Origin of the sequence: Streptomyces cynarae, assembly GCF_025642135.1 — a bacterium.
GTDB lineage: Bacteria > Actinomycetota > Actinomycetes > Streptomycetales > Streptomycetaceae > Streptomyces > Streptomyces cynarae.
In genome coordinates this window covers 7,392,792-7,450,462 of sequence record NZ_CP106793.1, presented here as the reverse complement: position 1 = coordinate 7,450,462, position 57,671 = coordinate 7,392,792, and the positions used below count along the sequence as shown (strand labels likewise).

Genomic DNA, 57,671 nt, shown 5'->3' with positions numbered 1-57,671 from the left:
ACATCGCCGCCTCCGAGGAGTTGGGGACGATCGGCTCGCCGGCCCTGGAGGTGACCGGCCGCATCCTCGCGGCGGGCCGGAAGTCCGGGCTGTTCACGGCCGACGTCGACGCCGTCGACCTGCACGCCCTGATCAGCTCGTTCTGCTTCTTCCGGGTCGCCAACCGGCACACCTTCGGCGCCCTGTTCGGCCGGGACCTGGTCGCCGCCGACCAGCGCGAACACTACCGCCGGATGCTCGGGGACATGGTGATCGCGTATCTGACGGCGGACCGCACGGAGGACTGACCGCCGCACCGGCTGTCCGGGCGCGACCTCTTGACACCGGGGAAACGCGGGCGCAACATCCCACCCACCGCTACTAACTATCCAGTGGGTTAATTAGCCGAATCCGGCGCCTCTCCTCACCCGCTCACCCATCCGCTCACTCCACCCGTTCGTCTACGGTCGGAGTCCCTCGAAGGAGCCCGTCGTGTCCGTCCCCGCCCCGCCCGACGACGCCGCCGCCCCGCCCGGCCAGCCGAGGAAGGCCGCGACGGCCGCCTGGATCGGCAGCGCCCTGGAGTACTACGACTTCTTCATCTACGGCAGCGCGGCCGCGCTGATCTTCCCGAAGGTCTTCTTCGACGCCTCCGACCCGGCCACCGCGACCCTGCTGTCGCTGGCCACCTTCGGTGTCGCGTACGCGGCCCGTCCCCTCGGCGCGCTGTTCCTCGGCCACTACGGCGACCGGGTCGGCCGTAAGAAGATCATGGTGTTCACGCTGGTCCTGATGGGCCTGTCGACGTTCCTCATCGGCTGTCTGCCCACCCGCGCCGAGGTCGGCACCCTGGCCCCCGTCCTGCTGGTGCTGTGCCGCGTCCTCCAGGGGATCTCGGCGGCCGGCGAACAGGCGAGCGCCAGTTCCATGAGCCTGGAGCACGCGCCCCCGCACCGGCGCGGGTTCTTCACCAGCTTCACGCTCAGCGGCACCCAGGGCGGCCAGCTCATCGCCACGCTCGTCTTCCTGCCGGTCGCCGCGCTCCCGGAGAGGCAGTTGCTGTCCTGGGGCTGGCGCCTCCCGTTCTGGCTGAGCGTCGCCGTGGCCGTCGTCGGCTATGTCATCCGCCGCAGGCTCGCGGAGACACCGGCCTTCGCCCGGCAGGCCGGCGCCGAGGGGCCTGCCCGGCTGCCGCTGGCGGTGCTGCTGCGCGAGCACTGGGCGGACGTACTGCGGGTGATCGCGGGCGCCCTCATCGCCTCGGTGAGCACCATCTTCACGGTCTGGGCGCTGGCGTACGCGACGAGCGACGCGGTGGGCGTGTCCCGCTCCTCCATGCTGTGGGTGGGCGCGCTCGCCAATCTCGTCGCCCTTGCCGCGATCCCGCTGTGGGCGGCACTGTCCGACCGCATCGGCCGCCGCCCGGTGTACCTCATCGGTGCCGTGGGCAGCGCGGTGACGATGTTCCTCTACCTGTGGGCGATCTCCAGCGGCTCCTACCCGCTGATCCTGCTGACCGGGATCGTCGCCTTCGGTGTCGTCTACAGCGCCGCGAACGGCGTGTGGCCCTCCTTCTACGGTGAGATGTTCTCCACCCGGGTCCGGATGTCGGGCATGGCGATCGGCACACAGATCGGCTTCGCGGTCGCCGGGTTCGCGGTGACGTTCGCCGCCGAGATCGCCGGGCCGGACGGCACCGACTGGTCCTCGGTGGCCCTGTTCACCGCGGCCCTGTGCGTCCCGCCGGTCGTGGCCGCGCTCACCGCCCGCGAGACGCACAAGGTGCCGACGGAACGGCTCGGCGAGCGCCCGGCGGGCGAGGCAGCGAGCCGGGAGACGGTCACGGCCTGAGCCCCGCGCGTCCGAGTCCCCGACCGCGCCGGCGGTTCGGGGACTCGGACGCGCCACGCTCGCCGCTGCTGCGGCGAGCGCCCGCGCACCCACCGTGCCCCCGCGCCCGGACCGCCCCGGCCCGCGCACCGTGCGCCCGCCGTCCGAGTGGCCCGCACCCCGTGCGACCCGGCTGTCACCCGCGCACCCTAGCCTGGCCGCATGCCCCGTCGTCCGTCCCGTCGTCCCGTACATGCCCTCACCCTGGCCGCCTCCGTCCTCGCCGCCCGGGCGCGCCCGTCCGGGCCGTCGGCCGAGCCGTCCTCCGCACCCGTACCGGCACCGGCCGGGCGCCCGATCCGGCCCGTGCCCGGACGCGTGCTGCACCTGGTCACCGACGGACTGCCGCACCAGCGCACGGGCTACACCCTGCGCACCCAGGCGCTCGCCCGGGCGCAGTCGGAGGCGGGGCTCGATCCGCACGTGGTGACGCGCATCGGATTCCCGGTCACCCACGGTGTGTTCGACGCGCGGTCGCTCGATCTGCTGGACGGAGTGCCCCAGCACCGACTCCTGCCCCGGTGGCTGCCCCACGGCGACGGCCCGCTCCTCGCGCGCAACACCGAACTGGCGGCGCGGCTCGTCGAGCGACTGCGGCCCTCGGTGCTGCACGCGGCGAGCGACCACGGCAACGGCCGGGTGGCGCTGGCCCTGCGCGAGACCTACGGGCTGCCCGTGGTCTACGAGGTGCGCAGCCTACCGGCGGAACCCTGGCCGGCACGGACCCCCGGACGTTCGGGCGCCGACGAACCGCGCCCCACCCTGCACCCGTCGGAGACGTACTGCCTGCGCGAGGCCGACACCGTACTGGCTCCGAGCGAGGCGCTGAAGGCCGACATCGTCGCGCGCGGGGTGCCCGTGGGGCGGGTACGTGTCGTCCCGGACGTCGTTGATCCCGTCTTCCTTCAGCCCCCGTCCGACGGCAGCGCTCCGCGCGCCCGCTTCGGCATCGTCGCCCGCGACCGCACCTGGTCGCAGATCGCCGCCACGACCCGCGCGGTGTATCAGTCACTCGGATGCCTGTGAGAGGTCCGACTCGGTATCCGGCGTGCTCGCCCGGCCCGGCATAGAGCGCAGCCCCGATCTGTTGACACCGCTGAGGGATGTGGTGTCGGCGGCACCCTGATCCCCCACCGCGGCTCCCCCAGTGCCGTGCCCCCCACCATGCCGCCACCGTCCGGAGCAGGAATGAGCGCTGCGACCATCACTACATCCGCGACCAGGATCCTCCAGGTCTGGCGCCGGGCAGCGCCGCACCCGCTCTTCCTGGTCATCCCCCTGGTCTTGATCGTCTCCATCCCGGCGGCCGACGCGTTCCTGCCGCCGGACATCCATCTCGCCCATCTCCTGGTCGTCGCCACCGCGGTGACCGCCATCGGTGCCGGTCCACGGCCCACGGCGCTGATCGGCGCCCTCGCCGTCCTCGCGCTGATCGCCGCGGGGGCGGAGCGGCGGACCCTGATCACCGAGAGCGTGCTGGTCGAACTCGCTTCACTCGCCGTGCTCTCCGTCCTCCTGGTCGCCTTCACCCACCTGCGGGACCGGCACCATCGGGAACTCGTCAGAGCGCGCGCGGTCTCCGACACCGCTCAGCGCGTCGTCCTGCGCCCGCTCCCGGAGCGGGCCGGGCCGGTGTCCCTCGCCGCGGAGTACCACAGTGCCGAGGCCGACACCTACATGGGCGGCGATCTCTACGCCGCGGCCCGCACCACCGACTCCACCCGCCTGATCATGGGAGACGTGCGCGGCAAGGGCCTCGCGTCCATCAGCGACACGGCGATCGTGCTGGGTGCCTTCCGCGCCGCGGCCCACCGGCAGATGCCGCTGACGGAACTGGTCGCCTACGTCGAGGACGCCGTCCGCTGGGGCCTCGCGGAATTCTCGCAATGCGAGCCCGACGCCGCGGAACGCTTCGTGACCGCCGTCGTGCTCGACATCCCGGACGACGAGCCGGTGGTCCACATGATCAGCTGCGGCCATCCGCCGCCGCTGCTGTTGCGCCGGGCGACCGGGACCGCCACCGCGCTCCATGTGACCGAACCCGCCCCGCCGCTCGGCCTCGGAGCCATGTCCGACAGCACGTACACGGCGGCGACCTTCCCCTTCCACGAGGGGGACAGGATCCTCCTCTACACCGACGGCGTCACCGAGACCCGCGACGGCGAGGGCACGTTCTACCCGCTTGCCGAACGCGTCGTGCGGTGGAACGACCAGGCCCCCGGGCCGCTCCTGAGGGAGATCACCACCGACCTCCGGGCTTACGCGGGCGGCCTGCTCAACGACGACATGGCCATGATGCTCGTGCAGCGGGGCCCCGGGACTGCCTAGGGCCGCCCAGGGGTGCCGTCGTCGACGCTCGCGTCGAGCAGCGGTCCGAGTTCCCGCACCACGGTCGTCAGGGCCCGCTCGTCCCGTTCGGCGCGGGCGATCAGCAGGGCGCCCTCCAGGGCGCTGATCATGAGCGTCGCGAGCGGTTCCGCCCGGGCCGCCGGGACTCCCATGCCCGTCAGCGCCTCGGCGACCGGGCGCGTCCAGTGGGCGAACGCCGCCGCGGCCGCCGCGCGCGTGGAGTCGGTGGACTGTGCGCAGTCCACGGCCGCCGCGGCCACCGGACAGCCGCCCTCGAAGCCGGTTCTGGCGTATTCGTCCGTCCACTGCCGGACCATCTCGGCGAACAGCCCGCTCGGTGTCGGCTCGGCCATCGAGGCGAGGAAACGGGCGATCCGGTTGGCGGCGTACCGGCCGGCCCACTCCACCGCCTCGTTGACGAGCTGTTCCTTGCCGCCGGGGAAGTAGTGCTGGAGCGAGCCGCGCGGCGCCCGCGCGTGCGCGGCGACGTCGCGCATACCTGTCGCGGTGACCCCGTCGCGCCGGATCAGCTGGGCCGCGCTGAAGACCATCCGCTCGCGTGGCCCGCGGTCGGGCACCGCCATCGTGACCTCCGTCTCGACACTTCGGCACCCACCCTATGACCGGTGTCATAAAGCCCGCTACTATGACCGCTGTCATAACTCATGACGACGCCTCGCAGGGAGGGCGGTCCCCATGGACGTCGGTTTCATCGGTCTCGGGGTCATGGGTCAGCCGATGGCGCTCCGTCTGGCCTGGGCCGGCACCCCGCTCCTGGTCTGGAACCGCACGGCCGCCCGCACCGATCCGCTGCGTGCGACCGGCGCCGAGGTGGCGGCGGATCCCGCCGAGGTGTTCGCGCGGACGGACGTCGTGATCCTCATGCTGGCCGACGACCTCGCGATCGACGCCACCCTGGGCCGCGGCACCCCGCACTTCGCGACCCGCGTCGCCGGACGCATCGTGGTCCACATGGGCACGACGTCGCCCGGATACTCGCGCGCCCTCGAGGCCGATGTGCGTGCGGCGGGCGGGCGCTATGTCGAGGCACCGGTCTCCGGGTCCAGGGTGCCCGCGGAGAACGGGCATCTGGTGGCGATGCTGGCCGGGGACGAGTCCGCCGTGGAGGTCGTACGGCCGCTGCTGGCACCCCTGTGCCGGGAGACCTTCGTCTGCGGTGCCGCACCGAACGCCCTGCTGATGAAGCTCTCGGTCAACCTGTTCCTGATCACGCTGGTGACCGGGCTGTCGGAGGCGTACCACTTCGCGGACCGGCACGGTCTGGACCGGCGGCTCTTCCTCGACGTCCTGGACGCGGGCCCGATGGCCAGCGGGGTGTCCCGTATGAAGGCGCCGAAGCTGTACGCCCGCGACTTCACGGTGCAGGCGGCGGCCCACGACGTCCTGAAGAACAACCGGCTGATCGCCGAGGCCGCCCGCAAGGCGGGGGTCGCCTCCCCGCTGCTCGACGTCTGCCACGCCCTGTTCGAGGAGACCGTGACGCTGGGCCACGGCCACGAGGACATGGTGGCCGTCCTGCGCGCGATCGAGTCACGCACCGAGGACGCCCTCCACGGTTAGCCCAGGTTCGCCCCCTTGGGGATGCCGTACGCGCGTTCGACGCGCAGGCGCAGCACCAGGCGGCGGTCGCGGACCATGGCGGCGCGGTACTCGTCCCAGTCGGGATGCTCGCCCAGGACGTCACGGTAGAGCCGGATGAGCTCCTCGACCGTCGCGTCGTACGGGTCCTCCGCGACGGGTGAGAGCTCGGCGGTGCCCTCGACGACCGTGTACGCCCACCGGTCGGCGCTCGTGACGTGGTAGGAGGCCCTGGGGTCCCGGCGCAGATTGCGGGTCTTGGCGCGGTCGTCGGTGATGGAGACCCGGATGATCCGCTCGCCGGGGTCATAGGCGTGGCTGACATTCGACAGCTGGGGCCGACCGTCCCGCTTGAGGGTGACCAGCACCCCGCCGTGCCCTTCGGAGAGCAGCGCGAGCAGCGCGTTCTGTGTCCCGTCCTGAGTCATACCCGGGTCAACTGCCCGGGCCGAGCCGCGCATTCCCGAGTGGGCACTGTCCGCGCACGTCTGGTGGACACCCGCTGCGCCGGGGCAGCGCGGCGATCGGGGTGGCACCCGGCGTCAGCTGGGTATTGAGCAGTTACCTGCTGCAGGAGGGTGCTCGGCCCCGCCCCGGGGCGGACCGCTCCGCCAAGGTTGGATGGGCCCCGGTTCCGTGGCGGCGCATGAAAGGTTGGCCCCGGAAGCCCGGGACCGCACCGGGAAAGACCGGAGGAGAACGATGGGACACCTGCGACAGGAGGTCGAGCCGGAGGAGGTCGGACTCGACCCGAAGGCACTGGCCCGCCTCGACCAGCACTTCGCACACCAGGTGGACGACGGCCGGCTGCCCGGCTACCTGGTGGCCCTCTCCCGGCACGGCCGCATAGCCCACCTGACCACGTACGGACACCGGGACGTCGCCGAGCGGCTCGCGGTGGAGACCGACACCTTGTGGCGGATGTACTCGATGACCAAGCCGGTCACGTCCGTCGCCGCGCTGATCCTGATGGAGGAGGGCCGCTTCGGGCTGGACACGCCCGTCGCCGACTTCCTGCCGGCGTTCGCCGAGCCGCGGGTGTACGTCGACGGCACCGGCCCGGCCGTCCGGACCCGCCCCGCCCAGCGGCCCATCCTGGTCCGCCATCTGCTCACGCACACCGCCGGCCTGACGTTCGGCTTCTACCACTCGCATCCCGTGGACGCGCTGTACCGGGAGGCGGGCATCGACTCGTCCGTGGTGCCCGGCACGGACCTCGCCGAGACCTGCGAGGTGTACGCGCGGCTGCCGCTGCAGTTCGAGCCGGGCACGCAGTGGAACTACTCGGTGGCGACCAACGTCCTGGGCCGGCTGGTCGAGGTCGCCTCGGGCCAGGACCTGGACGCCTTCCTCGCCGAACGGGTCTTCGGGCCGCTGGGCATGGACGACGCGTGCCTGCACGTCACCGAGGACCGGGCACCGCGCCTCGCGGAGCTGTACGGCGAGACGGAGAGCGGCGGCATCACCCCGATCCCGGGTCTGCCGCTGCACGGACGGCCCCGTTTCCTCTCGGGCAGCGGCGGCATGGTGGCGTCGGCGTACGACTACCACCGCTTCATGGAGTTCCTGCGGCGCCGCGGCGAACTGGACGGCGTCCGGCTGCTGACCCCCGACACGGTCACCGCGATGACCTCCAACCACCTCCCGGGCGACGCCGATCTGCGGTCGTACGGCAGCCGGGTGCACCGCGAGCCCGGCAGGGCGGGCCTCGGTTTCGGCCTGGGCGTCTCCGTCGTCACCGACCCGGAACTCACCCGGTCCCCGGCGGTGCGGGGCGCGTTCGGCTGGAGCGGGGTGGCCACGACCACGTTCTGGGTGGATCCGCAGCACGACCTGACGGTCCAGTTCCTCACCCAGCTGCGGCCCACCGGCTCGCACACGGTGTACCCGGAGCTGAAGCAGCTCGTGCACGAGGCCCTGCCGGGAAGCGTCAGGTCCACGGCGAGGGCCGGCAGGTAGTCCGGCAGGCAGCGGCCCCGCCAGGCCTGCGCCGGGCCGGCCCGTACGTCGAGGACTCAGACCTCGCCCCGCCCCCCTCCCCCGGCACCGAATGCCCGGACCGCCGCGTCGAAGTGCTCCCGGCAGCGACCCCAGGCGCCGCCCACCTCGAATTCCAGCAGCAGCGGGGTGAGCGCGGCCGAGAAGTCGGTGCTGGACTCCAGGGGCAGCAGGGACGGGAGGTTGTCGATGGCGATCAGGTCGAGCACGGGGTGCTCGCGCAGCCGGCGTACCGGGTGGTCCCAGTCGGTCAGGGTGTCGTAGACCGGCAGGAGGTTCAGGGGCGAGCCGACGTCGGCCGTCACGTCGCACAGTGTGCGCAGCCGGCGTCCGGGGTCGTCGAGGTCCTTGTCCGTCAGGAAGGGCGGGACGGGCCGGGTCGTCAGCACGGTGTTGACCATCAGTTCGTGCGCGAGCAGGGTCTGACGGTCCAGGTTCCGGGTCTCGGCCAGATCCCAGCACGTGGGGTCGGCGCCCGCGACACCGAGCGCGACCCGGGCGCCGCGCCCGCTGCGGCCGAGGGCGCCGATCACGAGCGCCCGCACCTCGCCCGAGGCGGCGCGCAGTTGTTCGTCCAGCTCCTCCTTGGACGTCGGCCGCAACGGCGCGGTCAACCGGCCCTGGTGCTGGAGCAGGGCGAGGGCGGCGCCCAGGTATCCGGCCCAGTAGCCGAACGCGACGAGCCGCCGCCCGTCCTCGTCCACCAGGTACTCCAGGTCCAGCAGGGCGCCACCGCCGGCGACGAACCGGCGCAACAGGGCCTCGGCACCCGGCTGCCCCTTGAAGGCGTGCCCGAAGAACAGGTGACGGTGGACCAACGCGGCAGGCTCATCGGGCAGTTCCTTCAGGCCGGCGATCAGCGCCTCGGGCGGCGCCGACACCCAGGAGCCCGGGTCGGCGACATGGCAGCCCACCTGCTCGTACGCCTCGGCCGGGAACACCCGCTGCGGGGAGTCCTCGACCGTCACGGTCACGCCGCTCTCGACCAGGCGCCGGGCGTCGGACGGCACGATCGGTGTGCGCCGCTCGGTGGTACGGGACTCGTGGCGGAGCCACAGGTGGAGTGCGGTCATACGCGGTTGACCTCCGGGCGCGGGGCGTCGGCGGCGAAGCGTCCGACGCTCACGGGGCTGACGTCGACGAAGGGTACGCGCCCCGGGAGGAGATCCCTCAGGATCTCGCCGACGGCGGGTCCCGGCGGGAGGCCGTGGCCGCCGCGGTCGGTGGACCGACGGGAGCGGGCTGCGCGGCGGCGGCGCCGGACGGCCGCCGCGCGGGCCGCTCACGAGGACTGCACCGCCGCGTCCAGGTGCGGCAGGTAGTGGTCGAGCCGCTCCCGCTTGGTGCGCAGGTAGGTGATGTTGTTCTCGCACGGCGGTATCAGCAGCGACACCTGCTCGTCGACCTTGATGCCGTGCCGCAGCAGCGCCTCGCGCTTGCGCGGGTTGTTGGAGAGCAGGCGCACGGACCGTACGCCGAGGTCGTGCAGAATCTCCGCGGCGACCCGGTAGTCCCGGGCGTCCACCGGCAGACCGAGGGCGAGGTTGGCCTCGACGGTGTCCAGGCCCTCCGACTGGAGCTTCATCGCGCGCAGTTTGGCCAGCAGACCGATGCCGCGGCCCTCGTGGCCGCGCAGGTAGACGACGATGCCGCGGCCCTCTGCCACGACCTGCCTGAGGGCGGTGGAGAGCTGGGGCCCGCACTCGCAGTGCGTGGACCCGAAGGCGTCCCCGGTCAGGCACTCGGAATGCAGGCGGACGAGCATGCCCTCTTCCTCGATGTCGCCGTACACCAGCGCCACTTGTTCGTCGCCGCGGTCGTGGTCGAGGTAGCCGACGGCCTGGAAATCACCGTACTTGGTGGGCAGGGGCGCATTCACGACTCGGGTGACCCCGGTGGGCACGTTCGCGATCCGGGTGACTCCCGAGGGGGCATTCCCGCCGGGCACGCCGTCAATGTCTGTCATGATCTGATTCCTATCTGGTAAGCGCAGGCGGTACGAGACGAAAGGCCGTGAAGTGATGAGCGGTTCGGGAACTGCGGACACTGCCGGGGGCCACACCGCGGGTGTGCTGCCGTCGGACACCTCGCGGGACGTGCGGGAGCGGGCGGAGGGCCCGCACCGTCAGGTGGCCGTCCTTCCCGTGGGCAGTTTCGAACAGCACGGTCCGTACCTTCCGTTGGCGACCGACACGCTGGTCGCCTGCGCGATCGCCCGCGAGCTGGCCGCCGCGTATCCGGTTCACCTCCTTCCTCCGGTGACGATCTCCTGCTCGCACGAGCACGCGGCGTGGCCGGGAACGGTGAGCATCTCCTCCGTCACTCTCCATGCGGTGGTACGGGACATCGCCGCGTCGCTCGAACGCTCGGGCGTTCAGGCCCTGGTCCTGGTCAACGGTCACGGCGGCAATTACGTCCTCGGCAATGTCGTCCAGGAGGGCAATGCCGTCCGGGATTCCTCGGGCAGCGGTGTGCGGATGGCGCTTTTCCCGGCCCCGGAGGACTGGGAGGCGGCCCGGGAACGGGCCGGGGTGCGTACCTCGCTGCTCAGCGACATGCATGCCGGGGAAATCGAGACCTCCATTCTTCTGCACTGTCATCCCGAATTGGTCAGGCCTGGTTACGAGACCACGGATTTCATCGCCGACGACCGGCGGCATCTGCTCACCCTCGGTATGTCGGCCTATACGGAGTCCGGTGTCATCGGGCGTCCTTCGCTGGCTTCCGCGGACAAGGGGAAGCAGTTGCTCGCGACGCTCGCGGAGTCCTTCGAGCCGTATTTCTCCCTGGTCGGGTCGGACGGCGACGAGGGCGGTGCGACACATCGGCGGTGACCCCGCGTCAGGAAGCGCGCGGAGGCGGAGCGGGCGCGGCGGGTGTGCGGACGGGGGGCGCGGAGCGCGTGGGGGGTACGCTCCGCGCCCGGTACGGGGGGCCGGGAGGGTGCAGCGGGGGCCTGGTCCTCCTCGGCGGCGTTCTCCGTCGCGGTGCGCGGGTGCCGCAGACCCGTGTACCAGCGGGCGAGGAGGACGAGCAGGCCGGGCAGGCTCGCCACGAAGCTGAGGACGCCGTAGACGACCGCGACGCCCAGCCCGGTGTCCGCGCCGAGGCCCGCCGCGCCGAAGGCCCAGGCGGTGACGCCCTCCCGGGGGCCGAAGCCGCCGATGTTCAGCGGCAGGCCCATCGCGATCAGCGCGAGCAGGGCCAGGGGCAGCAGCGTGACCGGGGAGGCGTGCGATCCGGCGACCCGTGCGGCCACCAGGAACATCAGGAGGTGCCCGGCGAGCACGACGACGGACGACAGCAGGACGGAGGGCCAACTCCCCCGCGCCAGCAGGGCGGTGCGCGCCTCGGTGAGCGCGGCGCCGAGAGCCCGGCGCCGGCGGGAGGGGCGGAGGGTGCGGCCCATGCGGACGGCCACGACGATGGCGAGCGCTCCGAGCGTGGCGAGCGCCGTCAGGCCGGCCAGGTGACGGGCCTGGGTGAGCACCGGCGAGGGCAGCGTGAGCAGGACCGGTACGCCCACCGCCACCAGGGCGACCTGGCCGGCGGTGCGTTCCAGGACCACGGCGCGGACGCCGCGGCCGACGTCACCGGCGCTCTGCCCGTGCCGCACCGCGCGGTGCACGTCGCCGAGGACGCCGCCGGGGAGCGCCGCGTTGAGGAACAGGGCGCGGTAGTAGTCGGCGACGGCGGCGCCGAACGGCAGCCTCATGCCGAGCGCGTGGGCGACGCGGCACCAGCGCCAGGCGCTGAACACGGTGGTCAGCGCGCCGATCCCGAGCCCGGCGAGAAGGGTCGGCACATCGATCCGCCGCAGCCCGTCGAGCAGCACCCCGGTCCCGAGCCGCCACAGCAGCATGCCGAGGATGAGCGCCCCGGCGACGGTCCCGAAGTGGGTGCGCAGGGCGCGCAGGACCCGGCGGCGCGGGGGTGCCCCGGTGTGGGCGGCGACCGCCACAGGGACGGTTTCCGTCACGGGCACGCGCACCTCCTCCGCCGCCGTCGCCAAGGCCGCCGTACGCGTCGTCATCACGCGCCTCCCGTCGGGCGGGGCAGGACCAGTACGTCGCTGTGGTGGACCGTCACGCGCAGATCGCCCGCCGCGCAGGCGGCCAGGCGGTCCCGCAGATACGTCTCTGCGCGGGGCGCGAGGTCGGGGCGCTGCTCCACGGCCGCACCGACCCAGCCGCGCAGCCACTCCTGCGTCAACTCCCGCTGCCCGGCGCCCAGTCGCCAGGGGCTCGGATGGACCCGTACGCTCGCGCCGAGCCGGTCGAAGGCCTCGCAGGCCGCGCTCACCGCGTCGGGGCCGAGGAGGTCACCGCGCCGCTGGTGGGCGTTGAACGCCTCGCCGATCTCCCGGTCCAGGGGGTGCTCGGGCGCCAGTTCCACGCGGCCCACGACGGACAGCGTCAGCAGCGCCGGGCAGCCCGCGCCCACGCAGGCCCGGGCGAGCGTGTCGATCTCCTCGGCCGTGAGCACGTCCAGCAGCGCGGACGCGGTCACCAGCGACGCCCCGGTCAGCGCGTCCGGGGTGAGCCGTCCGATGTCGCCGCGCTGGGTGGTGACCGTCACCGGGCTGCCGTCGGCCGCCGCTCGGGGCGCCCCCACGGAGGCGAAGTGCAGCAGGTAGGGGTCCCGGTCGTGCAGCACCCAGTGCTGGGCGCCGTCGAGCAGCGGGGCGAGCCAGCGGCCCATGGAACCGGTGCCGCAGCCCAGGTCGTGCACGATCAGCTCGGTGCCGTGCCGGGGCCGGTTCGCGAGGCGGATCCGCAGCGGGTCGAGCAGTTCGTGCGCCCGCGCCTGCGCGTCGGCGGGCTCCCGCAGCCTCAGCCACTGCGGGGCGTACCGCGGCACCTCGGTCTCGCCGCCGCCGGGCGCGGGGATCGCAGGGAGCACCCCGGGCCCCGGTTCCGCGGACGTCTCGGACCCCGCCCCCGATGTCGTACCCGTGCTCATGCCGCCCTCCGAGGATCGTGCAGCCGGCCCAGCACACCCGCCAGGCTGCGTGCCGTGGTCGCCCAACCGTCCAGTGCCGCCCGGCGGCCGCGCGCGGCGGCCTTGAGCCGGCGCCGTACGTCCGCCTCGCCGAACCAGCCGCGCAGCTCGGCGGCGATCGCGGCGGGATCCTCCGGCGGGACGAGGATGCCGGGCACCCCGCCGTCCGGCGCGCGCCCCACCGCCTCGGGCAGGCCGCCGACATCGGTGGCGAGGACCGGGATGCCGCGCGCGAGGGCCTCGGTGACGGCCATGCCGTACGTCTCGGCGTACGAGGTGAGGACCATGAGGTCGGCGGAGGCGTAGCTCGCCTCGAGTTCGGCGCCGGACCGCGGTCCTGCCAGGTGCAGCCGGTCGGCCAGGCCGTGTTCGTCGATGAGGGCGCGCAGCCGCTCCACGTACTCCGGGTCGTGGCCGAGCCCGCCGACGCACACGCAGGTCCACGGCAGGTCCTTCACCGCGGCGAGGGCCTCGATGAGCCGGTGCTGCCCCTTGCGGGGGGTCACGGCGGCGACGCACAGCAGCCGGGAGACGCCGTCGGTGCCGGGAGCGAGGGGCGCGATGTCGGCGCCGGGGGCTGCGACATGGACCCGCTCGGGGGCGAGACCGTGGTGGGAGACGAGCCGGCGCACGGCCCAGTCGCTGGTGGCGATCACGGCGGGCACGGCCCGCAGGGTGGCGCGCTCCTTGGCGTCCAGTTCGGCCGCGGCCTGGGGGTCGAGACCGGTCTCGTCGCCGAGCGGCAGGTGCACCAGGACGGCGAGGCGGAGGCGTTCGGCCTCGGGTACGACGATGTCGGGGACGCCGCAGGCGACGAGGCCGTCCAGCAGGACGATCGTGCCGTCCGGCAGGTCCCGCAGGGTACGGGCGAGTTCCGCCCTCGCCTGCACCCCGGGCCGGGGCCAGGAGCCCTCGACCAGGTGCCTTTCCACCTGCCAGCCGAAGCCGGGCAGGTCCAGGCAGACCCGGCGGTCGTAGGCGTTGCCGCCACTGGGGGTTGCCGGGTCGTCGACGCCGCCCGGCATCACGAAGTGCACGGTGCGCAGGGACATGGGGATGATGTCGGCGTTCCTGAGGGCCGTGTTCTGCACGGGCACATAGCCGAGACGGGGCTGGGCCGGCTGCCCGGCGGTGTGCGGGGACGCGTGGCCGATGGTCGTGTCGGTCACAGGGCACGCTCGTAACTCGCCCAGGCGATGTGCGACTCGTGCAGCGTGACGGTGATGCCGGCGACGCCGCGGGCGTTCTCGCCCAGGGCGCCCTTGTGGATCCGTTCGGCGAGGCGGTCGGCGATCACCTTGGCCAGGTACTCCGTCGAGGTGTTGATGTTCGCGAAGTCCGGTTCGTTGTCGAGGTTGCGGTAGTTGAGCTCGCTCACCACCGCGCCCAGCTCCTGCGTGGCCAGTCCGATGTCGACGACGATGTTGTCGTCGTCCAGCTCGGCGCGGCGGAAGGTGGCGTCCACGAGGAACGTCGCTCCGTGCAGGCGCTGCGCGGGTCCGAAGACCTCGCCGCGGAAGCTGTGGGCGATCATCAGGTGATCGCGGACGGTGATGCTGAACAACGGACGACCCTCCAGGTGCGGTGCGTCTGGTCCCCTTCCGGGGTATGCCGTGTAGTACGGCTGACCCCTCCGCGTTGTTCAGCTGCCCGTTCTCCTTGTTCGGAGGTTCCTTGGGAAGTCCTTGGGAGTTCGCCCCAAGGTCGGGCAACTCGGGCGGGGCGGGACTCAGTCGGTGGGATACAGGATGCGGTGGCACAACCCCTTGAGCTCACCACGGGTGAGGCGTGGCAGCACGTCGGGGAGGTCTTCGAAGGGGGACTCACCGGTGACGAGCGCGTCGAAGGCGGGGTCGGCGAGCAGGTCGAGGGCGAGGGCCATGCGGTCGGCGTAGTCACGTCCGGTGCGGGCGCGCGGCGAGACGGTGCCGACCTGGCTGCTGCGGATCGTGAGGCGGCGGGAGTGGAAGGCCTCACCGAGCGGCAGGGTGACGCGCCGGTCGCCGTACCAGCTGAGTTCGACGACGGTGCCCTCCGGCGCGAGGAGTTCCAGTGAGCGTACGAGCCCCTGTTCACTGGCGCTGGCGTGGACGACGAGGTCGCAGTCGCCGAGGGCGTCCTCGGGCAGGGCGAAGCCGACGCCGAGCGCGCGGGCGGTCCGGGCGCGCTCCGGATCGGCGTCGACGAGCTGGACGCGGACGCCGGGGTGGCGGGCCAGGAGGGCGGCGACGGAGCATCCGACCATGCCGCCGCCGACGACCGCGATCCGGTCGCCGAGCTGCGGGCCCGCGTCCCACAGGGCGTTGACGGCGGTCTCGACGGTGCCGGCCAGGATGGCACGGTGGGCGGGCACGGCGTCGGGGACGACGGTGACGGCCGAGGCGGGGACGACGTACCGGCTCTGGTGCGGATACAGGCAGAAGACGGTCCGCCCGACCAGCTCGTCCGGCCCCTGCTCCACCTGCCCGACACTCAGATAGCCGTACTTCACGGGGGCCGGGAAGTCGCCCTCCTGGAACGGGGCACGCATGGCGGCGTGCTGGCTCTGCGGGACACCGCCGCGGAAGACGAGGGTCTCGGTGCCGCGGCTGACACCGGAGTACAGCGCGCGCACCAGCACGTCGCCGTCGCCGGGCTTCGGCAGCTCCACGTCCCGCAGCTCCCCGTGGCCCGGCGAGCGCAGCCAGAAGGCGCGAGCTGTGAGGTCCATGTGCGTCTCCCTGAACGATCCGGCGTTTCACCACGTACGCAGCTACGAGAAGTCGCGCACAAGGTACGCGCGAAGATCGAATCTGTCACTTGGCCGGAGGGTGAGCGGTGGCCCTGAACCACACATACGAGGCGAGGCTCTTGCAGCAGGAGACGACCGTGGGGGCGGGCGTGCAGGTACTGCTGCTGACCTTGCTGGGCACGGCGATCGGCATGGGACCCGCCGGCTGGCTGACGGGCCTGGCGTTCGCGCTCGCCACCTGGGCCGTGCTCACCCGGGCCGTGCTCCGCTCCCGGCTCAGCTCGTTCGGCCCGGCCAACCGGGTGACGCTGGGCCGGGCGATCCTGGTGGGCGGGGTGACCGCGCTGGTCGCGGACTCGTTCGAGAGCGCGCCGCCGGTGACGGTGTTCGTGGGGCTGACGGCGGTGGCGCTGATCCTGGACGGCGTGGACGGCAAGGTGGCCCGCCGCACGGGCACGTCGACGGCGCTGGGTGCGCGTTTCGACATGGAGGTCGACGCGTTCCTGATCCTGGTGTTGAGCGTGTACGTGTCGATGGCGCTGGGCCCGTGGGTGCTGCTGATCGGCGCGATGCGGTACGTGTTCGTGGCGGCGGCCCGGGTGCTGCCGTGGCTGAACGGCGAACTGCCGCCGAGCATGGCCCGCAAGACGGTGGCGGCGGTGCAGGGCGTCGCGCTGCTGGTGGCCGCGTCGGGGCTGCTGCCGTACGCGGTGGGAGCGGGGGTCGTCGGGTGCGCGCTGGCGTCGCTGGTGTGGTCGTTCGGTCGGGACGTGCTGTGGCTGTGGAGCGTGCGGGGCGGCGCGGCGGTGGCGGTCTCCGCCGAAGTGGTGGTGGAGCCGGTCGCGGAACTGGTGGCGGGCGGCTGACCGGCGCCATGGCTTCAGGTCGTCAGGAGGTGGCCCTCGGACCGTCGAGCCGTCCGATGCGGGCCACGTTCTCCCGGTCCTCGGGGTCCCCGCTGGGGCGGGCGGCGAACCAGGCGTCGAGGATCTCCTTCAGGAGCGGCTCGGAGGTCAGGCGCAGGCTGAGCGCGAGCACGTTGGCGTCGTTCCAGCGGCGGGCGCCGTCGGCCGAGTACGCGTCCGTGCACAGCGCGGCCCGTACGCCCGGCACCTTGTTCGCGGCGATGGACGCGCCGGTGCCGGTCCAGCAGCACACGACCGCCTGGTCGCAGGTGCCGTCGGCGACCTCACGGGCCGCCGCCTCGGAGCACGCGGCCCACTGCGGGTCGTCCCCGGCGCGCAGCGCACCGTGCGTGAGCACCTCGTGGCCACGCTCGCGCAGTTCGGCGACCAGGCTGCGGGCCACGGGTTCGTCCATGTCCGAGGAAACGGAGATCCGCATGTCTCGGAGGGTACCCGCTCACACCCCCCTGGTGGTTCCGCCGGCCTGCGGGGTACTCGGCCCCGGGACCGAGGCGGAAGGAGCCGGACGTGGGCGACAGCGATCGGCTGCGGGAGTACCGCGGCAAACGTGACTTCGACCGGACCGCCGAGCCCCGGGGCGACACGGCGGCATCCGGCGCGGAGCCCCACTTCGTGGTGCAGATCCACGACGCGAGCACCCTGCACTTCGACTTCCGGCTCCAGGTGGGCGACGTCCTCAAGTCCTGGTCCATCCCCAAGGGCCCGTCCGCCGATCCCGGCGACAAGCGGCTCGCCGTGCCCACCGAGGACCATCCGCTGGAGTACGAGGACTTCGAGGGCGTCATTCCTGCGGGCGAGTACGGGGGCGGAACCGTGATCGTCTGGGACCGCGGAACCTATCAACCGCTCAGCCACGACCGGCGCGGGCGCCCCGTGCCCTTCGAGGAGTCGCTGGAGCGCGGGCACGCCACGTTCCGGCTGGACGGGGCGAAGCTGCACGGCGAGTACGCGCTCACCCGGTTCCGCGGTGGCGAGAGGGGCGGCGAGCAGGAGGCCTGGCTGCTGGTGAAGGCGGGGCATGCCGGGTCCGGCGGCCACGGGACGCCCGACCCGCGCCGCGCCCGATCGGTCCGCAGTGGACGCACACTCGCGCAGGTGGCCGCGGACGGCGGTGAGGGGTGAGGAGCCGTCAGCGGCATCCTTCAGACGCTGCCCGCCGAGCAGCGGGCACGGGTGGGCGCCGGCCGGTACCCCCTCTGGAGGAGGCACCGACCGGCGCCGTGAGCGAGCCCTGCCCCGGCCCGCCCCGGTACCGGCCAACTGGTGGCCGCCGGGCGGCGTCACGTGCCGGACGTGGCAGTCTCCCGCTCCGGCGCGCAGCGGCTCGCGGCGCACCCTCGGTGTGCAGCGCGCGCCTGCCCGGTACCAGCAACGCGGCCAGCGCAGCGCCGAGGCACAGCACCGCCAGCAGACCGAAGCCACGCGTGTACCCGGAGCCGTACGGCAGGCCCGTCGGCTGCAACCGGCCCGTCACCAGCACACTGGTGACCGCCGCGCCGATGGAGCCGCCGATCGTCCGGATGTTGGCGTTCATTCCGGTCGCCGCACCCGTCTGCTCGGCCGGAACGCTGCCGACGATCAGGTTGGCCATGGAGGCGAAGGCCAGTCCGATGCCGAAGCCGAACACACCCGCGACGAGGGCCACCTGCCATTGCGCGTCGTGCCACAGGGTGAGGAACCCGCAGGCGACCGCACCCAGCGCGGCACCCGCGGTGAGCAGCGCCTTGGCTCCCACCACCGGCTCCAGGCGGCCGCTCAGCACGCCCGAGACGAACATGGCCACCAGCATGGGCAGCATGAGCAGCCCGGACGCGGTGACGGACGCACCGAAGCCGTATCCGGCGGCGCGGGGCGTCTGCACGAAGGCGGGCAGGAAGGACCAGATCGCGTACATGCCCGCGCCGAACAGCAGCGCGGCCGTGTTGGTCGTCCGCACGGCGGGCAGCCGCAGGACGCGCAGATCGATGAGCGGGCTACGGGAACGCGCCTCGGCCGACAGCCACAGCGCGAACAGCACGGCGGCGGCGAGGAAGAGACCGATCACCTGGGCCGATCCCCAGCCCCACCTGGTCGCCTGGCTGAGCGGCAGCAACAGCGCCACCAGCCACGCGGACAGCAGAACGGCACCCGGCCAGTTGACGCGTCCCTCGGCACGGCTCGGCGACTCGGGCACGAAGCGCGCGGCGATCAGCGTGGTGACGGCGACGACGGCGACCGGGATCCAGAACAGCCAGCGGTAGTCGAGCGCGGAGACGATGGGGCCGGCCGCCACGATGCCCACGCCGCCACCGGCGGCGATCACGGCGGACAGGTTGCTGATGCTGCCGCTCACCTCGGCCGGGGCGAACTCGTCCCGGATGATTCCGAACGACAGCGGGAACAGCGCGCCGCCGGCGCCCTGGACGACCCGGGCGACGATCAGCACGCCGATGTTCGGCGCGAGCGCGGCGAGCAGACAGCCGGCCAGCAGCGTCAGCAGCACGGCGACGAGTGTGCGTTTCCTTCCGACGAGGTCGCCGACCCGGCCGAGGATCGGTGTGAAGACCGAAGCGGACAGCAGGTACGCCGTCATCACCCAGGTCGCGGTGGACTGCGAGGTGTGCAGCGCGTGCTGGACGGTCGGCAGGGCCGGCGCGATCAGTGACTGCAACATGGAGAACACGCCCGCACCGGTCGCGAGGACCGCGAAGGTGAGGCGGGTGGACTTCCGGGGCATGAAAAGCCTCTCCGAACAGGCGCGGCCGAGAACTTCCGGCCGCGGTCGTAGGACTCCGTCGTGCTCAGGGCAGCGTGGAGCACGCCGACGGCCGCGGGGAGCGGTGGCGGAGCGGATGGACGGGCGGGCGGTGCGATCGGCGCGGGGCCCGTGGTACGAGGTCGGGGGTACGAGGCCGACGAGGGGGCGTGCGGCCGCACGCGCCCAGGGCGGGCGCACCCCGACTGCTAAAGTGGAGGTGTACCTCCACTGTAGCGGAGGCACACCTCCGCTTCAACCGGCCCGCCTCGGGAGGCAGCAGTGACGACCCCGCCGTTCCCCGTCAGCGAGATCGTGGCGTCCCAGCGGCCGCACCGTAAGGACGCCGCCCGCAACTACGACGCCCTGATCGCCGCCGCCCGCGAGGCCTTCGCGGAGCACGGCGCGGAGGCGTCCCTGGAGGACATCGCACGCCGCGCGGGCGTCGGGATCGGCACGCTGTACCGCAACTTCCCCACCCGCCGCCATCTCTTCGAGAGCGTCTACGCGGGCGAGGTGAACGACCTGTGCCGGGTGGCGCGGGAGGTCACGGACCGTGAGCCGTGGGAGGCGCTCACCTCCTGGCTGCGCCGGTTCGTGGACTACACGGTGACCAAGCGGGCGATCCGCGAGGCGATGGACGACGAGTCGGAGATCTTCCTGGCCTGCCGGGAGTCGATGTACCGGGCGGGCGGCCCGCTCTTCGAGCGCGCGCAGCTGGCCGGCGAGGCGCGCACGGACATGACCTTCGACGACCTGCTGCGGATGGTCGCCGGCATCACGGCGACGAACTTCCTGGACGACGCCCAGCGGGACCGGGTCCTGACGGTGGCCCTGGACGGGGTGCGGGCGTCCGGCGCCTGACCGTGCTCGGGCGCCGGATCACGCTCAGCTGTTCCAGCTCTCGTCGTACGGGTCGCTGGGGGTCGCGACCGGTTTCGCCTGTATGACGTCGAGGTAGGGGATGATCCCGCCGTTGACGGGGTCCTTGGTGCGCTTCGCGGTGTAGGTGCCGGTGACGTCGAGCCAGGAGTCCGGCTGCAGGACGGGCGGCAGCTTGCCGGTCAGGCCGATCTTGACCGGCTGGGCGTCGGCGGCGCAGCAGTTGAGGGCCATGCGGACCAGGTAGGGCGTCCCCGTGCGGTCCAGGGCGACGAACCCGGTGATCTCCACCTTCCGGCCGCCGAGGGAGCGTCCGTGGCCGTACGCCGCGCGGCCCGCGTAGTCCACCAGGCCGAGCCTGACCGGGTCGCCGGACGGCAGGGCCGGATAGGCCAGGGGCTGCTGGAGGGCCGTACCGGAGCGCACGGCGCTGTAGGAGCCGAGCGCGGGCGGGGCGACCAGGATGAGCGCGAACAGGGGGAGCACGAGGAGCCAGGAGATCCGCGGCTCGCGGTGGACGTGGCCGTCTTCGTGCTCGTCGTCTTCGTCGTGCGCCTCGCCGCCGCCGGGATGCTTCCGGGCCGCCCGCGCTCGGCGCAGCTCGTACCAGAAGGTGGCGGCCGCCGTCACGATCAGGACGGCGCCGGCCGCGAGCAGCAGCGGCTGGAGGCCCGCCTTGACGTAGCGCAGGTACAGGCTGGTGGTCCCGGCGTGCAGCAGTGCCCCGCCGACCAGGAACAGGACGGCCGCTTGGGCCTGTCGGTTCACAGCAGCACCGCCCCGGTCAGGACCGACACCAGGACCGCCAGCGCGAAGGTGGCGGGCGCGAACCGCAGCGCGAAGGAGCGGCCGAAGGTGCCGGCCTGCATCGCGAACAGCTTCAGGTCGATCATCGGCCCGACCACCAGGAACGCCAGCCGCGCGGTCAGCGAGAACTGCGACAGCGAGGCCGCCACGAACGCGTCGGCCTCGGAACAGATCGACAGCAGCACCGCGAGCACGGAGAGCGCGAGGACCGCCACCACCGGGTTGCCGGCCGCCGTCCGCAGCCAGCTCGCCGGTGCCACGGCCTTGAGGGTCGCCGCGGCCATGGCGCCGACGACCAGGAAGCCCCCGGCGTGCATCACGTCGTGCCGTACGGACCCCCAGAACGCGGCCCCCTTGCTCTGCCCTTCATACGACGCCCGGGCCGGCGGCCGCAGCCAGTCGGTGCGGCCGAGCCGCTGCCACAGCCAGCCCATCGCGCACGCCACCAGCAGGCTCGCCAGGAACCGGGCGAGGACCATCTCCGGGTCACGGGGGAAGGCCACGGCGGTGGCGGTCAGCACGATCGGGTTGATCGCGGGCGCGGACAGCAGGAAGGCCAACGCCGCCGCGGGCGTCACCCCCGGCGCACCAGCGCCCCGGCGACCGGCACCGAGGCGCATTCGCAGCCGGGCAGGACCGCCCCGGCCACCCCGGCGACGGGCACCGCGAGGGCGGGCCGTTTCGGCAGCGCTCGGGCGAAGAACGAGGGCGGGACGAACACCGCGAGCGCCGCGGACAGCAGTACGCCGAGCACGAGGAAGGGGACCGCCTGGACGACCACCGCGAGGAACACGGTCATCCAGCTCTGCATCACCGGCGCACCCAGCGCCCGGCGGATCGGGCCCTGCCCGACGACCAGCACGAGCAGCAGCAGGGTCAGGCCGAGGGAGGAGTTGAACTGCCAGCCCTGCGAAGGCTCCTCGTCGTGGCCCCGGTCGACCGGGGCCGGAGGTGCTTTGACGACGGTCACGGGCGGGGTACCTCCGGAAAGGAGCGGGCGGCGCGGGGGTGGGGCTCCCCCCTCCCCACCCATACGAAGTCCCGGGCGCGGTGTCTCACCGCGGACCCGGGACTTTGCCGCTCGATGACCTTCCGCTCAATGACCTTCCCCGGTCACCGGCCGCTGCCGTACGCCGGTTTCGGCTGTCCCCCGGCGGCCGGGGCGTGCCGGCGGCGGAAGAGGGACGGCAGGCTCGGCACGGTCAGGAAGCCCTCGGCCCGTGCGCTGGCGATACCGATGCGCGGTATGTCGCGGGTGTTCTCGAACAGCAGGAAGCGGGGCTCCCAGACCGGCCGGTACTTGGCGTTGGCCCGGTACAGGGACTCGATCTGCCACCAGCGGGAGAAGAACGTCAGCACCGAGCGCCACAGCCGCAGTACGGGGCCGGCGCCGAGTCGGGAACCGCGTTCGAAGACGGCGCGGAACATGGCGAAGTTGAGCGACACCCGCTCGATGCCGAGGTCGCGGGCGCGCAGCAGCAGCTCGATGACCATGAACTCCATCAGGCCGTTCTCGCAGTCGCGGTCGCGGCGCATCAGGTCGAGGGAGAGGCCGTGCTCCCCCCAGGGGACGAAGCTGAGCACGGCGCGCGGCTCGCCCTCGCTGTCGCGGCACTCCAGCATCATGCAGCACCCGTCGGCGGGGTCGCCGAGGCGGCCGAGGGCCATGGAGAAGCCGCGCTCGGTGGCGCCGTCGCGCCAGTGGTCGGCCTTCTCGATCAGCTCGGCCATCTCGGACTCGGGGATGTCCCCGTGGCGGCGGATCGTCACGGTGTAACCGGCGCGCCGGACCCGGTTGTGCGCCTGCCGCACGACCCGCATCGCGCGTCCCTCGAGGCTGAAGTCGGCGACCTCGACGATCGCCTCGTCGCCCAGTTCGAGGGCGTCCAGTCCGTGCCGGGCGTAGATCGTGCCGGCCTCTTCGCTCGCGCCCATGACGGCGGGCGTCCAGGCGTGCCGACGGGCTTCCTCGAGCCATTCCTCGATGGCACCGGGCCAGGCCTCCGGGTCGCCGATCGGGTCGCCGGAGGCGAGGGTGACACCGCCGACCACCCGGTAGGCGATGGCGGCCTTGCCGCTCGGGGACCAGATCACGGCCTTGTCGCGGCGCAGCGCGAAGTAGCCGAGGGAGTCCCGCTCGCCCTGCTTGGCGAGCAGTTCGCGCAGCCGTCGCTCGTCCTCCTCGCCGAGGAGCTCGCGGCCGCGGGGCGCGCGGAAGCAGGCGTACAGGACGAGGAGGAAGGTCGCCGCGGTCAGGACGTTGATGGTGATGTCCACCCAGCGGGGGGCGTGCACGTGCTCGATGTGGTCGGCGAGCGGGCCGACGCTGACGCCGCGCAGCAGCGCGTACACGATCTTGTCAGCGAGGGAGGCCGAGGCTTCGGTGTGCGCCTTGTTGGTGGCGTCCACCAACAGGGTGCCGATGCCGCCGCTGACGACGATGCCGCAGGCGGCGACGATCAGCGCGAGCTTGGGGTTCGAGCGGTCGCCCACGGCCCGGAACTCCTTGCGGCCGAGCAGCAACGCGGCCACGAACAGGCCGGTGAGCAGGGCGGAGATCCAGTTGAAGACGTGGCGGTTGTACTGGTGCTGGGTCAGGGCGGCCGCATAGAGCGCGAGCAGCGGGCCGGCGAGCAGGATGTTCACGATCCAGGCCGCCCGCTTGCGGCGCCGCATGACCATGGCCAGGAACAGGGCGAGGACCGCCGAGACCAGTCCGGCGGTGGCCAGGTACGGGGTGAAGAACTGACCGCCGTTGTGCTCGTGCACCTCCTTGCGGAAGGGCAGCGAGACGACGGCCACGATGTTCAACAGGGCCATCAGCCGCAGGTACCAGACCGTGGCGACGGCCGCCCCGGGGCCAAGGCGCGCGGGCAGGGAGGGGCCCTCCCCCGCCGCGCCCTGCGGGCGCCGGGCGCGCTGCTGGACGATCTCTGCTTGCTGCTGTGGGGGCACCGCGATGACTCACCTTGACGAGAGAGAGGCCGGAGCGACCGGCGTGGACGGAAGCACTCGCATCGACCCTACATTTCGTAGGGGTAACGGTGGCTTTTCCTAGGGTAGGAGTCCGGCAAGGACGATCCGGTTCCCCGCAAACCCGGCAAGGGTGGCGCGGGACGGCCGCCGGGGGGGCCGCCAGGTTCACCCGTACGGGGACCGTTGAAAGTCTACGGGCTACCCAGGGTGCTCTCCTCGGTGTGCTCCAGCCCTGCACGTTCGAGTTCCGCGAGTTCGAGCAGGAACGGCACGATCGCGCGCTCCAGCAAGGCGCGCTCCCAGACCTCACGGGCCCGGCGCACCCGGGGATCGCGGTCCATGGGGTCCTCGCCGTCGCCGCGGCGGGTCCGGGCGCGGGCCGCCAGAAGCCAGGCGAGGTCCCCGAGAGCCGCTCCCGCCGTCACGACGGCGGCGATCACACCGGACATCACGAGCCCGTCGCCGATGTGCGGGCGCACGGCGAAGGCCCGCAGCCCGAAGCCGCACAGGAGGAACACTCCTGTGGCCGCGGCTCCGAGGCTCGGCACCAGGACCGCGAGCGCCGGCAGCAGTCTTTTCTGCATACGATCGTCGCCGTCCCCCTCCGGCCTGTCACGGCGGGCTGCCGCGGCCCGCACCGCGAGGTAGTGGTGGTACTCGTCGGCGGCGATCCCGGCGAGACGGTCGCGCGCCTCCAGCGCCCGCGCACGCAGCTGCTCGCGCGCCGGTCCCGCACCGGTGACGCCGATCGCAGCCGCGATCCCCGGATGGCCGAGGGCGCGGTCCACCATCCGTTCGAAGATCGGGCCGCCCGCTGGTGACGGCTCCTCGGACTCCCGCACTGATCCCCCGATCGGCTCACAACGGGCCGGCCGATACCGACCGGCGGACGGACGAGCCAAACCCTACAACATGTAGGACCTCCGGCCGGGGCAGAGTGTGGAGACCGTACATTCCCCGGAGCGGCGGCCGGCTCGGGCACGCGGTCAGTGCTCCTCGGCCGGCTCGGCGTCCAGGCCGGTGCACGCCAGCTTGCCGTCCACCTTGGCGCACGCCTCCACGTCGTCGGGTGACGTCACGGCGAGCATGGGGCTCGCCGAGCCGCCGGAACCGTCTCCCGGATACGCCGCGGACAGCACGTCCCGCCCCTTGCGGACGGAGATGACGCGGGCGTCGGAGGCGTCCGCGTCGACCTCGGCCCAGGCGGTGCCGCAGGCCGCGGAGTACTCGAGGCGCACCGCATAGGAGGTGTCGCGGACCTTGCTCTTGGTCTGCGCGTCCCGGTCGCAGGCGGACACGTCGGGCAGCTGCCCCTGGCAGGCGCCGCCCCGGCACCGGGGCGAGGCCGCGGCGAGCCGTCCGCCCGGGGCACCGGAGCGGTCGGAGGCGAGGAGGGCGACGGCCACCGCGGTGACCGTGACGATCAGGGCGACCGCCGACAGCGGGAGCCGGCGCGGCCGGGCGGTCCGCGGCGGGGGCCGTCGTGCGGCGGCGTGCCGGCGGGCGGCCGGCGGTCGGCCGCCTCCCACAGGGTCAACGCGGGTGCGGGGTCGGCGCCGGCGAGCGCGGCGAGCGCCTCGACCGCCGAACGAGGGGGCCGCCCGGCGCCGGTGAGATAGCGGTGCCAGGCGGACTTGCTGTACGGGGTGCGCGCGGCGAGGGCCGCGAGGCTGAGACCGGTGCGCTCCTTCAGATCGCGCAGCGTGGTCACGAACGCCTCGTCCGTCTCTGCGGGCGGTGCGGCCGAGGGGCCGCAGGGCGCCGCCGTCCGTGCCGCGCCGGCTTTCACGGTCTGGATCCTTGGGGCTGTCGCATGACCTGTCCCTCAACACCTAATCCTATTTGGGCTGTTCGCCCTGGTTGGTGAGATGTGTTCCCGGGGGTGCGGTGCCGCCACACATCGGGACCGGTATGAGAAGTGCGAAAACGGGAGCCGCGACGGAACATGCCGACGGCCTGCCCGGTCACGTGCGTGACCGGGCAGGCCGTCCCTTGGAGGGGAGAGCGGTCGCGGCGTCAGCACCAGGGCAGGGCGCCCCGCGTGCGGACGTAGTGGGCGGAGACGTAACCCTGGTTGCCCGAGAGCTTGTACCAGCGCCGGTTGCCGAAGACGTACGAGCCGTTCTTCTTGCAGACCAGTACGAGGCGGCCGTTGACGTGCGCGTGGCCGACGACGCGGTAGCGGAAGCCGGGACCGGAGCGGACGTTCAGCCTGGTGTGGCGCGTGGCGACGTATCCCACGAGGCGGACGGGGCGCCGGTGGTGGGCCACGCGCGTGATGTGCCGGGTGTGGCGGGCGGGGTGGGAGCACCGTGTGGAGCGGTGCGCGCGGTGCCGGGCCGGGACGTGCCGGGCCGGGGCGGGGAGCAGGATGTGCGGGCGGTGCGGAACCGTCCGCACGACCGGCGCCGAGGTGGGCCGGCCGCCGTCGGCGGCGACGGCGGCCGTGGGCACCAGCGCGAACATCGCGACCGCGGCCACAAGGCCGCTCTGCAGTGTCCGGCGAATCATGGGAACCTCCGTGCTGACGATGCCGATCACGGTCTGCGTGATCTCATGTCGCCCAGCGTTTCCGTGTGGACGGCCGGGGATTCCGTCCCGTTGTGCCAGGGATGGGGGAAACGTCCCGTGGGACGACCGGCGGCGGCAACGACCGGCGGCGGCGAGCCACCGCAGCGCGGGCCGCACACGACGGCGCACGGCAGGGGCGGGGGCCTGCGCGGCGCAGGCGTGGCGACGTGCGGACGTTCGGACGCCGGACGTACGGACGTGCGCCGACGTGCGGACGTGATGGACGTTCGAACGTACGGATGTGCGAACGGTCCCGCCCCAAGAGCGGGGCGGGACCGTCGTCGGACTGCCGGATGAGGAACGTCGTCGGAGTGCCGGATGAGGAACGTCGTCGGTCTGCCGGGTGAGGAACGTCGTCGGACTGCCGGGTGAGGACCGTCGTCGGACTGCCGGGCGGGGACCGTCGTCGGACTGCCGGGGGCATCGCCGCCTGGCTACCGGGTCGGTGTGCCGTGCGGGGCGGGGGCGCACCCGGCGGGGCGGGTGGTGAAGGGCCCCCGCCCTGGGTGCGGCTGCGCAGGCGGGTCGCGTAGCCGAACAGCTCGGCCGGCGGCACCGTCGCGGTGACCACCGTGGCGCCGGTCCGTGCCGTGGAGCCCGAGACCCGGCCGCGACGTGCCGTCAGGTCTCCGTCCTCACCTGCCTGCCGGTTGGGCGGGCAGGTCGAAGACGTGCCCGGGCGTGACGAGCTTCGTGATCGCTTCACCGAAGAGCGTGCTGGGCTCCTGGCCGGCATGGTCGATGTCGGTGTTCAGCAGCACCACGAGGGTCGTCCGCGCCGACGGGAGGTAGACGGTGAGGGACTCGTACCCCGGCAGGGAACCGTTGTGCCCGATCCAGCCGTGGACATCGAAGATGCCCAGGCCGTATCCGGCACCCGGAATGGGAGTCGGGGGTGTGGTGAGCCGTTGTTTCTGCAGGGCGGGGCTGATCAGGGTGCCGCCGCTCGGGAGCATGCCGGTGGCCACCGTCCGCGCCCACACCCGCAGGTCCCGCAGATCGGAGATCATCGCGCCGGCCGCCCACGCCCAGGAGGGGTTCCAGTCGGCGGCGTCCTCGACCTTCCCGCTCGCGGTCTGGTCCGTGTACCCCTGCGCGTGCGGGGTCGGGAAGCCGACGTCGAGCGGGAACAGCGTGTGGTGCAGGCCGGCCGGTCCGAGGACGTTCTTCCGGATGAAGTCCGCGAGCGGCAGACCGCCGGCCTTCTCGACGACCAGGCCCAGCAGGACGGTGTTGGTGTTGGAGTAGTCGAACTTCTGCCCGGGCGGAAACAGTGCGGGGTGCCTGAAGGCGTAGTCGAGCAACTGCCGTGGCGTGAAGGACCGTCGCGGATCGGACGTCAGCGCCTTGAAGAAGTCCGGGTCCTGCGAGTAGTTGAACAACCCACTGCGCATACCGGCCAGTTGGCGCAGGGTGATTCTGTCGCCGCCCGGTACGCCGTCGACGTACTTGCCGATCGGGTCGTCCAGGCCCACCCTGCCCCGGTCGACCAGCTGGAGCAGCGCGGTCACGGTGAACGTCTTGGTCTCGCTGCCGATCCGCAGGTACAGGTCCGGCGACATCCGCCGCCCGGTGCTCTGGTCGGCGACGCCGAACGACCGTACGTAGCTACCCTGGTGGGGCGTCCACAGCCCCACGGTCACGCCGGGCACGTGCGCCTCCCGCATGACCCGCCGAACGGCCTCGTCCAGTCGCCGCGTCACGGCGGGGGTGAGGTCCCGAACCCCGCCCGAGGCGTCCCGGACCCCGCCCGAGGCCGACGGTGTGGGCGGTTCGGCGACGGTGACGGTCGTGGCGAGCGACCGGCCCGCTCCGAGCGCGGTACCGCCCGCGACCGGCACGAGGAGCATCCCCGCCGCCACGGCCACCACGGCCACCCTGCGCCAGCGCGTACACACACGTGTCATGGACTGACTCCCACAGAGCCGAAGGTCCCGAGGTTCCGGGCCAGCCTAGGGGCGTCCAGGCACCGCCGCCTGTCGACGCCCAGGCGACTTCAAAGACCCTAGGGGGTCGCCGTGGTGCCCCGGACGACCAGGCGCGGGGCGATGACGGTCTCTCTTCCCGAGGCCGTTTCGCTGTCCCGCTCCCCCTCCAGCCGGGCGATGGCGCGGCCGACGGCGAGTTCGGCCAGACGGGGGATGTCCTGCGCGACGGTGGTGAGGTCGATGTGGGCGAGGCGGGCCAGACGGGTGTCGTCGAAGCCGACCACGGACACCTCGGTGGGGACGCCGACACCGGCCCGCAGGAAGGCGTCGAGGACGCCCGTGGCACAACGGTCGTTGAAGGCGAGGACCGCGCTCGGCCGGTGGCCTTCGGCGAGCAGGGTGCGGGCCGCCCGCGCGCCGTCCTCCTCGGTGAGCCCGCCGGGCAGGAGGCGGCTGTGGCCCGAGAGGCCGTGGCGGTTCATCGCGGTGCGGTAGCCGCGGCGGCGGTCGGCGGCACCGGGCGCCCTGCCGCCGTCGATGTGCACGATGGCGCGGTGCCCCAGCGCGACCAGGTGGTCGACGGCCTGGCGGGCGCCCTCGTCGTCGGCGGTGCGTACGACGTCCACTCCGGGCGGGGCCGGCCGCAGCCGACGAGCCACCGAGACCACGGGGACCTGAGCCGCGATGTCCGCCAACCGGGCGACGGGCATCTCGGGACCGAGCAGGACCAGGGCTTCGCAGCGGTCGGCGAGCAGCGCCTCCACCGCCTGCCGCTCGCCGCGGGAGGGCGCGACCGCGCTGAGGGCCACCTGGTAGCCGGCGGGCTCGGCGGCGGCGTAGATGCCCTCCACCAGGTGGGTGTGGAACGGATGGTGCAGCCCGAACTGCACGCCGAGCAGGCGCGAACGGCTGCTGCGCAGAAGGCGGGCCCGGGTGTCGGGCCGGTAGCCGATCTCCTCGGCGGCCCTGAGCACCCGCTCGCGGGTGGCGGCGCCGGCGCCCTTGGCCCCGCGCATCACGATGGAGACCAGGGCGACGGACACGCCCGCCCGTGCCGCGACGTCGGCGAGGGTCGGCCGTCTGCCGTCTCCGGCCGCGGAGGTCGTCGGCACGGCTGCCCTCCCTGTTCGAGCCGGTCACGGTGTGCTTCCCGGCGAGGATCGTAGCCCGTGCCAGGGTACTGCAACGTTCTAGTCCACAGACGTGCGAACGCTTGACAGAAGGGGACGGTGACTGGCGTACTGCTGCGGTCCTACTAGAACGTTCTAACAACTAGAACGTTCTAGTCGACGGAGCCACGAGAGCGTGAGGGAAGGCGTTCAGCCATGTACACACTGGCCGTCTGTGCCGAGATGGTCTTCCGGGACCTGCCGATCCACGAGCGCGCGCGACGGATTCACGACGCCGGCTTCCAGGTCGAGATCTGGGACTGGACCCGCCACGACCTCGACGCGCTCGCGCGGACCCCGGCCGAGTTCTCGTCCATGACCGGATACATCCGCGGCAGCCTCACCGACGAGGCGGGCGCCGCCGAACTGCTGCGCACCGCCGAGGAGTCGGTCAGGGCGGCCGAGCACCTGGGCTGCCCCCGGCTGAACCTGCACGGCACCGGGCTGGACGCCGAGGGCCTGCCGGTGGCGCCGGTCGACGGCGCGGCCACCGGCCCGATGTGGATCGCGGCCCACCGCACCCTGTCCCAGCTGTCCGAGCTGGGCGAGAGGGCCGGGGTCACCTTCACCCTGGAGAACCTGAACACGGCCGTCGACCACCCGGGCGTACCGTTCGCGACGGCCGCCGACACCCTCGCCCTGGTCGCGGCCGTGGACCGCCCCGGCCTGCGGATGAACCTGGACCTGTACCACGCCCAGATCGGCGAGGGAAACCTGATCGAACTCGTCCGCAAGGCGCACGGCCTCGGCCTGATCGGCGAGATCCAGGTGGCCGATGTACCCGGCCGCCGTGAGCCCGGCACCGGCGAGATCAACTACCCGGCCGTCGCCCGCGCCCTGGCGGACCTCGGCTACGACGGCACGGTCGCCCTGGAGGCCTGGGCCTCCGACGACGACGGTGACCGCGCCCTGGAGCGCTTCCGCGCCGCATTCACCCTCTGAGCAACGGCCCCGACGAGGGCAACGGCCCCCCGCGAACGCAACGGCCCTCACCAAGGCAACAGCCACAGCCACCCACGAACGTGCGGAGAACCCGATGACCACTCACCGGCCCCTCGCCATCGCCCTCATCGGCGCCGGACGCATGGGCTCCTTCCATGCCGAGACCCTCGCCCACCGCCTGCCCGGCGTCCGCCTCGCCGCCGTCGCCGACCCGGCCCCGGGCGCTGCACGGGGCCTGGCCGACCGGCTCGGCTGCCCCACCGCCTACACCGAGATCGGCGAGCTGCTGGCGGACCCGGCAGCCGACGCGGTCGTGATCGCCACCCCGGCACGCACCCACGCCGGCCTGGTCGAGGCAGCGGCGCGGGCGGGCAAGGCGGTGTACTGCGAGAAGCCGATGGCGGTCACGCTCGCGGAGGCCGACCGTGCCCTCGCGGCCGCCGCCGAGACGGGAACAGCGCTCCAGGTGGGCTTCAACCGCCGCTACGACACCGGGTTCCGCGCCGCCCACGAGAAGATCATCGCGGGCGCCATCGGCACCCCGCAGCTGCTGCGCTCGCTCACCCGCGACCCGAAGCTGGCCGATCCGGCCCGTATCCCACCGTGGACGATCTTCCTGGAGACCCTCATCCACGACTTCGACACCCTGCGCCACCTCAACCCGGGCGCCGAGCCGGTGGAGGTCTTCGCCTGGGCAGACGCCTTGATCCGTCCCGATTTCAAGGACCGCGGCCTGTTGGACACGGCCGTCGTCACCATTCGATTCGACAACGGCGCCCTCGCCACCGCGGAGGCGAGCTTCCAGGCCGTCTACGGCTACGACGTGCGCGGCGAGGTACTCGGATCCGCCGGCATGCTGACGATGGGCGACCTGCGCCGCACCCACCTGACGGCCCACGGACCGGACGGCGTCGCCGCCGAGTGCGTCACCTACGACCAGGACCTCTTCCACGACGCGTACGTCGCGGAGCTGGCCGACTTCGCCGACAGCGTCCGCACCGCCCGTACCCCGTCGGTCACCGGCGAGGACGCCCGCGCGGCCCTGACGATCGCGCTCGCGGCCATACGGTCGGTGGAGAAGGGACAGCCCGTACGCATCGCGGAGATCGAGGATCACGCCGACGCGGACGTCGAGGGGCAGACCGACCTATCCGGCGGCGGAGTGGCCGAAATGAGCAATTCGTCTCTTTTGTCAAGATAAGTTTTAAAATTACCTACGGCATCCAGCCGTTCCCTCAACGAGGACGGCGGAGCAGCCCAGCGGCGAGCCGGCGAGGGGAGTGATGCACATGGTCGTGGACAACGGCATCGACGTCGCCCCGGTTCGCGAGCGGTTCCTGCAGGGCGGGACCGTCGGGAGCGGCGTACGGAGCATGATCCTCAACTCCTGGCAGCGCTCCTTGCTGCTCGGCCTCTCCCCCGACCAGGCCGAGCTCCCGTACCGGCCCGACGTCGACACGGACGTACGGCTCGTCCGTGCGGCCGACCCCGTGCTCGACTGGCTGCAGAACCGATTCGCCGGCAGCCGGATGAACATCGGGCTGGCCGACGGGGAGGGAACGGTGCTCGCGCGCCGCTTCGGGCAACCGTCGCTGGCGCGCAGGCTGCCGCCGTTCCAGGTCGACCCGGGGTTCGTCTTCGCCGAGCACGTCGCGGGCACCAACGGCATCGGCCTCGCCCTGGCGGAGCGGCGGCTGTGCCGGCTGTACGGCGCGGAGCACTTCGCCGAGCGGTCGCAGGGCAACGCCTGTTCGGCCATCCCGATCCGGGACCTGCTCAGCGGACGCATCGAGGGCATCCTGTCCTTCGGCTGCCCCCGCACCGACGCCGGCCCGGTCATGGACACCCTGATCACCCGGGCCGCCCGCGCGATCGAGCGCCGACTGCTGGAACAGAGTTCGGCGCGCGAGCGTGCCCTGCTCCAGGCGTACCTCGACGCCCGGCGCGGCGCCACGGTCGGTGCACACCTGTTCGACGCCGCGGGGATCGGCGTGGACGAGCCGGCCCTGAGCGGGCTGAACGGGCGCGACCGGATGATCGTCAAGGAGAAGGCCGCCGAGCTGATCTCCGCGGCCCAGCGCGGCGCGGTCGAGGTGGCCCTCTGCGACGGCCGGCGGCTCACCCTGCTGAGCCAGGTGGTGACCGGCCCCGGCGGCACGGAGGGCGTCGCCGTCGAGGCGGTCCTGCACGAGAACGGGCCGCATCCGCTGCTCACGCTGCCCGGGCACCCCGGCGAGCGCGACCTCGTCCCGCCGGACACATCCGTCATTCCGGTGCCCCGGCACCTTCTCGGTGCGCCGTCCGGCCAGGTGACCACGGCCCCGCCCATCACCGTCCGTACCCCGGAGCAGTCCCGCGAGCAGTCCGTCGGCGACGCACCCGCCCCTACGACGGCCGACGGCCGGCTGGTCCTCGTCGGCGAGCCCGGCGTGGGAACGTACGCCGTCGCGGCGCGGCGCCGTCTGGAGCTGCTGTCCGAGGCGAGCGCCCGTATCGGCACCACCCTGGACGTGGGCCGCACGGCTCTCGAACTCGCCGAGATGGCCGTACCGCGTCTCGCGGACCATGTCGTGATCGATCTGCCCGAGGCCGTCCTGCGCGGCGAGGAGGCGGCCGACCCGCGCACCGGCATGGTGCGCGCGGTGAGCCACGGCACGCGTGACGACCTCCCCTTCTACGCGGTCGGCGAGCGCGTGGACCCGCGCCCCGCGACGCCCCAGTCCCGGTGCCTGGACCGCGAGCAGGCCGTGCTGGTACCCGATCTGCGGGTCTCCACCGGCTGGATCTCCCAGGAGCCCGCGCACACCGAACGCCTCGTCGCCAACGGCGTCCACTCCCTGATCGCCGCCCCGCTGCTCGCCCGCGGCGTCGTCCTGGGCATCGCCAGCTTCTACCGTTGCCAGTCCCCGTCGCCCTTCGACGACGACGACCGCTCCCTGGCCCAGGAACTCGCCACCCGCGCCGCGATCTGCATCGACAACGCCCGCCGCTACACCCGCGAGCACACCATGGTCCTGGCGCTGCAACGCAGCCTGCTGCCGAAACGGCTGCCGGAGCAGAGCGCCCTGGAGATCGCGCACCGCTACCGGCCCGCCGAGTGTGAGGTCGGCGGGGACTGGTTCGACGTCATCCCCCTCTCCGGCACCCGGGTCGCGCTGATCGTCGGCGACGTGGTGGGCCACGGTCTGCACGCCGCGGTCACGATGGGCCGGCTGCGCACGGCCGCGCGCAACTACGCCGAACTCGACCTCGCTCCCGACGAGGTGCTCACCCACCTCGACAAACTGGTGGGGCGCATGGACCGGGACGAGACGGCCTGCACCACCGCCGGGATCATCGGCGCGACCTGCCTGTACGCCGTCTACGACCCCACCTCGCAGCAGGCCACGGTGGCGCGCGCCGGCCATCTGCCGCCGGCACTGGTGCACCCGGACGGCAGCGTGACCTTCCCCGACCTGCCCGCCGGGCCTCCCCTGGGCCTCGGCGGCCTGCCGTTCGAGTCCACCGACATCCCCCTCCCCGAGGGCAGCGAACTCGTCCTGTACACCGACGGGCTCGTCGAGCACCGCGGGCGGGACCTGGACACCTCCTTCGAGCTGCTGCGCCGGGCGCTCGCCCACCCGGACCGCGCACCGGACGACACCTGCCGCGCGATCCTGGACACCGTGGCGCCGGAGCACCCCGACGACGACATCGCGCTGCTGGTGGCCCGCACCCACGCCCTGGACCCCGATCGGATCGCCGACTGGTCGCTGCCCGCCGACCCGGCCCGCGTCAAGGAAGTCCGCGCCGCCGTCATCCGCCGCCTGGCCGACTGGGGCCTGGACGAGGTGTCGTTCACCGCGGAACTGCTGCTGAGCGAACTGGTCACCAACGCCGTCCGCTACGGCAGCGGCCCCATCGGCGTACGCCTGATCCGCGACCGCACCTTGATCTGCGAGGTCGCGGACACCAGCAGCACAGCGCCGCACCTGCGCCACGCGGCCACCTACGACGAGGGCGGCCGGGGTCTGTTCCTGGTGGCGCAGCTGGCCCAGGCCTGGGGCGCCCGCTACACCGCCGAGGGCAAGGTCATCTGGGCGGAGTGCGCACTGCAAGCGCCGTCCGGCGGTCTGCCGGAGGCGACGCCGACGGACATGGACTGGGGGGACCTCGCTGGCCTCGCATGACGTCCCGGCCTTCGCCGCGAACGACAGCGGTGCGGAGCCCCTTCTGCGCATCCGGGGGCTCGGCAAGCGGTTCGGCGGCACGCTCGCGCTGGACTCGGTCGACCTCGACGTCCAACGGGGAAGCGTCCTCGCGCTGCTGGGTCCCAACGGAGCCGGCAAGTCCACCCTCATCAAGGTGCTCGCCCAGATCCACCGCGCCGACGAGGGAGAGGTGACGGTGGGCGGACACCCGCTCGGCACGCAGGCCGCCGCGCGTGCCATGTCCTTCCTCCACCAGGATCTCGGGCTCGTCGGGTGGATGACGGTCGCGGAGAACATCGCGCTGGGCACCGGGTATCCCCGGCGCCTCGGGATGATTTCGTGGCGGCGGGCGCGGGAGCGCTGCCTGGAGGCCCTGGAGATCCTCGCCGGCCACCTGGACCCGGACACCCGAGTGGCCGACCTCGGCCGGGCCGAACGTTCACTGGTCGCGATCGCCCGCGCGCTGGCCACCCGAGCCCCGCTGATCGTGCTCGACGAGCCCACGGCGAGCCTGCCCGCGACCGACTGCGCGCGCCTGTTCGACGTACTGCACGCCCTGCGCGACCGCGGCCACGGCATCGTGTACGTCAGCCACCGGCTCGACGAGGTGTACCGGGTCGCCGACCGCTTCGCCGTACTCCGCGACGGCCGCGTCGTCAGCCGGGGCCGCCTCGCGGACCATCCCCCGGCCCGGCTGGTGCAGGACATCGTCGGCCACGGTCCGGCGGTGCCCGACGGGCCCACGACGGCTCCCGCCCACGGACCAGTCGTCCACCCGCCCACGACGGCTCCCGCCCACGGACCGGTCGGCCCCCGGCCCACGACGGCCCCCGCCCACGGACCGGTCGTACTCCGCCTGGAGGACGTCCGCACCGAGACCGCGGGGCCGGTCAGCCTGCAACTGCGGTCCGGTGAGCTGCTGGGCATGGTCGGGCTCACCGGTGCCGGTCACATGGCTCTGGGGCGCGCGCTCGCCGGCTCGGGGACGATCACCAGTGGACGGATCCTGCTGGACGGCCGCCCCTACCACCCGCGGACGGTGGCCGCCGCCGTCCGCGCCGGAGTCGGTTTCGTGACCGACGACCGGCAGGAGGAGGGCTGCCTGCACGACCTCACCGTCCGCGAGAACCTCCTGGCCAACCCCCGGGCGCAAGGCCCGCGCGCGCCCCGCTGGATCGTCCCGCGACGCGAGCGCGCCACGGCTCTGTCCCTGCTCGACCGGTACGGGGTGCGGCCCCTCGACACCGAGGCCCGTATCGACACCCTGTCCGGAGGCAACCAGCAGAGGGTCATGGTGGGCCGGTGGCTCGGGCTCGGCCGGCGGCTGCTGATCCTCGAGGAGCCGACCGCCGGGATCGACGTCGGCGCCAAGGCGGCGATCCACCGCCTGCTCGATGAGGCGCCGGCCGCCGGGGCGGCGGTACTGCTGTGCTCCACGGACTTCGAGGAGGTCGCCGACGTGTGCCATCGCGCTCTGGTGTTCGTCGGCGGGACCGTGGCGGCCGAGCTGACCGGCGCGGCCCTCACCGTCCCGGAACTGACCCGCACGGCGTCGGCCGTGCCGGGCATCACCGGGACGGCGACGGAGCGATGACCGGCGCCGCCCCGCGGTCCCCGCACGAGCCCTCCCGCCCGCCCCGGTGGCGGCCGGTCCGTGCGCGGGGCCACGTCATCGGCGCGTACGGCCTGCTGTTCCTGACCGCCCTGCTGTTCCTCGTCTTCTCCCTCGCCCTGCCGGGCACGTTCCCGACGCTGGACAACGTCTCCTCGATCCTCTTCAACCAGTCGGTGCCGGCGATCCTCGCGCTCGGTGCGACGGTCCCCATCGCCACCGGCCGGTTCGACCTGTCCATCGGGTACGGCCTCGGTCTCGCCCACGTGATGGTCCTGCACCTGATGGTGGCCGGCGGCTGGCCCTGGCCGGCGGCCTGCCTGGCCGTCGTCGCCGGCGGCGGGCTCGTCGGCGTCTGCAACGGCCTGCTGGTCGAGTTCGCCCGGATCAACTCCTTCATCGCCACCCTCGGCACGGGCACGGTGATGTACGGGATCACCGGCTGGATCACCGGCGGCGCCCGGATCGTCCCCGGCCCGGGGGGCCTGCCGCCCGCGTTCACCGACCTCTACGACGCCACGTTCCTCGGCCTGCCCCTCCCCGCCTTCTACGTCCTGGCACTGGCCGTTCTGCTCTGGCTGCTGCTGGAGCGACTGCCGCTCGGCCGGTACCTCTACGTCATCGGCTCCAACCCGCGCGCCGCCGACCTGGTCGGCATCCCCACCCGCCGCTACGGCGTCTACGCCTTCACCGCCTCCGGCCTGGTCGTAGGCTTCGCCGGGGTCCTCCTGGCGGCGCAGCAAGAGCTGGGCAACCCGAGCGTGGGCATGGACTACCTGCTCCCGGCCTTCGTCGGCGCGCTCCTCGGCTCGACCGCCATCAGGCCGGGCCGTGCCAACGCCGCGGGAACCCTCGTCGCCGTCGCAGTGCTGGCGATCGGCCTGGCCGGCATCCAGCAGCTCGGCGCGGACTTCTGGGTCACGCCGTTGTTCGACGGCGGCACCCTGCTGCTGGCGGTCGGTCTCGCGGGCTACGCGGCGCGCCGCCGCCTCCGCGCCGCCACGACGGACGGCCGCCCCGCGCCGACGACCGGCGAAGGCCCTCCGCGGAACCCCTGAGGTGGACGCAGGTCATCCGCGACCCCCGTGACGTGCCCGAAAGCGGGAAACTGTGCACGTGAACCGCGCAACCGCCGCCGGGACCGCCGCCCTGGCCGTCGTCGTCCTCGCCGTCGGCTGCGAACACGGCTCGCGGCCGGGCACCGGGACCTCCGCCGAGCCCTCGACGTCCGGCTGCCCGGCCGCCTTCGCCCGGGCGCAGTCGGCCGTACGCCAGGCGGAGCAGCCCCACACCACCTGGAACGGTCCCACGACGGGCCCGAAAGCGGCACGCGGCCGGACCGTCATCTATGTCGCGCAGACGATGACCAACCCAGGTGTCGCCGGCACGGCGAACGGCGCGCGGGAGGCCGCGAAGGCCATCGGGTGGAAGTTCGAGGTGATCGACGGGGGCGGCACACCGGCCGGCATCCAGGCGGCGCTCAACCAGGCGATCGCGCTCAAGCCGTCGGGCATCGTGCTGGGCGGCTTCGACCCGAAGGCCACTGCGCAGCAGGTGTCGAGGGCTGACGCGGAGGGGATCCCGCTGATCGGCTGGCACGCGGTCGACCAGCCCGGCCCCAGCGAGAACCCCAAGCTGTTCACGAACATCACCACGCACGTGGAGGACGTCGCGAGGATCACGGCCGACTGGATCATCGCGCATTCCGGCGGCCGGGCGGGCGCCGTCCTGTTCACCGACGACTCGCTCCCGTTCGCGAAGCACAAGGCGGAATCGATCAGAGAGGAACTGGCCACGTGCGGCGGCGTGCGGCTCCTGTCCCACGAGAACATCCCGCTCCCGGACGCGAGCAGCCGCGTCCCCCAGGAGGTCTCTTCGCTGACCTCCCGCCTGGGCGACCGCTGGACCTACTCGGCGGCCATCAACGACCTCTACTTCGCCGACGCCGCCCCGGCCCTGCGCGCCGCGGGAAGGAAGGGCTCGGGTCCCCCCTTCAACATCGGCGCCGGAGACGGGGATCCGTCCGCGTTCCAGCGCATCAACAGCGGTGGCTACCAGGCGGCGACGGTCCCGGAACCGCTCACACAACAGGGCTGGCAGATCGTGGACGAGTTCAACCGCGCGTTCGCGGGGAGGCCTGCGAGCGGGTACGTGTCTCCGGTGCACGTGGCCACCGCCGGGAACACGGGAGGGGCGACGTCTTGGGATCCGGTGGGGTATCGGGAGGCTTATCGGGGGATCTGGGGGACGTAGTGGTCACGGGGCGGACCGATTCAGCCGCGCAGCGACTCGCCCGACCCCACCCGCGCCAGGATGCCACGTGTAGGCCGGACTCGGCCTCGGCACACGCGAGTCGGAGCCGACCTGTCAGGAGTTGAGAGCCACCAGCCGGGATAGCCGTCCGACCGGTGCGGGTCCCGCCGGGGACGCACTCCCTGCCGCTGGGTGAGTCCACGAGCTCGAGCAGCAGGTCACGGGCCAAGGCACCGAGCAACCAAGCCAGTTCGTGACGACTCACCAGCTCCACGGGCAGTGCCTCGATGCCGTGGACGGCACCCAGCGGCGCGCCGGTCGCGCAGGCGAGGAAGTCACCGTCCGGTTCACCGGCGGCACAGTCCTCCCAGACGTGCGCGGATCATTACCGGCGGGCCACGTCGTCCCGCGCGTTGCCGCCAGTAAGACAGGGCGAGTCCGCCCCGGGCCTCCGGTGAGGAGGTCGGCGACGTCCAGGCCCGTGGCATACGAAACCTTTGCGCTTTCGAGGGGATTGCTCGCACCGCCTTCCACCTGCGCGGGGTCCTCTTTGTCCGCGCGCACGGCCCGCCGGTCACACCAAGTTCACCGCGCTGCCCTTCCTCAGCTTTCTACGCGCGTGGTGTCATGCACGCGCCCCCCGCTCCGAACGTCAACTCGACCAGGAGTCAAGCATGCTGTGGAAGGTCCTCCGCCGTGCAGGTGTCGCCTTGGCGGCCGGCGCCGCCGTGCTCGCCACCGCCCTCCCCGCGAACGCCGCGAGCTACTCCGCGTTCGCGTTCTCGCAGAGCGGCAGCCAACCCACCATCTACGACTTCATCAACTCGGCCACCACCTCCCTCGACATGACCATGTACGAGCTGGAGGACACCACGGCGGTCAACGACCTCATAGCCCTGGAGAACAAGGGCGTCACCGTGCGGGTCATCCTGGACCGCCAGCACCAGAGCGCGAACAGCTCGGCGTACAACGCCCTGAAGAGCGCGGGCGTGGGGGTGGCGTGGTCACCGTCCACCTTCGTCTACACCCACCAGAAGACCATCACGGTGGACGACGTCAAGTCGCTGATCCTGACCGGCAACCTCACCTCCCAGTACTACACGACCAGCCGTGACTACGGCGTGTTCGACGACGACAGCCGCGATGTCGCCTCGGCCGAGAAGGTCTTCAACGCCGACTACACCGGCACATCGATCACCCCGACCGACGGCGACCACCTCCTCTGGTCCCCCACCGACTCCCGCAACCGCCTGCTGTCCGTCATCAACGGCGCCACCGCGAAACTCGACGTCGAAGAGCTGGAACTCAGCGACAGCACAGTGGTCAACGCCATCGTGGCGCGGGCGAAGGCGGGTGTGGCCGTGCGGGTGGTCCTGGAGAGCCCGTCCAGTTACTCCAGCCAGGTTTCCGCGATCAAGGCGGCGGGCGGCACCGTCGTCGGCTACTCCGACCCGAACGGCTTCTACATTCACGCCAAGGCGATGGTCGCCGACTACGGTCTGTCCACCCAGAAGGTGGAGGCGGGTTCCGTGAACATCAGCAGCAACTCGCTGGACAACAACCGCGAGCTGGGCCTCATCCTCACGGGTACCGGGGTGGCGCAGCCCGTCGCCACCACCATTGAGACCACCTTCGACAGCGACTACTCGGGCGGCACTCCCGCATGACCCGGATCCGGTGATCCGAACCCGATGCCCTGCGGTACCACTGCTCCGCGGGCATCGGGAGTCGGCGCACCCTTCGCCGTCGATCGCTGCGCCGGCCTGCGGCAGACGCCGCGCACCTCAAGCGTCTCGCAGACCAGCCCGCGCCAGCAGGACCGGCAGCGCCTGCGGCTTCACTTTCTGCACCGACCGCACCTGGCCGAGCCCCAGGTCCTCCCGCCCGACCGGGTTCCGGTACAGCGCGTCGGTCGCCTCCGGCAGCAAGGTCACGTCGACCCGGTAGGAGAAGTGGGGATCGTCGTAGGGCTCCCCTTCGATTTCTGCAACCGCCGCGATCACCGACTCGGGGTTGCTGAAGAAGAACCACAAGCGGTCCCCCCGACTCATGCGGTTGCGCCGGCTGAGCCAGAGATCGAGGTCAGGTTCTTCATGGGCGAGGCGGCGCATCGTCTCCTTATCGGAGGGCTCCCCGTCCAGCGTGTCCTTGTTCGGGTTGAGGATGTAGATCCAGTCCTCCACCGTTCTCCCCTCGCCTCCGTCGCCGCCCCGCCCGGGCACAGAGCTCGCGGTTCATGGTGCCAGCCGCGAGGGCCACCCGCAGACGATTGCTTAACCTCCGGCCGGCTGCCGCTGCGTCCGGGGCGCCAATTAGGCACCATGACGGGTGGCGCGGCTACAGCCCGCCGCCCATCCGGAACGACCGCCTTGTTGCGGGCTCCTCATCAGACCTGTCCGCGCCCCATCAAGGGGCGCGAACCGCCCATGCTGTGCGCGGCAAGCCCGCCGAACCCGTACGCGTCACCGACGACGCGCGGTCGGAGCCGCCGCGTTGGGCTTCCTGCGGTTGAAGACCCAGACGCCTTGGGAGTGGGTGGCACCCAGGACGCGGCCAGGAGTGAGCAGCCAGGGATTGGCCTTCTGGAAGGGAGCGAAGTTGTCGTTGGAGACGATCACTCCGCCCACCTCTTCCGCAATGCTGATGACCAGGGCATCTCCGCGGCCTTCGGTACCTGCCGGCGGTTGGACGACCGTACCGGCGGCGATGGCCTCCTCCACCAGGGGGCGTTCCTCCTCGACGACGTCATGCCGCAGGGTTGCGTCGACGACGACGTGGATGTCCCGGTCCGGATTCTTGAATCTGAGCGCCTTGATGGCCGCCTGGAGTGCCTGGAAACTCGGCCGCCCTCCTGCGGAGCGGGGCGGACGGCCGTTCCAGGCGAGGTTCGAGCCATCGACGATCAGGGGTGCGGCGGGTTGCTCGGGCCCGGACGTGGCCTTCGCCATGGAGGCGGGCGACGGTGCGGGCACCGGCACGCCAGAATCGGCGGATCGCCGGTCGCGCGGCGCGGCGGGCGACTGCTGTGGATGCGTCGGCCTGGGCGCGGTGTGGGGAGTGGAGCGCAGGGCGAGCAACTCCTTCAGCTCGTTCTCGATCTCCGGTGGCACGGTGCTGTCGCCGAAGACCTTGACCTCGCCGTCGAGGAGGACCTCCCCGGTCTTCTGCAGCGTGGCCTTGACCGCCAGCAGCCCTTCCTTGCTGTACGTGTACTCGAGGTCGAACACCCCGTCCTCTGCCTGGGACCGTTGCGGGTAGGACAGCACCAGCTCCGTCAGTTTGACGTTGTCGGGGTGGTCGACAGGCCGGTCCGGGTCCCCTTCCCACACCTCCACGATCAGCTTGGACACGCCGTCCTTGGAGGGCCGGTAGGACTTGACCCGTTGCTGCGGCAGACGCTGGTTACGGCCGATCAGCGCGCTGAACTCCCGCTTGCCGTACTGGTCCTTGGTGACCGTTCCCAGCGCGTGCGTGTTGACGACGCGGATGATGCTCTCCAACTCGCCATCCATGGCCGCGGCGCAGATCGCGGCGCCCTCGGCGACCGCCGTCATCGGATGGCACAGATCGACTCCCACGAGCTCGCAGTCCAGAGCTTCGGACACCGCGTCGCGGACGGCGGGGATCTGGCTGCTGCCGCCGATCATCAGGACGGCCTTCAGCTCGCTCGGGTCGATGCGGGCCTGCTCAAGACACTCCTCGACAGGGTCGAGCGCGCGGTTGATCAGGTCCTGGATCTCTGCGGAGAACTCGTCCTGGCCGATCTCGACGGGGATGCCGTCCGGCGTGGTGATACGAACGGACTCCTGAGAGGACAGCAGGATCTTGTTGCGTTCGATGTCCAAGGAGAACTGACGCTGTTCGGACTCCGACCACGCCCTGCGGGCGGGCGCTCGGCCGAGCACCATACGGCGCAGCCGCGCGTCGATCTCCAGACCACCCAGCCGGTTGACGCCCCGGCTGGCCTTCTCGTCGAAGAATCCGTCGTCGTGCAGCAGCAGGGTGGCGTCCATCGTGCCGCCGCCCCAGTCGAAGACGAGGAACTCGCCGTCCTCCTCCATGTTGTGTGCGTAGGCGATGGCAGCGGCCGTGGGTTCGTTGAGCAGCGTCTTGACGACGATGCCCGCCGCCCGCGCCGCCTCCCGGGTACGGAAGCGAGCCGCTCCGGTCGCGTTCGCCGGCACGGTGATCACGGCTTCCCCGATCTCCGTCGCGGCCTCCTCCTCGGCAGCCGTGATCATGGAGCGGAACACGCCGGCGGCAGCGGTGGTCGCCGCGAACCGTCGCCCGCCGACCGTTACGAGCGGTTCTTCACGCAACAGCCGCTTGCACGCCTCGACGGCCTTCTCGGACCGAAGTTTGGCCTCCCAGCCGAACAGAGCTCCGGTGCGCAGGGAACTGGTGCCCACCACCGACGGGTAGAGCTTCTCGAAACCAGGGCGCTCCCAGTCGGCGTCGAGCCCTTGGCCACCGAGTTCCAGGATCTCGACGTACTCGCCGTTCCACTGTGCGGCCACCGAGTTGGTGGTCCCGAAATCGATGCCCGTCGTCACGCTTCCTCCCCCACTGCAGAACCAGGCACCCGACGCAGATGTCCCGCCAGAATGACCTTGCCGGTCACCTCGTCCACGTACGCCGGGCGCAGCACCTCGAACGCCTCACCCTCACCTTCGGTGACGACGAACCGGTCGCTCGCCTCGGGCTCGGTCACCCTCAGGATGCGAAGTTCTCGCAGATGTTCCCGCAGAGCCCCGCCGAGCAGGTCTCCGCCGTGCTCCGCCTGCGCCCACACAAGAGCGTCGATCTCCGCAAGGCGTCCGGCGAACTGAGCACGAGTGCGGAACTCGTCGAGGACCGCCTTGCGCACTGCCACGCCGACAGCGGTGGCCGAGGGCATCCCGTCGGCGTTCGCGCCTTCCAGAGCGGCCGGTATCCGATCGACGACTCCCTGGATGACGGTCTTCGCGTCAATGGGTTCGGGCGCTGTGCGCTGTCCCGTGGTGGCCGTCGGCTCAGCCGTCTCCTGGGTCTTCTCCCTACGGCGTCTCGTCCCACCGGGCTTGTGCGGCGAGAGAGTCTGCAGCTTGCCGGGCTGTATCTGCCCGCAGTGGGGACAGAGGCGGTGAGGCCGCAGGTTCTTGGGGATCTTCTTCTCGGCGCGACGCGCCGCCCTTCTCCTCCGGGGGTCCATGAAGTGGTTCTGCCTCGCTCACCATCGTGCGTCGTCGGTCGGAAAACGCCGTCAGCGGGTGGACCCGTGACGGTCGAGGTGTGGTGCGGTGCTGCGGAAGTCGTCGAGCAGTTCGACAGCCGCCAGAGCGCGAATGGACTCGAGGTCCGCGCCGCTCGTGAGGGCGGTTCGGCGTGCCATCGGCTCCAGGGGCGGCACCAGTTGCCTCGGCACGGCGTCGGGCAACTCGTACCGCGACCAGTCCAGCGGCACTTGGAAGAAGACGTCGAATCCGGCCTCGTGGCCCGCGGCCTCATGGATACGGTCTTCCGCCCAGTTGAGCCGGGCCTGGCCCGCCCGGTCTCCCACCTGCTCGTACCGGCGGAAGACCTCCCGGCAGTGCCGCTCCCAGCCTTCTGCGCCATGGTCGAGGCCGAGTTCGAGGAACGGATTGGTCATCGCGCCCCGTCTGTTCTTCGGGGTGGACCTCCAGGTGCGCACGTGCGCGAGATTGCGCACCGCCACCGGATGACCGTTCTCTGCCGCCTTCTCCGCGTATGTCTCCGCCTGGGCGAGTCGGTCCCTTGCGGCCCGGTCGTTCTCGGCTTCGGGCGACGTGACCGCAGTGACGTAGGCGGCGATGGTGTACGCCTCGTCCATCAGGTCAGTGGACAGGGAATGGCCCTTCTTTCGTTCCCGTACGAAGGACTCCGCCTGGCGGTCGGCCCCTTCCAGGTCACCGGACTTCAGCAGGTCGTAGGCGCGGTTGAGCGCGACCAGGGCGTAGAACTCGCTGCGTCGGGGGTCGACGGGCCCGGTCGGGCGCCACAGGGCGGCCATCAGCTTCCACAGGCCTCGGTCGCGGACGGTGCCGCCGTCCCACTGACCGACGAGCGCTCCGGATCTGAGATCGCGCAACTGGATCTGCTGAGCGCGCGGCAGGACGGCGTCCAAGGCGTCGAGGGACGCCACTTGGACGTCGCTGACCACGTCGTACAGCAGGTCCCAGACGTCCTCGGGTTCCTGCCGCACGATCGTCTGTCCGGCGAGGAACGCCCGACGGCGCAGCAGGCCGTCCCAGCCGAGCCGCTCGGCCTCTTCAGGACTGATCGAGATGGGGTTGAGGCGGGCCCGCAGATAGAGGGCTTCGTCCTCGTCGCGCTCCGTCCACGGCTTGTCCTCTGCCAGCAGGCCGCCGTGCTCCACCAGGTCGTCGAGGACGGACAGCGGTGCCCAGGGGAGGACTTGGGCCAGAACGGCGTTCGGTACCGGGATCGCGCCTCGGGTGGCGGCGGTGGCGAACAGAGAGAAGGCAGGGCCGCCCGAGACCGCACGGGATCTTGCGTTGACCAGTTCGATACCAGGAGCGGTCGCGCACAGGATGCGGCACCGCTCCAGGCCCGCTTCGTTCAGCCATCGCACCCCGGCGGCCCATAGAGCTCGCAGGTGACGGAGCACGGCCTCCGGCTTCAGACCAGCCAGGCCGGCCCGAACCACCGGGAGCAGCGCCTCCCGGTCGGGTGCGCCTGCCTGAGCCTGACCAAGGGTCTTGCACTGACTCTCCGTCAGGGGGGCCGCCTGCTCGATGTCCTTGAGCACTTCCAGAACCGTCTGGACGGCTTCACCACCGTCGACGCCGACCCAACGCCACTTCCGCTGCGCGAATCCGCTCGCGCCTGCCGGTCCGCCGCTGCGCCGGCGCTCGCGCGCCCGAGCCAGGCGCTCCTTCTCGGCGGCTATCGCCGCACGTCGGGCGGCAACCGGGTCGGTCATGTCGTACACGCCGACAGATTATCTGTGCACATGAGCATTACATAGCCCTTACATCCATCACGTTTCCGCAGGTTGACATGGCTGATGCTCCTCATCCTCGGCGACGGGGACGATGCCGCGACCGGTTAGCCGCTCTTCTTCCACTCCTTGCACCGGCTGGTCTTGAATACACCCCGTTCTTCAGCGTCACTCGGCCCGGCCCTTCGGGGCGCTGGACACAGGCCGGCCTCGTCGAGCGTGAGGCCCCCGCCCCTCATTCCCGGCCTGTGAGTCAGCGCCAAGCGTCGCCGGTCAAGGCGCGGGGTCTGTCTTGGCCGTGTCGTTGACGTTGTTCAGGCAGGCCTTCATGAAGAGGTCTCTGTGGATGCTGCCGCCGTTGGGCTCCTGCGAGATCTGGGAGTACTCCTGCGAGCAGGTGCTGTCGCTCGCGGTGTAGGACATGCTGCCGTCGTCGGCGTACACACCTCCGGAGATGACGCCGGCCGCATAGGCGCCGAGAAGCGTCGAGCGGCCGAAGACGGGCTTGTCCACGGTCTTGGTGACGACCTCGGGCGGGCGGGATGCGGCCTGCCGGGCGCGGTGGTCGGCCGCAGCCGCCTGGCGGCGGGCAGCGGACAGCGCGGAGTGGCTGCTGACGTGGTCTGCCACGGCCACGGTGACCGACAGTGCGGTCAGCCCGCAGGCCGCGATGGCGATGACGTGGGCTCGGTTCACAGGAGTCCTTCGTGCGTGGGGTCGGATGGAAAACGACGCGGGCGGCGCCTGACCGCCCGTCGGCATGGTGCGAGCGGTCACGCACCGGGGCGGATCGCAGCGGGGTGGACCTGCGCGTAGACCGTGAGAAACAGCTCCAGATCGGCGCGCTCGTCAGGCGAGGCCTGACCAGAGGCGAGACGCGCTCGGACCTCACGATGCGCGAGGCGCAGGTGGCCGCTGCGCTCCAGGTGGCGCCACAGGAGGCGAAACGCCTGCTGATGGTCGTAGAGGCTGGTCTCGTATGACGCCTTGGTGATGTGGCGGGCCTGGACGAGCAGGGCCCGGAAGTTCTCCCCGTCGTCGCGCTCCGTCAGCCGCACCAGGTGGTGGTGGTACACGGTCAGTTCGGGCTCACCCGTCTCGGTCAAGCGGTTCTCCCACTCGTGGGTCTGAGGGATCAGGCCGGTGCGGAAGCCGCCCCGGCAGGAGCAGTCGGACACAGCGCGAGCGCTGGTCGGCGAGAGGCGCCGTACGTCCTCGCCGCGCTCGGAAGGTGGGCCCTGGGCTCTGCATGCCCGTCAGCCGGCGTTCGTGTCGGTCCACTTGCCGCTGAAGATGTCCTTGCTGATCTCGCAGGAGGCGAGGTTGTAGCCGCCCGAGGCGGTGGACTGCGAGATGACCTTGCCGTTGACCTTCAGCTGGCAGGTGACGTGGCCCCCGCCCTGAAGCTGCGCGGTGATCGCGTAGTACTGCGGGTTCCGGAGCGGCTTGGTCACGCTCATCGGCACCTTGCCCTGGGCGGAGGACCCGGCCGGGCCGTACTGGACGTCGGCGCCGCCGGTGCCGGTGACGACGTAGGTGACGGTCTGCGGCGTCTCCTTCCGGGCGGTGGACCGCGGGGCGGCGGCCTTGGCGCTGTGACCCGGGTCCGGGGACGCGGCGGCCGGGCTCTGGGCAGCAGGGGCGCTGCTGGAATTGCCGCCGCCGGCCACGGAGATCACACCGCCCAGGATCACGACGCCGACGATGCCGAGGCAGCCGGCGCCGGCGCAGGTCTTGACCTTGCTCTTCTTCTTCGGTTCCGGGGCCTGCGGCTGATGCGGCTGCTGGGCCCAGGGAGGCGCGGACATGATCGGGTACCCCCATGCGGTGCTGCGAGAAAAGGACGGACGTGGCCGAAAGGGCATGCCGATGACACGGCGCCGCGGCCCGAGGCTGCTTCCAACCGGAAGCATCACCAGATAAGCATGACACTGAAAGCATCGTCAAACACATTGACAGATTTGACCGCTGCTGTAGCTTTGGTGGCGTGTCCACTACCGAAGGGCCCGGGGCGTCCGCCATGCCGCAGCCATCCGTCCAGGTGACCGCCGCCGAGATCTCGCGCATCGCGGGGGTCACGCGCGCCACGGTCAGCAACTGGCGCCGTCGGCACGCCGACTTTCCGGCTCCGTCCGGCGGCACGGAGAGCAGCCCGCTGTACGACCTGGAGGCCGTCCGTTCCTGGCTCGCCTCGCGCGGTCACGCCGCGGCGGCGAGCCCGTCGGAGGAGTTGCGTACGACCCTCCGCCTGCACGCGCGGACCGGCGGCGGTACGGCGGACCTGCTGCTCCTCGTCCTCGCGGCGGCCGGCCGCACACCTGATGAGCTGACCGCCGCCCTGCAACTGCCGGACGCGGATCGCCGCTCGCGCCGAGCAGGACGCGGCGGCCGTCGCCGACGCCGTGCCGGGCGGGGACGCCGTCCGCTTCGAGGCGGCCGACGCTGAGGTGTTGCGCGCGCTGTACGCGTGTGTGCGGGACGAGGGCGGCCAAGCCACCTTGAGCGTGCTCGCGGAGCGGGAGCTGGAGGACAGCGCGGCGAGCGGCGCCTACCGGACGCCCCCCGCGCTCGCGGATCTTCTCACGCGCCTGATCCCCGGCACCCCGGCCCGCGTATTGGATCCGGCCTGCGGCAGCGGCTCCCTACTGGCTGCCGCCGCCCGTCACGGCGCGCGTGAGCTGTACGGCCAGGACGTGCTGCCCGTACAGGCTCAGCGGAGCGCGGTGAGCCTGATGCTGACGGCGCCGGACGCCAAGGTCACCGTGTGCGCCGGTGACAGCCTCCGTGCGGACGCTTTTCCCGACCTTCTCGCGGACGCGGTGCTGTGCAACCCGCCGTACGGTGTGCGGGACTGGGGTCACGACGAGCTTGCGTACGACCCCCGCTGGGCGTACGGCGTTCCGGCCCGCGCGGAGTCGGAGCTGGCCTGGGTGCAGCACGCGCTCGCGCACCTGACGCCCGGCGGCCACACGGCCCTGCTCCTGCCTCCCGCCACAGCGGGCCGCGCGTCCGGGCGCCGCGTACGGGCGGAGCTTGTACGCAGCGGCGCGCTGCGCGCAGTGGTCGCGCTGCCGGTCGGCGCGGCGGTGCCGCTGCACATCGGGCTCCAGATCTGGGTCCTTCAGCGGCCCGAAACGGGCGGTGCGGAGCGCAAGTCAGTGCTTTTCGTCGACACGGCGGATACGGGGACGGAATTCGCAGGCGGTAGGGCGGTGGGCACGCGCACTCGGGGCGGGAGTCGCTCCGCCTCCCTGGACTGGGACCGGATCACGGCACAGGTCCTCGGCGCGTGGGAGGCGTTCACGAGCGACCCGGACGCGTTCGAGGGCGAGCCCGGGACCTCTCGGGCAGTCGGGGTGATCGACCTCCTGGACGACGTGGTGGACCTGACCCCGGCACGCCTCGTACGCGCCTCACGGGCCGAGGTCGACCCGGCGCAGCTGTCGGCTGAAGTCGACGCGACCCGCCGCGACCTCGTGACGGCCGCCAAGTCCCTCGGCAGGGCGGCCGGTTACGAGGACTGGAGCGCCGTCGGCCCCTCGGCGCGCGAATGGCGAACGGCGACGGCGGCGGACCTCGCGCGGGGCGGTGCGCTGACGCTGCTGCGAACGGTCCCGGAGGGATCACGGGGACACGCGGAGCCCGGCGGCGAAGGCCCGGCGGACCGCCCCGTCCTCACCGGCTCGGACATCGCGGGCGGATCGGGCCCGACGGGAGACCCGGTGGAGGTGCGCACCGACACGGCACCGGTCATCGCCGTCGGGGACGTGCTCGTACGAGCGGTCGCGAGCGGCGGTGGACCGATGGCCCGGGTGGCGGGCGAGGCGGAGGCCGGCGCGCTGCTCGGCCCCCACGTCCACCTCTTCCGGCCGGACCCGGCACGCCTGGACCCCTGGTTCCTCGCAGGGTTCCTCGGCGCGGAGGACAACATCGCGGGCGCGTCGACGGGCAGCACGGTCCTCACCGTCAGCCCGGGCCGGCTGCGCGTGCCGCTGCTGCCGCTGGAGGAGCAGCGGCGGTACGGGGAGGCGTTCCGGCGGGTGCACGAGCTTCGGGCGGAGGCGCAGCGGGCGACGCGGCTGGCGGAGGAGACGGCGCGGCTGCTGTCGGGGGGCTTGACCGGGGGGCAGTTGCTGCCGTCCCCAGGGTCGCGGCCCACACGTTCACGAGGTGGCGGCTCACCGCGATGAAGAACCTCACAGGTTCTTCACTCCAAGGGGTTGATATCTCCATCCGGCAATCCCCGTTCCCGACCCCAGCCGCATCCACTACCGTGTCTTCAGGCGCGCGTCGTGGCTGATCAGGCGCTTGCCAAGAGACTGAAATTCGAGGACACACGTGCAGATCACGCCCCTGAACCCCGAGGACCCCGTCTCGCTGGGCGACTTCGAACTTCTCGGCCGTATCGGACAAGGAGGCATGGGTCAGGTCTTCCTGGGAGAATCGCTCGGCGGCGAGCCCGCCGCAGTGAAGGTGATCAAGCCATCCGTCGTGGACTCCGAATCCCGGCAGCGGTTCTCACAGGAGATCGAGGTACTGAAGACGATCTGGGGTCCGCGCATCGCGGCGTTCCTGGGAGCCGATGCCGAGGCGGACAAACCGTGGCTGGCCACCGAGTACGTGGACGGCCCGGACCTCGCCCGGCACGTGAAGACGTACGGACCGCTCCCTTCCGTCCTCACCGCGGCGCTCGGCGCTGTCCTCGCCGAGGCACTGTCGGCCGTGCACACCCAGGGTCTGCTGCACCGTGACCTCAAGCCGGCCAACATCCTGCTCGGGCCGAACGGCCCCAAGATCATCGACTTCGGTCTCGCCGCCTTCACCGAGTCGCACGTCACCCTCACGGCCCCCCACCAGGTGGTCGGCACTCCGATCTGCATGGCTCCGGAGCAGGCCGCCGGCGTGAAGCCGCTGACGGCGGCCGTGGACGTGTACGCCCTGGGCGCCGTGCTGCTCTTTGCCGCGACAGGCCACTATCCATACGAAGCGGCCACCCCGTACATGGTGTTCCACCTCGTCACCGACCCCGATACGGCACCGGATCTGTCGGGTGCGCCCAGCGAACTGCTGCCGCTCCTGACCGGCATGCTCGCCCACAACGCCGAAGACCGGCCATCGCTGACCGACGTGGTGCAGCAGTGCCGCTCGGTGATCGAGGCCCAGGGCATGAAGATCGCCCAAGCGCGTCGCAGGCTCACCGCGCACACCGCGGGACTCAAGTACGAGGCCCCCTCTGCGAACGGCTCCGCCACCGTCCCTTGGTCTGCCCCCGCGCCCGCCGTCGGGAGCGACGAGCTGCACACGGGAACGGCCCGAGGGGCCCAGGACGCGCCGCTCCCGCCCAGTCCCCCGGCAACCGACCCCGCCGTGGCCGAGCCCGGCCCCGCTGACCCAACGGTCCACGACTCCTCAGGCCCCACGCCACCCGCCGAGCCGGACCCTTCCGACGGCGTCCACCGCGAACAGCCCGCACCGAGCCGCCCGCCCACGGCCTCCGGACGGCCCAAGCAACCACCGCGCACACTGCGGCACTCCCTGCAGGCCCGTAAGACAGCCGAGCGACTGCGTACCGCGTATGCGGCACGGGCTCCTTTCTGAGGCCTGAGCCCAGCCCGCTGCGTCGAGCCGCACAGCAACCCCTTGACCACGCGTCCCGCCCGTTCGACGGTGGCACCACCAGCCACCCGCAAGGGGACGCATCCAACCCACCGACGTGAACGCCCAGGAGGCACCCGCGTGACCGCCGACTTGAGCACCGCCCCCGCGACGAGCAGCGAGGACGCCCAGTTCCCGCCGGGCGCCCAGATCCTCGTACGCGACGAGGTGTGGCTGGTGCGCAACGCGACGCGGACCGAGCACGACGGTGCCCGGATCGAGGCCGTCGGCGCGTCGGACTTCGTGCGCGACCAGGAGGCGGTGTTCTTCACCGGGCTGGACCGGATCGAACTGCTCGACCCGAGGCGGACCCGCCTGGTGCGGGACGACTCGCCGAACTTCCGCCGCTCCCGCCTCTTCCTGGAGGCGGTCCTGCGCAAGACACCGCTGCCGCAGGCCGAGCGCGGCCTCGCCCTCGCGGACTCCTTCCTCCTGGACTCGCTCCCCTACCAGCAGCGTCCCGCGCAACTCGCCCTGTCCGGCCGCAACCTGCGCCCGCGCCTGCTCATCGCGGACGTCGTGGGCCTCGGCAAGACCCTGGAGATCGGCCTCACGCTCGCCGAGCTGATCCGCCGCGGCCGTGGCGAGCGCATCCTCGTCGTCACCCCGCAGCACGTCCTGGAGCAGTTCCAGCACGAACTGTGGACGCGGTTCGCGATCCCGCTGGTGCGCCTGGACTCGGTGGGCATCGAGCGGATCCAGCGGGAGATCCCGGCGGGCCGCAACCCCTTCACGTACTTCAAGCGGGTCATCGTCTCCATCGACACGTTGAAGAACACCGACCAGTACAAGCACCACCTGGAGCGGATCACCTGGGACGCGGTGGTCATCGACGAGTCGCACAACCTCATCAACAAGGGCTCCCTGCGCAACCAGCTGGCCCGCACGCTGGCCCCGCACACGGACGCCCTCCTCTTGGCCTCCGCGACCCCGCACAACGGTGACGCCCGTTCCTTCGCCGAGCTGATCTCCCTGCTGGACCCGGCCGCGATCCGCGACCCGGAGCACTACCGTGCCGAGGACATCAAGCACCTGTTCATCCGGCGTACGAAGGTCAGCCCCGAGGTGCGGGAGCAGATGAAGGGCCAGTGGGCGGACCGCGGCCCCTCCCGCTCGATCCACGTGACGGCGACACCCGCCGAAGAGAGGATCTTCGAGGAGCTGGCCGCGGTCTGGCTGCCGTCCGACGGCTCCAAGTCGGTCAGTGACGTCCCCCTGTTCCCGTACACGCTGCTGAAGTCCTTCCTCTCCTCCCACACCGCCCTGAAGGCCACGGTCACCACGCGCATCAAGACGCTGGAGAAGAAGAACGCCCCGGAGTCGACGGCCGCCGAACGCGCCGCCCTGCACCGGCTCCTGGAGCTGTCCTCGGGCATGACGGAGACGGACTCGGGCAAGTTTCAGGCTCTGCTGGAGCAGCTGCGGGAGATCGGGGTCGGCCCGAAGTCCGACACCCGGGTCGTGGTCTTCTCCGAGCGCGTGCAGACCCTGGAGTGGCTGGCCAGGACCGTGCCGCAGGCCCTCGGCTTCAGCGGCAGGGCCGCCCAGGAGGCGGCCCGCGTGATGCACGGCGGCCTGTCGGACGAGCAGCAGATGCAGTGCGTGGAGGACTTCGGCCTCGCGGACACCCCGGTACGGATCCTGTTCACCGGCGACGTCGCCTCGGAGGGCGTCAACCTGCACCGCCAGTGCCACCAGCTCATCCACTACGACGTGCCCTGGTCGCTGATCCGCATCGAGCAGCGCAACGGCCGCATCGACCGCTACGGGCAGGCGCACGAGCCGCAGTTCCGGGCGCTGATCCTCACCAGCTCCGTCGACGGCGCCAAGGACGACACGCTCGTCGCGGAGCGCCTGCTGGAGCGCGAGGCGCAGGCCCACCAGTCACTGGGCACGGCGGAGGCGGTGTCCGGACTGTACCGGGCGGAGGCCGAGGAGAAGTCCCTCATCCAGGACCTGCTGCGAGGCCGCACCGTCGACGAGTCCCTGGACACCCGCCGCTCCCCCGGCACCGGCGCCGCCGCCACGGACGACGACGCCATGGACGACTTCCTCGCCGACTTCTTCGGCGCCGTGAACGACGAGCCGGAGGAGACCGCCGGCACCGGCACGGACGGCGGCGATGGCACCACGGCGGTGCCCAGGGCGCACGTGCCCCGGCTGTTCGCCTCCACCCGCGAGTTCCTGGACGAGGCGCTGCGCGAGGTCTACCCGGACGCGCACGACCGCCTGGACCTGTCCGCCGATCCCGAGACCGGCCTGCTCTCCTTCGTCCCGCCCTCCGACCTGGTCCACCGCCTCAAGGCACTGCCGCCGGACTACGTCCGCGAGCAGGGCCTGCGCGACCGCCTGAAGGTCACCTTCAACCGGCGACTGGCCGACCACAGCCTCCAGCGCGCCCGCGCCTCCGCGACGTCGAGCTGGCCGGACATCTCGCTGCTGACCGACCTGCACCCGGTCATGGAGTGGCTCACGGACAAGGTCCTGGTCCGCCTGGACCGCCAGGAGGCACCGGTGCTGACGGCCGAAGTGTCCACATCCACCTATCTCGTGCAGGGCATCTACTCCAACGCGCTCGGCCGCCCGACCGTCGTCAAGTGGATGGCGGTGACCGAGCACGGCGAGGTCGACGACGACATGGTGGCCGTCCTGCGCCGCGCGAAGGTCGGCCCGACGATGGCGAACCCGGGCCTGGCCCATGACACGACCGGCCTCGCCGAGGCGATCCCCGGCGTCCTGGACACCGCGGAGGCGTTCCTCGAGCAGCACCGCGAGGCCTGGGACGAGCCGCTGCGGGCGCCCATCGAGGAGTACAAGACCCGCCTGGGCTCCTGGGAGCAGCCGACGCTGACAGGCAGCGGCTCCGCGCCCACCGGCACCCGCGAACGCCTCGCCTCCCTCGCGGACTCCCTCCTCACCACAGGCCGCCCGATGCTCCGCGTCCTCGCCGTCCTCGCCCCGGCCCACGCCGCCTGACTCATCACCCAGAGGTTCACCACGATGACGTTCGACTCCCTGGTCAACCGCGGCGACTACTTCTCCGCGCACTACCTCGCCGAGGTCCTGCCCAAGGACCTGAAGTCCGGGCTGCTCGCAGAGTGGAAGCAGCGCGAGGAGGACGCCGCCGGCGCCGAGCGCCCCGAGGGCGCCCTGCCGGTCACGCCGCGCGCGGGCCTGCGGGCGCTGCGCCGCCCCTACTTCGCGGCGCGCTCGTACTTCACGATGGACGAGGAGCGGGCGGCGACCGGCGACGACGCCGTGATGTACGACGCCCCCGAGTGGCGCGACCGCGTCCGCGCCCTCAACGCGGAAGTGCTGCGCGCCCTCGGCTTCGACGCCAAGCCCGGCACGATCACCGTCGTCCGCGCCGACCAGTCCTACGAGGTGAAGGTCGCGCACACGGAGAAGGACCTCGTCGCCCTGGACTGCGGCTGGTCCGCCGAGCCGGACGACGCCCTGGACCCGGAGGGCGCGGGCCGCCTCCTGGACGAGCTGCGCCTGGACGGCCAGCACACGATCACCACCGGCTCCAAGCTCGCCTCCTTCCTGTTCGCCTGCGAGGACGCCCCGCGCTACGTGCTGCTGCTGGTCGGCGGCGTCGTCGTCCTCGCCGACCGGGCGGCGTGGGGAGAGGGCCGCTACCTGGCCGTCTCCCTGGACACGGCACTGGAGCGCAACGACACCAAGGCGGGTGGCGAACTCGACACGGTGGCCGCTCTGTTCGGCGCGGACTCGCTGCGCACGCCGGAGGAGGGCGGCGAGAACCCTCTCGCCACGCTCGTCGACAAGTCGACCAAGCACGCGGTGGGCGTCTCCAGCGAACTGCGCGACGGCCTGCGGCTGAGCGTGGAGTTGATCGCCAACGAGGTTCTGGACCGGTTGCGCGAGGCGGGCGTCCGCCCGGAGCAGGTCAAGGAACTCCCGGAGCTGGGCCGCCAGTTGACCCGAGAGTCGCTGCGCTACCTGTACCGCATCCTGTTCCTGCTGTACGCGGAGGCCCGCCCCGAACTGGGCATCCTGCCCTCGGACTACCCCGAGTACCAGATGGGTTACGGCCTCGGCCGCCTCGGGGAACTGATCGCCGAGCGCGACCTGGTCGACGAGAAGTCCCGCAAGGGCTTCTACCTGTACGAGTCGCTGGACCTGCTGTTCCGCAAGGTCCAGGAGGGCTACCGCCCGCGCCGCACGCACGGGGTGGACGCGGAGCCGGCGGAGGCCGTGACGGCGAAGACCTCGGAGGACCTGGGGCTGCGGTTCGAGCCGCTGCACTCCAAGCTGTTCGAGCCGGACGCGATCCGGCTGATCGGGCGGGACTCGGTTCCGGACCCGCGCGTCGACAGTGAGGCCGTGGCCGAGGCGGGCGCTGAGGGCGGGGAACGCTTCATCGACACCCGCCTGCACAACGAGACGCTGTACCGGGTGCTGCGCCTGCTGATGCTGACGCGCGGCAAGAAGCGGGAGCGCGGCGGCTTCATCTCCTACGCCCAGCTGGGCATCAACCAGCTCGGCGCGGTGTACGAAGGCCTGATGTCGTACTCGGGCTTCGTCGCGGGCGAGAAGCTTTACGAGGTCGCCAAGAACGGCGATCCAAAGGACGGCTCTTGGCTTATCCCCGCCACGAAGGCCGACGAGTACCCCGACGAGGTGTTCGTTCGGCACAAGGACGAGGACACCGGCGCGGACGAGCGCGTGTGGTACACGCCAGGTGCGTTCGTGTACCGCCTGTCGGGGCGTGACCGCCAGACCTCTGCTTCGTACTACACGCCGGAGTCCGTGACCCGCGTGACGGTCCAGCTCGCGTTGCAGCACCGCCTGGACCAGCACGACACGGTCACCGAGGCACGCGAGCTGCTGGACTGGAAGATCTGTGAGCCGGCGCTCGGCTCAGGTGCGTTCCTCAACGAGGCGATCAACCAGGTCGCGGCGGAGTACCTGCGGCGCCGCCAGGAGGAGCTGGGCGTCGCCATCGACACGGAGAAGTACGCGGTCGAGCTGCAGAAGGCCAAGGCGTACATCGCGCTGCACAACTCCTACGGCGTCGACTTGAACGACACGGCGGTGGAGCTGGCGGAGGTGTCGCTGTGGCTGAACACCATGCACCCTGGCATGGAGGCCCCGTGGTTCGGCCTGCACCTGCGTCGCGGCAACTCGCTGATCGGTGGGCGTAGGGAGATCTACGCCGCCGAGCGCCTGAAGAAGGGTGGCTGGCTGGGCACGACCCCGGAACGCTTCCCGTTGGCGGAGGCGCTGGCGGGTGCCCCGCTTCCCGAGGGCGCGGTGCACCACTTCCTGCTCCCGGCGAAGGAGTGGGGCGCGGTCGCCGCCGAGAAGGAGGCCAAGACGCTGGCCCCTGCGGAGGCGAAGGCGCTGGCGGCCTGGCGCAAGGCGATCACCAAGTCCCCCAACGTGACGCAGACCAAGCGGCTTCAGGGCTTGGCGCGGCGGGCGGAGTACCTGTGGGGGCTGGTCGTCCGCAGGCTGGAGATCTCCGAGCGGGAGATCTCGCGCCGGATCGACGTGTGGGGCGCGGAGGATGGCTGGCTGCACTCGCCCGAGGTCGCGGTGCCGAGGGAGAAGGTCAAGGCGGATTTGGAGGCCGTCGACACTCCCTACTGGCGCTTGAAGACGCTCATGGACGCGTGGTGCGCACTGTGGTTCTGGCCTGTGCAGGAGGCTGCGCTGCTGGACGGCTCGCACGAGTCGTACGCGCGGGCGGCGGAGGTCGCCTCCCAGTCGGCGGAGTGGGTCGTCTCGACGGCCCCGGCTCCGATTCCGGCCCAGTCAGGTGCGCCCACGCGGGAGACGTACGAGTCGGAGGACCTGTTCGGCGAGGTCAAGGTCGTCGAGGTCAAGTCCAAGGGCGCCCGGGGCGGCAGCCGCAAGGAACAGATCCGTGGCGAGCGACGCCCGGTGATCGCGCTGGCTTCGCTGGACGACTGGCTGGACTTCGCCGAGTCACTGTTGGGTACGCAGGACGTGGCTGCGGACTCATTGGTGGCCCACTTTGACACGCTGGACGAACTGGAGCGGTACGAGGACGAGTTGCCCGAGTGGATGGGCATGGAGCGGTTCTACTCGCTGGAGTCTCGGTATCCGTGGGCGGCGGTCGCGAGGGATGTGGCTGAGCGGCAGGGGTTCTTCCACTGGGAGTTGGAGTTCGGGCAGGTTTTTGGTGCGCGAGGTGGGTTTGACTTGCAGGTCGGGAACCCGCCTTGGGTTCAGCCGAAATGGAATTCAGAACTCGACCTAGCCGAGTACGAGCCGAGCCTCGTACTCATCACCGCAAGGGATACTGAGGAGACGGAATCAATCAAGCACACTCTTCTCCAGAAGCTCGAACTCCGCAAGGCGCATTCCAATGAATTCTCTTATCAGATCGGACTCAACACCTTCCTTACTTCCGCCGCAACATACCCACTTATCGTAGGCACGCAGGCAGACCTCTACCGGCTGTTCATGTGTCACACTTGGATGCATACACGAATCAGCGGAGTGTCAGGGCTAATTCACCAAGACTC

45 protein-coding genes and 5 pseudogenes (2 of these 50 cut by a window edge) are annotated in these 57,671 nt (G+C 71.8%); 21 read left to right on the top strand and 29 right to left on the bottom strand.

Features of this window, described 5'->3' with window-relative positions:
- The 4 genes from N8I84_RS33620 to N8I84_RS33605 form a co-directional block, all read left to right on the top strand.
- A protein-coding gene (locus tag N8I84_RS33620) for a TetR/AcrR family transcriptional regulator (protein ID WP_263233224.1) crosses the window boundary here: on the top strand, positions 1-287 show its 3' end. The gene continues 379 nt to the left of window position 1, outside the view; the window shows 287 of its 666 coding nt (coding positions 380-666); its start codon lies off the left edge, out of view; its stop codon occupies positions 285-287.
- Between the two features lie 184 nt (positions 288-471).
- The gene (locus tag N8I84_RS33615; RefSeq protein ID WP_263233222.1) at positions 472-1,830 is read left to right on the top strand and encodes an MFS transporter; all 1,359 of its coding nucleotides are present in this window, start codon (positions 472-474) and stop codon (positions 1,828-1,830) included.
- 201 nt (positions 1,831-2,031) lie between these two features.
- Positions 2,032-2,895 carry a glycosyltransferase gene (locus N8I84_RS33610; RefSeq protein WP_263233220.1) on the top strand — a complete coding sequence of 288 codons (864 nt, stop codon included), beginning with the start codon at positions 2,032-2,034 and terminating at the stop codon, positions 2,893-2,895.
- A 162-nt stretch (positions 2,896-3,057) separates the two neighbouring features.
- A complete protein-coding gene (locus N8I84_RS33605; protein WP_263233219.1) occupies positions 3,058-4,197 on the top strand; it encodes a PP2C family protein-serine/threonine phosphatase in 1,140 nt (379 codons plus the stop codon).
- On the opposite strand, the gene N8I84_RS33600 is transcribed toward N8I84_RS33605, so the two are convergent.
- Positions 4,194-4,802, bottom strand: a complete 609-nt coding sequence (locus tag N8I84_RS33600) for a TetR/AcrR family transcriptional regulator (RefSeq protein ID WP_263233217.1) — start codon at positions 4,800-4,802, stop codon at positions 4,194-4,196. The genes N8I84_RS33605 and N8I84_RS33600 overlap by 4 nt on opposite strands.
- A 112-nt stretch (positions 4,803-4,914) precedes the next feature.
- On the opposite strand from N8I84_RS33600, the gene N8I84_RS33595 reads away from it, so the two are divergent.
- The gene (locus tag N8I84_RS33595; protein ID WP_263233216.1) at positions 4,915-5,799 is read left to right on the top strand and encodes an NAD(P)-dependent oxidoreductase; all 885 of its coding nucleotides are present in this window, start codon (positions 4,915-4,917) and stop codon (positions 5,797-5,799) included.
- Here N8I84_RS33595 and N8I84_RS33590 read toward each other — a convergent pair.
- Positions 5,796-6,245, bottom strand: a complete 450-nt coding sequence (locus N8I84_RS33590; RefSeq protein WP_263233214.1) for a PPOX class F420-dependent oxidoreductase — start codon at positions 6,243-6,245, stop codon at positions 5,796-5,798. The genes N8I84_RS33595 and N8I84_RS33590 overlap by 4 nt on opposite strands.
- 274 nt (positions 6,246-6,519) lie before the next feature.
- On the opposite strand from N8I84_RS33590, the gene N8I84_RS33585 reads away from it, so the two are divergent.
- Entirely contained in the window at positions 6,520-7,776 is a 1,257-nt protein-coding gene (locus N8I84_RS33585; RefSeq protein WP_263233213.1) for a serine hydrolase domain-containing protein, read from the top strand.
- A gap of 56 nt (positions 7,777-7,832) precedes the next feature.
- Here N8I84_RS33585 and N8I84_RS33580 read toward each other — a convergent pair whose 3' ends face one another.
- The 3 genes and pseudogenes from N8I84_RS33580 to ribA all read right to left on the bottom strand — a co-directional run bounded on the left by N8I84_RS33580 (position 7,833) and on the right by ribA (position 9,781).
- The gene (locus tag N8I84_RS33580) at positions 7,833-8,888 is read right to left on the bottom strand and encodes a saccharopine dehydrogenase (protein ID WP_263233212.1); all 1,056 of its coding nucleotides are present in this window, start codon (positions 8,886-8,888) and stop codon (positions 7,833-7,835) included.
- Positions 8,885-9,034, bottom strand: a pseudogene (locus N8I84_RS33575) (sarcosine oxidase subunit beta); the annotation flags it as partial. The gene N8I84_RS33580 and the pseudogene N8I84_RS33575, both read right to left, overlap by 4 nt.
- A gap of 63 nt (positions 9,035-9,097) precedes the next feature.
- Positions 9,098-9,781 carry a GTP cyclohydrolase II gene (gene ribA / locus N8I84_RS33570; protein ID WP_263233210.1) on the bottom strand — a complete coding sequence of 228 codons (684 nt, stop codon included), beginning with the start codon at positions 9,779-9,781 and terminating at the stop codon, positions 9,098-9,100.
- A gap of 55 nt (positions 9,782-9,836) precedes the next feature.
- Here ribA and N8I84_RS33565 point away from each other — a divergent pair, with 55 nt between their 5' ends.
- Positions 9,837-10,649 carry a creatininase family protein gene (locus N8I84_RS33565; RefSeq protein WP_313884310.1) on the top strand — a complete coding sequence of 271 codons (813 nt, stop codon included), beginning with the start codon at positions 9,837-9,839 and terminating at the stop codon, positions 10,647-10,649.
- 263 nt (positions 10,650-10,912) lie between these two features.
- Here the strand turns inward: N8I84_RS33565 and N8I84_RS42865 are convergent.
- From N8I84_RS42865 to N8I84_RS33540, 5 genes and pseudogenes are all read right to left on the bottom strand, one after another.
- Positions 10,913-11,677 (bottom strand): annotated as a pseudogene (locus tag N8I84_RS42865) (lysylphosphatidylglycerol synthase transmembrane domain-containing protein); the annotation flags it as partial.
- Positions 11,678-11,847: 170 nt separating this feature from the next.
- A complete protein-coding gene (locus N8I84_RS33555; protein WP_263233208.1) occupies positions 11,848-12,777 on the bottom strand; it encodes a class I SAM-dependent methyltransferase in 930 nt (309 codons plus the stop codon).
- Entirely contained in the window at positions 12,774-13,985 is a 1,212-nt protein-coding gene (locus tag N8I84_RS33550) for a glycosyltransferase family 4 protein (RefSeq protein ID WP_263233207.1), read from the bottom strand. Before N8I84_RS33550 ends, N8I84_RS33555 begins: the two co-directional genes overlap by 4 nt.
- Positions 13,982-14,380: a 6-pyruvoyl trahydropterin synthase family protein gene (locus tag N8I84_RS33545; RefSeq protein WP_263233206.1), complete on the bottom strand. Its 399-nt coding sequence runs from the start codon at positions 14,378-14,380 to the stop codon at positions 13,982-13,984. The genes N8I84_RS33550 and N8I84_RS33545 overlap by 4 nt, the downstream gene beginning before the upstream one ends.
- 165 nt (positions 14,381-14,545) lie before the next feature.
- Positions 14,546-15,526 carry an FAD-dependent oxidoreductase gene (locus N8I84_RS33540; RefSeq protein ID WP_263233205.1) on the bottom strand — a complete coding sequence of 327 codons (981 nt, stop codon included), beginning with the start codon at positions 15,524-15,526 and terminating at the stop codon, positions 14,546-14,548.
- 107 nt (positions 15,527-15,633) lie between these two features.
- On the opposite strand from N8I84_RS33540, the gene N8I84_RS33535 reads away from it, so the two are divergent.
- Positions 15,634-16,413, top strand: coding sequence for a CDP-alcohol phosphatidyltransferase family protein (locus N8I84_RS33535; protein ID WP_263233204.1), 780 nt, complete (start codon positions 15,634-15,636; stop codon positions 16,411-16,413).
- A gap of 22 nt (positions 16,414-16,435) precedes the next feature.
- On the opposite strand, the gene N8I84_RS33530 is transcribed toward N8I84_RS33535, so the two are convergent.
- Positions 16,436-16,891, bottom strand: a complete 456-nt coding sequence (locus N8I84_RS33530; RefSeq protein WP_263233202.1) for an RpiB/LacA/LacB family sugar-phosphate isomerase — start codon at positions 16,889-16,891, stop codon at positions 16,436-16,438.
- An 89-nt stretch (positions 16,892-16,980) separates the two neighbouring features.
- Here N8I84_RS33530 and N8I84_RS33525 point away from each other — a divergent pair, with 89 nt between their 5' ends.
- Positions 16,981-17,595, top strand: a complete 615-nt coding sequence (locus tag N8I84_RS33525; protein WP_263233200.1) for a DNA polymerase ligase N-terminal domain-containing protein — start codon at positions 16,981-16,983, stop codon at positions 17,593-17,595.
- 7 nt (positions 17,596-17,602) lie between these two features.
- Here N8I84_RS33525 and N8I84_RS33520 read toward each other — a convergent pair whose 3' ends face one another.
- A complete protein-coding gene (locus N8I84_RS33520; RefSeq protein ID WP_263233199.1) occupies positions 17,603-19,189 on the bottom strand; it encodes an MFS transporter in 1,587 nt (528 codons plus the stop codon).
- 300 nt (positions 19,190-19,489) lie between these two features.
- Between N8I84_RS33520 and N8I84_RS33515 the strand changes: the two genes are divergently transcribed.
- Positions 19,490-20,071 (top strand): TetR/AcrR family transcriptional regulator, encoded by a 582-nt coding sequence (locus N8I84_RS33515; protein ID WP_263233198.1) that lies wholly within the window; start codon positions 19,490-19,492, stop codon positions 20,069-20,071.
- 24 nt (positions 20,072-20,095) lie between these two features.
- On the opposite strand, the gene N8I84_RS33510 is transcribed toward N8I84_RS33515, so the two are convergent.
- The 10 genes and pseudogenes from N8I84_RS33510 to N8I84_RS33465 all read right to left on the bottom strand — a co-directional run bounded on the left by N8I84_RS33510 (position 20,096) and on the right by N8I84_RS33465 (position 29,483).
- Positions 20,096-20,857 (bottom strand): TIGR03943 family putative permease subunit, encoded by a 762-nt coding sequence (locus tag N8I84_RS33510; protein ID WP_263233196.1) that lies wholly within the window; start codon positions 20,855-20,857, stop codon positions 20,096-20,098.
- Positions 20,854-21,866 (bottom strand): annotated as a pseudogene (locus N8I84_RS33505) (permease). The gene N8I84_RS33510 and the pseudogene N8I84_RS33505 overlap by 4 nt, the downstream one beginning before the upstream one ends.
- 143 nt (positions 21,867-22,009) lie before the next feature.
- Positions 22,010-23,851 carry a phosphatidylglycerol lysyltransferase domain-containing protein gene (locus N8I84_RS33500; RefSeq protein ID WP_390898976.1) on the bottom strand — a complete coding sequence of 614 codons (1,842 nt, stop codon included), beginning with the start codon at positions 23,849-23,851 and terminating at the stop codon, positions 22,010-22,012.
- Positions 23,852-24,063: 212 nt separating this feature from the next.
- The gene (locus N8I84_RS33495; protein WP_263233195.1) at positions 24,064-24,663 is read right to left on the bottom strand and encodes a hypothetical protein; all 600 of its coding nucleotides are present in this window, start codon (positions 24,661-24,663) and stop codon (positions 24,064-24,066) included.
- A 195-nt stretch (positions 24,664-24,858) separates the two neighbouring features.
- Positions 24,859-25,278: a YjfA family protein gene (locus N8I84_RS33490; RefSeq protein ID WP_263233193.1), complete on the bottom strand. Its 420-nt coding sequence runs from the start codon at positions 25,276-25,278 to the stop codon at positions 24,859-24,861.
- 17 nt (positions 25,279-25,295) lie between these two features.
- The gene (locus N8I84_RS33485) at positions 25,296-25,661 is read right to left on the bottom strand and encodes a helix-turn-helix domain-containing protein (RefSeq protein ID WP_263233192.1); all 366 of its coding nucleotides are present in this window, start codon (positions 25,659-25,661) and stop codon (positions 25,296-25,298) included.
- A gap of 227 nt (positions 25,662-25,888) precedes the next feature.
- Positions 25,889-26,383: an SH3 domain-containing protein gene (locus N8I84_RS33480; protein ID WP_263233191.1), complete on the bottom strand. Its 495-nt coding sequence runs from the start codon at positions 26,381-26,383 to the stop codon at positions 25,889-25,891.
- Positions 26,384-26,877: 494 nt separating this feature from the next.
- Positions 26,878-27,083: pseudogene (locus N8I84_RS33475) on the bottom strand (hypothetical protein); the annotation flags it as partial.
- Complete coding sequence (locus N8I84_RS33470; protein ID WP_263233190.1) at positions 27,079-28,350, bottom strand: serine hydrolase domain-containing protein; 1,272 nt, start codon at positions 28,348-28,350, stop codon at positions 27,079-27,081. The gene N8I84_RS33470 and the pseudogene N8I84_RS33475, both read right to left, overlap by 5 nt.
- A gap of 98 nt (positions 28,351-28,448) precedes the next feature.
- On the bottom strand, positions 28,449-29,483 hold the full coding sequence (locus N8I84_RS33465; RefSeq protein WP_263233189.1) for a LacI family DNA-binding transcriptional regulator: 1,035 nt from the start codon (positions 29,481-29,483) through the stop codon (positions 28,449-28,451).
- Positions 29,484-29,696: 213 nt separating this feature from the next.
- Between N8I84_RS33465 and N8I84_RS33460 the strand changes: the two genes are divergently transcribed.
- From N8I84_RS33460 to N8I84_RS33430, 7 genes are all read left to right on the top strand, one after another.
- The gene (locus tag N8I84_RS33460; protein WP_263233188.1) at positions 29,697-30,482 is read left to right on the top strand and encodes a TIM barrel protein; all 786 of its coding nucleotides are present in this window, start codon (positions 29,697-29,699) and stop codon (positions 30,480-30,482) included.
- Between the two features lie 94 nt (positions 30,483-30,576).
- Entirely contained in the window at positions 30,577-31,683 is a 1,107-nt protein-coding gene (locus tag N8I84_RS33455) for a Gfo/Idh/MocA family oxidoreductase (RefSeq protein ID WP_263233187.1), read from the top strand.
- 88 nt (positions 31,684-31,771) lie between these two features.
- On the top strand, positions 31,772-34,651 hold the full coding sequence (locus tag N8I84_RS33450; protein WP_390898975.1) for a SpoIIE family protein phosphatase: 2,880 nt from the start codon (positions 31,772-31,774) through the stop codon (positions 34,649-34,651).
- Positions 34,638-36,266: a sugar ABC transporter ATP-binding protein gene (locus N8I84_RS33445; protein ID WP_263234964.1), complete on the top strand. Its 1,629-nt coding sequence runs from the start codon at positions 34,638-34,640 to the stop codon at positions 36,264-36,266. Before N8I84_RS33450 ends, N8I84_RS33445 begins: the two co-directional genes overlap by 14 nt.
- A complete protein-coding gene (locus tag N8I84_RS33440; RefSeq protein WP_263233184.1) occupies positions 36,263-37,342 on the top strand; it encodes an ABC transporter permease in 1,080 nt (359 codons plus the stop codon). Before N8I84_RS33445 ends, N8I84_RS33440 begins: the two co-directional genes overlap by 4 nt.
- A gap of 52 nt (positions 37,343-37,394) precedes the next feature.
- On the top strand, positions 37,395-38,537 hold the full coding sequence (locus N8I84_RS33435) for a substrate-binding domain-containing protein (RefSeq protein WP_390898974.1): 1,143 nt from the start codon (positions 37,395-37,397) through the stop codon (positions 38,535-38,537).
- Positions 38,538-39,211: 674 nt separating this feature from the next.
- The gene (locus N8I84_RS33430; RefSeq protein ID WP_263233181.1) at positions 39,212-40,204 is read left to right on the top strand and encodes a phospholipase D-like domain-containing protein; all 993 of its coding nucleotides are present in this window, start codon (positions 39,212-39,214) and stop codon (positions 40,202-40,204) included.
- A 117-nt stretch (positions 40,205-40,321) separates the two neighbouring features.
- Here N8I84_RS33430 and N8I84_RS33425 read toward each other — a convergent pair whose 3' ends face one another.
- From N8I84_RS33425 to N8I84_RS33395, 7 genes are all read right to left on the bottom strand, one after another.
- Positions 40,322-40,720, bottom strand: coding sequence for a hypothetical protein (locus N8I84_RS33425; protein WP_263233180.1), 399 nt, complete (start codon positions 40,718-40,720; stop codon positions 40,322-40,324).
- A gap of 279 nt (positions 40,721-40,999) precedes the next feature.
- On the bottom strand, positions 41,000-43,090 hold the full coding sequence (locus N8I84_RS33420) for an Hsp70 family protein (protein WP_263233179.1): 2,091 nt from the start codon (positions 43,088-43,090) through the stop codon (positions 41,000-41,002).
- Positions 43,087-43,728 (bottom strand): hypothetical protein, encoded by a 642-nt coding sequence (locus tag N8I84_RS33415; RefSeq protein ID WP_263233178.1) that lies wholly within the window; start codon positions 43,726-43,728, stop codon positions 43,087-43,089. The genes N8I84_RS33420 and N8I84_RS33415 overlap by 4 nt, the downstream gene beginning before the upstream one ends.
- Positions 43,729-43,779: 51 nt before the next feature.
- Complete coding sequence (locus tag N8I84_RS33410) at positions 43,780-45,480, bottom strand: hypothetical protein (RefSeq protein ID WP_263234963.1); 1,701 nt, start codon at positions 45,478-45,480, stop codon at positions 43,780-43,782.
- Positions 45,481-45,771: 291 nt separating this feature from the next.
- On the bottom strand, positions 45,772-46,194 hold the full coding sequence (locus N8I84_RS33405) for a hypothetical protein (protein ID WP_263233177.1): 423 nt from the start codon (positions 46,192-46,194) through the stop codon (positions 45,772-45,774).
- A 77-nt stretch (positions 46,195-46,271) separates the two neighbouring features.
- Positions 46,272-46,604 carry a hypothetical protein gene (locus N8I84_RS33400; protein WP_263233175.1) on the bottom strand — a complete coding sequence of 111 codons (333 nt, stop codon included), beginning with the start codon at positions 46,602-46,604 and terminating at the stop codon, positions 46,272-46,274.
- A 150-nt stretch (positions 46,605-46,754) separates the two neighbouring features.
- Positions 46,755-47,306: a hypothetical protein gene (locus N8I84_RS33395; protein WP_263233174.1), complete on the bottom strand. Its 552-nt coding sequence runs from the start codon at positions 47,304-47,306 to the stop codon at positions 46,755-46,757.
- 212 nt (positions 47,307-47,518) lie between these two features.
- Here N8I84_RS33395 and N8I84_RS33390 point away from each other — a divergent pair.
- The 4 genes and pseudogenes from N8I84_RS33390 to N8I84_RS33375 form a co-directional block, all read left to right on the top strand.
- A pseudogene (locus tag N8I84_RS33390) lies at positions 47,519-49,688 on the top strand (N-6 DNA methylase).
- A 148-nt stretch (positions 49,689-49,836) separates the two neighbouring features.
- Positions 49,837-51,096 (top strand): serine/threonine-protein kinase, encoded by a 1,260-nt coding sequence (locus N8I84_RS33385; RefSeq protein WP_263233173.1) that lies wholly within the window; start codon positions 49,837-49,839, stop codon positions 51,094-51,096.
- Between the two features lie 138 nt (positions 51,097-51,234).
- Entirely contained in the window at positions 51,235-54,129 is a 2,895-nt protein-coding gene (locus N8I84_RS33380; RefSeq protein WP_263233172.1) for a DEAD/DEAH box helicase, read from the top strand.
- A 24-nt stretch (positions 54,130-54,153) separates the two neighbouring features.
- On the top strand, positions 54,154-57,671 hold the 5' portion of the coding sequence (locus N8I84_RS33375; protein WP_263233171.1) for a class I SAM-dependent DNA methyltransferase. Its footprint extends 1,576 nt past the window's final position; only the first 3,518 of its 5,094 coding nucleotides appear in the window; it begins with the start codon at positions 54,154-54,156; its stop codon lies beyond the right edge, outside the window.

Bases quoted from the DNA above. Each gene is read 5' to 3' on its own strand.
- N8I84_RS33610 (WP_263233220.1), top strand. From the start codon at position 2,032: ATGCCCCGTCGTCCGTCCCGTCGTCCCGTACATGCCCTCACCCTGGCC.
- N8I84_RS33605 (WP_263233219.1), top strand. From the start codon at position 3,058: ATGAGCGCTGCGACCATCACTACATCCGCGACCAGGATCCTCCAGGTC.
- N8I84_RS33600 (WP_263233217.1), bottom strand. From the start codon at position 4,802: ATGGCGGTGCCCGACCGCGGGCCACGCGAGCGGATGGTCTTCAGCGCG.
- N8I84_RS33595 (WP_263233216.1), top strand. From the start codon at position 4,915: ATGGACGTCGGTTTCATCGGTCTCGGGGTCATGGGTCAGCCGATGGCG.
- N8I84_RS33590 (WP_263233214.1), bottom strand. From the start codon at position 6,245: ATGACTCAGGACGGGACACAGAACGCGCTGCTCGCGCTGCTCTCCGAA.
- N8I84_RS33585 (WP_263233213.1), top strand. From the start codon at position 6,520: ATGGGACACCTGCGACAGGAGGTCGAGCCGGAGGAGGTCGGACTCGAC.
- N8I84_RS33580 (WP_263233212.1), bottom strand. From the start codon at position 8,888: ATGACCGCACTCCACCTGTGGCTCCGCCACGAGTCCCGTACCACCGAG.
- ribA (WP_263233210.1), bottom strand. From the start codon at position 9,781: ATGACAGACATTGACGGCGTGCCCGGCGGGAATGCCCCCTCGGGAGTC.
- N8I84_RS33565 (WP_313884310.1), top strand. From the start codon at position 9,837: ATGAGCGGTTCGGGAACTGCGGACACTGCCGGGGGCCACACCGCGGGT.
- N8I84_RS33555 (WP_263233208.1), bottom strand. From the start codon at position 12,777: ATGAGCACGGGTACGACATCGGGGGCGGGGTCCGAGACGTCCGCGGAA.
- N8I84_RS33540 (WP_263233205.1), bottom strand. From the start codon at position 15,526: ATGGACCTCACAGCTCGCGCCTTCTGGCTGCGCTCGCCGGGCCACGGG.
- N8I84_RS33530 (WP_263233202.1), bottom strand. From the start codon at position 16,891: ATGCGGATCTCCGTTTCCTCGGACATGGACGAACCCGTGGCCCGCAGC.
- N8I84_RS33520 (WP_263233199.1), bottom strand. From the start codon at position 19,189: ATGCCCCGGAAGTCCACCCGCCTCACCTTCGCGGTCCTCGCGACCGGT.
- N8I84_RS33495 (WP_263233195.1), bottom strand. From the start codon at position 24,663: ATGGTGGACCGCGCCCTCGGCCATCCGGGGATCGCGGCTGCGATCGGC.
- N8I84_RS33480 (WP_263233191.1), bottom strand. From the start codon at position 26,383: ATGATTCGCCGGACACTGCAGAGCGGCCTTGTGGCCGCGGTCGCGATG.
- N8I84_RS33470 (WP_263233190.1), bottom strand. From the start codon at position 28,350: ATGACACGTGTGTGTACGCGCTGGCGCAGGGTGGCCGTGGTGGCCGTG.
- N8I84_RS33460 (WP_263233188.1), top strand. From the start codon at position 29,697: ATGTACACACTGGCCGTCTGTGCCGAGATGGTCTTCCGGGACCTGCCG.
- N8I84_RS33455 (WP_263233187.1), top strand. From the start codon at position 30,577: ATGACCACTCACCGGCCCCTCGCCATCGCCCTCATCGGCGCCGGACGC.
- N8I84_RS33450 (WP_390898975.1), top strand. From the start codon at position 31,772: ATGGTCGTGGACAACGGCATCGACGTCGCCCCGGTTCGCGAGCGGTTC.
- N8I84_RS33440 (WP_263233184.1), top strand. From the start codon at position 36,263: ATGACCGGCGCCGCCCCGCGGTCCCCGCACGAGCCCTCCCGCCCGCCC.
- N8I84_RS33430 (WP_263233181.1), top strand. From the start codon at position 39,212: ATGCTGTGGAAGGTCCTCCGCCGTGCAGGTGTCGCCTTGGCGGCCGGC.
- N8I84_RS33415 (WP_263233178.1), bottom strand. From the start codon at position 43,728: ATGGACCCCCGGAGGAGAAGGGCGGCGCGTCGCGCCGAGAAGAAGATC.
- N8I84_RS33410 (WP_263234963.1), bottom strand. From the start codon at position 45,480: ATGACCGACCCGGTTGCCGCCCGACGTGCGGCGATAGCCGCCGAGAAG.
- N8I84_RS33395 (WP_263233174.1), bottom strand. From the start codon at position 47,306: ATGTCCGCGCCTCCCTGGGCCCAGCAGCCGCATCAGCCGCAGGCCCCG.